This window comes from Deltaproteobacteria bacterium (genome assembly GCA_016874755.1).
GTDB lineage: Bacteria > Desulfobacterota > Binatia > UBA9968 > UBA9968 > DP-20.
Map to the genome: position 1 here is coordinate 1 of VGTH01000044.1, position 46,616 is coordinate 46,616.

Consider the following 46,616-nt stretch of genomic DNA (forward strand, 5'->3'; position numbering starts at 1 on the left):
CTGCGATTCGCAGAGCAGGGCGACCGCCGGTCGCCCCTACGAGGCGGCGTCGAAGCGGATATCTGTTGCCTTCGCTCCGGAAGAGTTTCACTTCGATCGCGCCGCAGCGATGAATAATCCGGGCTAGAGAGTTGCGCCAAATCCAATCACTTCGTATATTCGGCGTTATGAACCTCAAAGACGGCGCAACTTTAGTCGCGAACCTAACCACCACTGGCAGAAAAACCGGCCAGCCGCGCACGGTGGAGCTGCGCTTTCTCTACTACCAGGGAAACTTCTATGCGACCTCGACGCGAGTGGCGGGCAAACACTGGTGCCAGAACATGCTCAAAACTCCGGCCGTGGAAATCAGCGCCAAGGGCGAGAAAATTGCCTGCACGGCGCGCCAAGTTGCCGATGATAACTTTCGCAAACAAATTCTAACGCTGCGCGACAATCCACCGCAGTTGGAGCGCGCTGTGTTCGAAATCAAACCAAATTGCTAACCGTGCAAAGGAGTTGGGTTACGCTCCGCTAACCCAACCTACAATTCGAACTCGCGCCTCACGCCTTGCTGTTTCCGCTTTTCGTTTTCCGCGTTTCCGCTTTCATAATTTTCTTACCCCTGGCTCAACACAAACACACCGAGCACAATCAAGCTCGCCGCGACGCCGTCGCGCAGCGTCACCACTTCCACGCCGCGCAGGGTGAAATGCGCTAGCGCAAAGGTCACCAGCGGCGAGATGCGCCAGATCGGCGAGAGCAGCGCCGCCGGGCCGTAGACCAGCGCGTAAAAGGTGCAGAGCGAGCCCAATCCTTCGGTGATGCCCGACAGCGTCGACAGCGCCAGCGCCTTGGCCGGCACGCGTTGAAACTTGATCTGCAGACCGATGACCCGGGCAAACAAGAACATGAACAGCAGCGCCGATACTTGAGTGATCATCGTGCCGAGGATTGGCAGGTTAGCGGAGTTGATGCCGATCTTTTTGAAAATCGGGTTCACACCAAAGCAAAGCGCGGAAACAATCGGAAAGAGAAAATACTGAAACTTGTCGACCCCGCGCCGGCCACTGTCTTTTGACTGCGTCAGCACCGCGATGCCAAAGACGATCAACGTCACGCCAGCTGCGATGTACCAGCTCATCTGCTCGCCGATGATCAACACGGCAAGCACGGCGGTCAACAGCGGCGAGCTATTCTTGATCGAGGTCGCTTTCGACGCGCCGATCTTATCGATGCCTTTGTAATAGAAAACTTTGCCGAAGCTCGCGCCCACCGCGCCGGCGAGAAAAAACGCCCAGAAGGCGCGGCTGCCGAAGTCGATTTGAAAAATCTCGCCGGACTGCACGGCGAGGCCGACGAGCATGATCACCGAAACATGCTGCTCGACCAGTGTCGCCGTGCTGACATCGGTGTACTTGAGAGAGCGCTTGAGCAAGAGCGGGCTGATGCCCCAGAGAATGCCCGCCGCCAGCGCGTAGGCGATACCGACTTGGAGTTCCGAGCTGAACACGGTTGAGACTATTTCTTAGTCTCCTCCTTCTGCTCGGTCATTTTCTTTTCCATACTCTCGACGTTTTTCTGCATGCCTTCCATCATCGCTTTTTCCTTTTGCATGCCCTCTTGGATGACTTTCTGCACGTCGACGGCGTCCTTCTTTTCACCGCAGGCCGCAAGCGCGGTCAGCGTGGCAGCCACCGCAACTAAACGAATGAATTTAACCATGTTTCCTCCTAGAATTTTCGCACTCATCCAGTTAGCAGCAATGCGCGGCGTGAAGCAACTGGCATTTGCCCCTGGCTTTGTTATCCTCCAGGTGTGCAATCGATCATTCTCGTCCTAACCCTCATGCCGGCGCTCTTGGCGCTGATGACCGGTGCCGGTCACGCGCAGAAGGCCGCCGCAAAAATTGGCGCAACGCTTAGCATCTCGGATCACGGCAACTGGCGCGTAGTGCACAAAGGCATCGAGTATCGCAAGATCACGCTGCAGCGCAGCGACCCCAACTCCACGGTGGAGTTGAAAGTCCTGCGCTTTGACCCGAAGGAAACTTCCGCGCAAGTGCTTGACGCCGGCAGATTTCAACTCAAAGGCGCCGAGGCCAAAACCTTCGCCGCAAAGAGCGGTGCCGTGGCGACTATCAATGCCAACTACTTTGACGAGAAAGGGCGGCCGCTCGCTTATCTGAAAACCGCCGCTCGGGAAGTCAACCGATTGGTTTCCAAGCACGCGCTCTACACCGGCGTGTTCGCCGTGCGCGACGGCGCGCCCGCGGTCATGCACCGCGATGAGTTTCAAGCGGCACAGGCCAGCGAGGCGCTGCAATCGGGACCGTTGTTGTTGCTGCGCGGCGCGCCAGTGGAAACCATGCCAGGCCTGGGCCGATACGCGCGGCGCGCCGTGGTGGGCGTCGATAAGAGCGGCCGCGTGCTCATTGCCGCAACCGACGGTGCGCTAGGCGGTGTGAGCTTTACTGAGCTGCAAGAATTATTTTCCAATTCGCGCTGGCAATTGGAGACTCCCGATCTCCTCAACCTCGACGGCGGCAGCTCGGCGCAGCTCTATGTCAAAACGGGAAAGTTCGAAGAGTCGGCGCCAGGGTTGTCTGAAGTTCCGGTGGCGATCGGGTTTTTTGCGAGGTGAAAAACGCGGCGCGAAGAGGGCAGATTCTTCGTCACTGCGCTCCTCAGAATGACGCCTGCTAGCGTTATTCCAAAGACGAGAACGCCAGCCGGCTCCATTCAAGCGTCGTCGACGGGAGCACGCCAAGCAAGAGCGTGCCGGCGAGCGCCAGCGCGACCGCGACGTAGAGATAGGGCGATTGGCGAAAGCTCTTGGCCTCGGCGCCGCCCTCTTCCATGTACATGGCGACGATCACGCGCAGATAGTAAATCACCGAGAGCAGGCTGTTCAACACACCGATGATGGCGAGGTTCAGGTGACCTGCCATCACGGCACCGCGAAAAACGTAGAACTTACCGACGAAGCCGGCCAGCGGCGGGAAGCCGGCCAGCGATAGCATGAAGATTCCCATGGCGGCGGCGAGAAACGGCCGGCGAAACCCGAGGCCGGCAAAGTCGCTGAAGTTTTCGTGGGGGTCGTTGGTTTCATGCAGGCTGGCGAGAACCGCGAATGCGCCGGCGGTCATTAGCATGTAGGCCGCCGAGTAAAACACCAGCGGCAAGCCGCCCCATTCTTCACCGACGACCAGGGGTATCAATAGATAGCCGGCGTGGGCAATGCTCGAATAGGCGAGCATGCGTTTGACGCTTTTCTGGGCGATCGCCAGCAGATTGCCAAAGGTCATGGTGCCGATGGTGATGACCCAGAGCGGGAAGACCCAATCGCCGTCCAGGGGCGCCAATTTGTGCATCAGAATGCGCGCCCAGGCGGCAAACGCCGCGGTTTTGACCGCCACCGACATGAAGCCGGTCACCGGTGTCGGCGCCCCCTCGTAAACGTCGGGCACCCAAAAATGAAACGGCACCGCACCGACTTTGAAGGCGAAGCCGACCAGCAATAATAGCGCGCCGCCGATCAGATAGAGCGGCCAGTCGCCCGACGGCTCGATCAGGTAGGCGGAAATCGAGTTCAGATTGGTCGAGCCGGTGGCGCCGTAGATCAAGGCGATGCCGTAGAGCAGAAACCCAGTGGCAAAGGCGCCCATCAAGAAATATTTCATCGCCGCTTCGCTCGACCGGCTGTTGCTGCGCCACATCCCGGTCAGGACATAAACCGCCACGGACATGGTTTCGAGACCCAGGAAAAACACGATCAAGTCGTTGGCGGCCGCCATCAGCACCATGCCGCAGGTGGCAAACAAGATGAGCGCATAGTACTCGCCTTCATAAATTCGCGTCTGGCGCACGTAGTGGACCGACGAAAGAATCGTCAGCGCCGCCGCGGCGATAAAGATCTGGGTAAAGAACAGCGCAAAATTATCGAGCAGGATGGTGTCGCCGAAGGCCCCCTCGCGGCTGCCCCAGAGGAGCACAGCCTCGGCCGAGCACAGCCCCAGGCCGAGCAAGCTAATCCAGGCGAGCAGATTTTTTTCCCGGTCGCGCAGCAAAAGGTCGAGCAGCAACACGACGATCGCTGTCAGCGCGATGTGAGCCGCGGGCAGAATCGGGATGAGGTTAACGTCGCTCACGCGGCTGCTCCGGGTTGGGTTCGAGTTTCAGCGCCACTGGCGCCGATTGGATGGCGAAAACCTTTTTCAATGTCAGATCCACCGACGGCTGCATGCGGCTCAGAAACGGCTGCGGATAGACGCCCATCAAAACGATCAGAAAAATAATTGGCGCCAGCAAAAGAATTTCCCGGCCGTTTAGGTCGTGCAGCTTTTGATTCTCGGGGTTGTTGAGCGGACCGAAGATCACGCGGCGGAACATCCACAGCATGTAGACGGCGCCCAGTATCACACCGCTGGTGGCGACCGCCGTCCAACGCGGTGAGACCCGAAATGAGCCGAGGAGAATCAAAAATTCGCCGACAAAGCCATTCAAGCCTGGCAAACCGATGGACGAAAAGGTCACCACCAGCAACAGCGCGGAAAAGATCGGCAGCTGTTTCCACAGACCGCCGAACTCTTCAATCAGCCGCGTGTGGCGGCGATCGTAGATCATGCCAACCAGGAGAAACAGCGCGCCGGTCGACAGGCCGTGGCTGATCATCTGGTAGATGCTGCCCTGTATGCCTTGCATGTTGAGCGCGAACAATCCCAAGACGACAAAGCCCAAATGGCTCACCGATGAATAAGCCACCAGTTTCTTGATGTCGGTCTGCATCATCGCAACGACGGCGCCGTAGACGATGCCGATGACGGCCAAGGCGATGAAGAGCGGCGCGGCCATCAGCGCTGCATCGGGAAACAGCGGAATCGCAAACCGGAGAAAGCCGTAGGTGCCGAGCTTCAACAAAACGCCGGCGAGAATCACCGAGCCGGCGGTCGGCGCTTCGACGTGCGCGTCCGGCAGCCAGGTGTGAAACGGAAACAGCGGCACTTTGATCGCGAACGAGAGCGCAAAGGCGCCAAACAGCCAGAGCTGCTGATCGAGCGGCAAATCCAGTTTGTAAATCTCCAGCAGATTAAAGGTCATCACCTGATTCACCTGCGCATGGCGCGCCGCCAGATAGATAATCGCGACGAGCATGAGCAGGCTGCCAGCCATAGTGTAGATGACGAATTTCAGCGCCGCGTAAATGCGCCGCGTGCCGCCCCAGACGCCGATGAGAAAGTACATCGGCACCAGCATGACTTCCCAGAAAACATAGAAGAGAAACAGATCGAGGGCGACAAACGCGCCGAGCATGCCGGTTTCCAGAAGCAGCATGAAGATCAAATACTCTTTGACTTTGTCCTTAACCGACCAGGAGGCGAGGATGGCGATCGGCATGAGGAGCGTCGTCAGAAGAACTAGAAACAGACTGATGCCGTCGATGCCGACATGGTAGCTGATGCCGAAGCTCGGCATCCAGGGCACGCGCTCGACCAGCTGCATCTCGCCGCGGCCGGCTTGGAACAGATTGAACACTTTTAGCGAAGCCATGAAGGTAATCAGCGTGGTGGCGAGCGCCATCGTAAACAGCGCATGCTTCTGCGTCCTCGGCATCAACGCCAAGGCGAAGGCGCCAACCACGGGCGCGATCAGAAGAAAGCTCACGTCGCCGATTACGAACATGGTTCCTATTGCTGCCTCAAGAAGTACGCCAGCAGCGCCAGTGTGGCGATCAAAAATGCCGCGAGATAGTGCTGCACGTTGCCGGTCTGCACGCCGCGCCAGACTGAGCTCAGGCCACGCGCGCTGGCACCGACGCCGTTGACGATGCCGTCGATGATCCAGGGATCGAAGAAGCGCGCAAAAAAGCTCGAGATCGCGGTGAACGGCTGGACGATGAAAAAGTCATAGAGCTCGTCGATGTAATACTTGTTGAAGGACAAACGATAAGGCGCGCCACCGGCCAGCGCCGCCAAAGAATCCGGCGCCGTGCTGCTCTTATAATAGAAGCGATAGGCGAGCAGAACGCCGACTGCGATGATCGCCAGGGTCAGACACATCAAACCAAGCTCCAACTGCACCGAGTGATGCGCCCCCTCATGCGCGCCGAAAATCGGTGCCAGCCATTTGTCCCAGCGGCTGCCCCAGAGATATTCCGGGGCACCAAGCCAACCGGTAAAGATCGAACCGATGGCGAGAATAATCAGCGGCTCGGTCATCACTTCAGGCGATTCATGCAGGTGCGCTTTGGTTTTCGCGTCAGCCCGGCAGGTGCCGTGAAAGACCATGAACAGTTGCCGAAACATATAAAACGCCGTGAGCCCGGCAGTCAGCCAACCGACGACCCAAAGCCAGCCCGAGCCATGGGCACTGCTATAGGCTTGCCAAAGGATCAAGTCTTTGGAGAAAAAGCCGGCCGTAAACGGCGCGCCGGCAATCGCTAACGTCGCGACCACATAGGTCCAATAGGTCCGCGGCATGTGTTCTTTCAAACCGCCCATCTTGCGCATGTCCTGCTCGCCGCCCATGGCGTGAATCACGCTACCGGAACCGAGGAACAGACAGGCTTTGAAAAACGCGTGCGTGAACAGATGAAATACCGCGGCGCTGAAGGCGCCGACGCCGACGGCGAGAAACATGTAGCCCAACTGGCTGACTGTGGAATAGGCGAGCACCCGCTTGATGTCGGTCTGGGTCAAGGCAATGGTCGCCGCGAAAATCGCCGTAGCGGCACCGACCCAGGCGATCAAGTGCAGCGTTCCAGGAGCCAACTCGAACAAGAAGTGCAGCCGCGCGGTCATGTAGACGCCGGCGGTTACCATGGTCGCCGCATGAATCAAGGCGCTCACCGGCGTCGGCCCGGCCATGGCGTCGGGCAGCCAGACAAATAGTGGAATCTGCGCCGACTTGCCGGTGGCGCCGACGAAAAGCAAAAGGGTGATGGCGCCAATGGCGATCGGGCTCAAGAGTTTTACGTGCTTTTCCAATTCGACGAAATCCAGCGTCCAAACTCCCTGGCGCGCCAGCTCGGCCACCAGCAGAAAAATCCCCAGGACAAAACCGAAATCGCCGATGCGGTTGACGATGAACGCCTTGTTGCCGGCGATGGCGTTGTTCTGATCGCGATACCAAAAACCGATGAGCAGATAGGAGCACAAGCCGACCCCCTCCCAACCGACAAACAGCAGGAGCAAATTATCGCCCATCACCAACAGCAGCATGAAAAACAGAAACAGATTCAGGTACACGAAAAAGCGCACCATGTCGGTGTCGTGTTCCATGTAGCCCAACGAATAGAGATGAATGAGAAACCCGATGCCGGTTACCACCAGCAGCATGACCGCGGTCAGAGCATCGGCCTGGAGGGCGAAGTTGACTTTGAAGCTGCCCGACTCGATCCAGGTATAAACCAGGTCGCGGAATATGCCGTTGTTGGGCAGCAGGTAAAAAACCCAGAGCGCAATCGCAAACGACGCCGCCACCGCGGACGATGCCAGCAAGCCCGCCGCGGTCTTGCCCATGCGCCCGCCAAAGAAAAGATTGATCGCGCTGCCCGCCAAAGGCAGCAGCGGAATCCAGCGCAACAGATCGCAGGGCAGAGTGAGTTGCGTCAGCGCTACCATTTGAGCAGTTGCATCTCCTGCGGATCGAGGGATTGCCGGTGGCGAAAAACCGAAATGATAATGGCGAGCCCGATCACCGCCTCAGCCGCCGCCACCGCCATGACGAAAAAGACCGTCACTTGCCCGGCCATAGCGCCCAGGTAGCGCGAAAACGCAATGAAGGTGAGATTTACTGCGTTGAGCATCAATTCGATCGACATCAAGACGACGATCAGATTGCGCCGCACCAGCACGCCGATCACGCCGATGGAAAAAATCACCGCGCTCAGAATCAAATAATAATTGAGCGGCACCAGCGCCATCTTAATGTTCCCTCTTCGCCAGCACGACCGCGCCGACGATCGCCACCAACAAGAGCACCGAGGCGATCTCGAACGGCAAGACAAATTCCGTGAAAAGACTCTTCGCCAAAGTCTCGGGGCTGCCAAAAATCTCCGTCGCCACCAGCGGGTCGGCGGGCGTTTCACTGTGATTCATCACCGCCATCAAGAGACCCGCCAACAACGACGCCAACACCGTGCCGAACCCCCAGCCAAGCGCGCGCGGCCGCTCCAGCGCCGTCGGGTTCAAAAACATAATGACGAACAGAAACAAAACCATGATCGCACCGGCATAAACCAACACCTGCAGCACGCCGACCATCGGCGCATGCAAGGTGAAAAATAGAATCGCGATCAAAAACAGCGCGGCGACCAGGGCGATGGCGTTGTGCACCACGTTGCGCTTGAACACCACCACCAGCGACGCCAGCACCAGCAGCGCGGCGATGAAATAGAAAAAGAGGATCGGCAATGTCATGGCTGCTATTCCACCGCGATGATGATCAAAGCTGTAATCAACACGTTGAGGAGCGCCAGCGGCAGCAGCATCTTCCAACCCAAGCGCATCACTTGATCGTAGCGAAACCGCGGCACGCTCCAGCGCAAAAGAATTTGCAGCCAGCAAAAGAAGAGGACCTTAAGCGTAAAGGCGCCGACTTGCATGAGCACGATCAACCAGTGCGGCATCAGCAAAACCGAGCCCCAGGGAAAGTGGAAACCGTCGCTCAACAGGTAAGGCACCTGCCAGCCGCCGAAAAATAGCGTCGTCACCAAGCCCGCTGCAGTGACGATTTCAGCGAACTCGCCGGCAAAGAACATGAGAAACTTGCCGCCCGAATATTCGACATGATAGCCCGCGACAATTTCTGATTCCCCTTCGGGCAGATCGAAGGGCACGCGCTTGGTTTCAGCGACGGCGGCGGTAAAGAACAGCAAAAACGCCACGGGCTGCAAGAATACACCCCAGGCTGGCAGCCAGCCGATGGCGGCCCTCGCCCCACCCCAGGACTCGGGCAAGAACTCGCGCAGCAGCATGCCTTGGCCGCGGGCGATTTCCTGCAATTCGAGGGTCCCGTAAACCATCAGAATGCCGACCACCGACAAGCCCATGGCCACTTCGTAGGAGATCATCTGCGCCGAACCGCGCACGCCGCCGAGCAGAGAAAATTTATTGTTCGATGCCCAGGCGCCGATGACGATGCCGTAGACGCCCAAGGATGCCATGGCGAAAACATAGAGGATGCCAATGTTGATGTTGGCGACCTGCAAGTTGATCAAGCGATCGCCCCACTGCAGCACGTCGCCAAACGGAATCACCGCGAAAGTGACCAGCGCCGGAAACAGCGCCATGCAAGGCGCTAGTGTATGGAGAAACTTATCGCCGGCGGGCGGAATGAAATCTTCCTTGGTGAGAAACTTGAGCGGATCGGCAATCAGCGTATTGACCAGCCCCATGCCGGCAAAGCCGAAGATCGACGCGCGGTTGGCGCCGATGCGATCTTGGATCAAGGCGCTGCCTTTGCGCTCGACCCAGCCTAAAATGCCGGCCAGGTTGAGCACCATGAAAACAACCAAAAAGGCTTTGATGGCGATGATTGTGAAATCGACGATCATGACGCTGCCGCACCACCACTTTTGAGATCGACCCCCTGATCGCCGATCGCGGCGTAACTCAAGCCGCCATAGGCCGCGACTTCTTTAGCCAGTGCAGCGAACACCTGGGCCGGAGTCGCGTACGACAACTTCTCACCGGCGAGCTCAAGCAAACGCGAGAAGATTTCGCAATCCTGCAGCGCCCCTTCGGGCGGCAGCACGGCGGCGTTGAGCCGCTGCACGCGGCCGTTGCGATTGGTGTACGTGCCGTCCTTCTCGCCGAAGTGCGTTGCCGGCAAAACCACATGGGCCAACTTCGCGGTCTCCGTCAGGCGCGTGTCCTGGACCACCAGAAAGGAAAGTTTTTCCAAGGCTGCGCGCGCTGCTGCGGCGTCGGCGCTTGTGTAAATCGGGTCCTCGCCAACGATGAACGCATTGGTGAATTCACCGGCGGCGATGCGTTTCATCAGCATTTCATAACCGCCGTTAGCACCCACGCCCATGTCGCGCGCACCGCGCCAGTTGGGTGAGCGGTCCGGGCTCATGAGAATTTTTTGCGTCTCGGTCAACGCCCGCTCTTCATAGAAAACCGCCGTCACGGCGTTGACCTTGTCCATCAGCTTGGCGAATAGGAAAGCCTCTTCGTTGGTGCTGCGGCCCGAGAGAATCGCCGCCGTGGCGCGGTTCGAGCCACGGCCGGTCAGCACGGCGCGCAGCGCCTCGTCCCACGTGGCCGGCATGAGCCCGCCTTCGCCGCGAATCAGCGGCGTTGTCAACCGTTCGCCCTCGGTTAACCCCTGAAAGCAATAGCGCCCTTCGTCGCAGATCCAGTGTTGGTTCACCGCATCGTTGATGCGCGGTTTAAAGCGCGCGATCTCGTTTTGATACGTTTCGACGCTGATATTGCAGCCAGTGCTGCAGCCCGGACAAACCGACGGCGTCTTCTGCAAGTACCAGACGCGCACCTTGAAACGAAAGTCGCGATCCGTCAGCGCGCCGACGGGGCAGATGTCGACGACATTCGCTGATAAAGGATTGTCGAGCACGGCGTCATCAAAGAGCGAGATTGTCGCATGGTCGCCGCGGTTGATCACCGCCAGTTCGTTGGTTTTGGTGATCTCCTGGCAGAAACGCACACAACGCGTGCACTTGATGCAGCGCTCGCCGTCGAAAATAACGTTGGGGCCGAAAATGGTTTTTTTGCGATCGTGGATTTTGCCGACGTCCTGACGGCTCTCCTGGAGGTTGTGCTCCATGTAGTAGTTTTGCAGCATGCACTCGCCCGCCTGATCGCAGATCGGACAATCCACCGGATGGTTGATCAGCAAGAATTCCATCACCGCTTTGCGCACCGCCAACACTTTAGGGCTCTGCGTCAAGACCGCCATGCCCTCGGCCACCTGGGTGTTGCAGGCGATCTGCAGCTTGGGCATTTTTTCGATTTCGACCATGCACATGCGGCAGTTGCCGGCGATGGACAGCTTCGGGTGATAACAGTAATGCGGTATCGCCACACCGGCCTCGGCCGCCGCCGCAATGACGGTCTTGCCCTTCTCGGTGACGACCTCGGTGCCGTTGATTGTGATCTTTACGGGATCCATCTATTTTCGCCGATACTTGTAGGGGCAGGCCTTGTGCCTGCCCGCGGATCGGGCAACCACAAGGGTTGGCCCTACAACCAATCCAACTACGTAACGCGCGCTAGTGCGTAACGGTGCACTTCCCTGCCGCGATATGAGCTTCGAATTCATCGCGGAATTTTCTGATAAACGCCCCCGGCGGCCACGCCGCGGCGTCGCCGAAGGGGCAGATCGTGTTGCCGGCGATGTTGCCGGCGACGTTGAGGATCAGATCCAAATCGCCTTTTTGGCCTTGGCCATGCTCGATGCGGTGCAGTATTTTCTCCATCCAGTGAACGCCTTCACGGCAGGGGCTGCATTGGCCGCATGATTCGTGCGCGAAGAACCGGCCCAGGTTCAACGCCGCTCGCACCATGCAGGTGGTTTCGTCCATGACGATGACGCCGCCGGAACCGAGCAGACTGCCCGCCGCCTGAACCGATTCGTAGTCGAGGTTTACTTTTTCTAACTCCTCCGGTTTTAACACCGGCATGGAGCCGCCGCCGGGGATGACGCCTTTTAATTTTTTGCCGTTGGCCACACCGCCGCAGTCTTCTTCGAGAAATTTCTTGAACGGATAGCCCATCTCGACTTCGTACACGCCTGGTTTAGCGACATGGCCGCTGACGCTAAAAAGTTTGGTCCCTTTGCTTTTCTCAGTGCCCATTGCCGAATAGGCGGCTGCGCCCCGTTCGAGAATCCACGGCAGCGTCGCCAGCGTCTCGACGTTGTTAACCACGGTTGGACAGCCGAACAACCCATGGGTCGCCGGAAACGGCGGCTTGACCTTGGGCCAACCGCGGCCGCCTTCCAATGACGAAAGCAAACCCGTCTCCTCACCGCAGATATAAGCGCCGGCACCGCGGTGCACGATCAAATCGATATCGTAGCCCGTGCCCAAAACGTTTTTGCCCATCAATCCCGCGCCATACGCTTCTTGAACCGCTTGCTCCAAGCGCTTGGCGCCAAAGGCCATCTCGCCGCGAATGTAAATGAACGAAGTGTGCGACTGAATCGCAAAGGCCGCGATCAAAGTTCCCTCGACGATGGCGTGCGGGTCTTGCTCGATCAACAAGCGATCTTTGAACGTCCCCGGCTCGCTTTCGTCAGCGTTGCAGACCACGTACTTCGGCTTCGGGTTATCCTTTGGAACGAAGCTCCACTTCATCCCCGTCGGAAACCCAGCACCACCGCGGCCGCGCAGCCCTGAAGCCTTCACTTCTTCGATCAGCTGCTCCGGCTTCATGCTCGAAACAACTTTTTGCCACGACGCATAGCCGCCGCGCGACTGGTAGGTCGCCAGCAGATGAGAATCGGGAACACCGATATTACGGAGTAAAACTTTTTCCATGAACTAAGAAATGGATAATGGACAATGGATAATGGACAATGATTCGGAACTTAGAATTGCGAGTTTTGAATTATCCATTGTCAACTATCCATTCATTTCATTCCGTCGAGAATCTTATCGATCTTCTCGTCGGTCAGATTCTCATAATAATCGTCATTGACTTGCATCATCGGCGCCGTGCCGCAGGAGGCCAGACACTCGACCTCCGATAACGTAAACCTCTTATCTTCCGTCGTTTGGCCCGGCTTGATGCCCAATTTCTTGCTCAGATACTCGGTGACCTTCTCCGCGCCGCGCAGCGCGCACGGCAGCGTACGGCAGACCTGAATATGGTGCCGGCCGATCGGCTTCTGGTTGTACATCGTGTAGAAAGTCACCACACTCTGCACCCGTGCCGGCGCCTGCCCCATCAGTTTGGCGACGTATTCGATGGCCTCCGAACCGATATAGCCGAACTCTTGCTGCGCTAGATAAAGCACCGGCAGCATCGCGGCTTCCTTCTTAGGATAGCGCGCAACCGTCTCCTCGAATTTCTTATAAGTCTCGGGCGAAAACTCCAAAGCCATAACCAAATCCGAAACGCCTTACCCCTTACTCCTCACCCCTCACGCGAAATCTTACCGGTCGCATTCCCCGCCGATCATATTCACCATGCCGAAGGTCGGCACGATATCGGCGATCATGTAGCCCTTGATCATTTCCGGAAAAGCCCCCATGGCGATAAAGCAGGGCGGGCGCACGCGCACGCGATAGGGCTTGCCGCCGCCGTCGCTGACGATATAAAAGCCGAGCTCGCCATTGCCGCCCTCGACGGCCGTATAAGTTTCCCCGGGGGGCACTTTGATGCCCTCCATGATGATCTTGAAATGATGCATCAGTCCTTCGATGCTGCCGTAAACTTTTTCTTTCTCCGGCAGGACAAAGCGCGGATCGTCGATCCACACCGGTCCCACCGGCAATTGCTCCAGGCCCTGTTCGACGATGCGCATGCTCTGTTCGAGCTCTTGAATGCGGCAAACGAAGCGATCGTAGTTGTCGCCCTTGGTGCCCACCGGCACATCGAACTGCATCTGGTCGTAAACGAGATACGGATACGCTTTGCGCACATCGTAGTTGGCGCCGGTGGCGCGCAGCATGGGACCGGTCAAGCTATAATTCAACGCCGTCTCACGCGAGATGACGCCGATGTTCGACATGCGGTCGATGAAGATCCGGTTGCGCGACAGCAGCCGGTCGCAGTCGCCGAGCAATTTGCGAATGGTCTTGAAAGTTGCCCTGACCCGCTCAGCGAAATCCTGCGGTAGATCGTGCTTCACGCCGCCGATGCGCACATAAGTCACCGTCAGGCGCGCGCCGGTCAAATTCTCGATGATGCGCGTGACCATCTCGCGCGCCTCGATCATATAGAACCCGACCGTGATGGCGCCCAACTCCGACGCCGCCATGCCGCAGCAGGTGAGATGATCGAAGATCCGCGCCAGCTCGCTGATGATGACGCGAATGTATTGGCAGCGCGGCGGCGTCTCGGCGCCGATCAGTTTTTCCACAGCCAGGGCATAGCCGACGTTATTGATCAGCGACGAGGCGTAATTGAGTCGGTCGGTGTAAGGAATGACCTGGGTCCAGGTCGCGTTCTCGCAGCTCTTGTCGAAGCCGCGGTGCAGAAAGCCGACTTCGACGTCGCAGTCGAGCACTTTCTCACCTTCGAGCTTCAGGTTGAACTTGATCGTGCCATGGGTCGCCGGATGGGACGGCCCCATCTGCAGCTCCATGATCTCGCTCGGCAGCTCTTGCTCTTCGGCTTTCATTTTTTGCGATTGATCTCGTGCTGCAGTCGGCGCAACTTGTTATTCGACCGTTCATCGACGAACGTGCCGTCGACATGACGCTCCGGCACGCGCGGTTGGCACTGATTGATCGGATAATCTTTTCTCAGCGGGTGACCCTGGAATTCGTCATACAAAAGAATCCGCCGCAAGTCGGGATGATCGACAAAGCGAATACCGTAAAGGTCCCATACTTCGCGCTCGAGAAAGTTGGCGCCGCGCCACAGCGGCGTTAGCGACAGCACCGTCGCGTCGCTCTCCGGCACCGGCACGCGCACGCGCAAACGACAGCCGCCCTGCGTCACGGTGAGCTGATAGACCACTTCGAAACGCGGCTCTTTCTTTTTCCAATAGTCGACCGCCGTAATGTCCGAGAGTAAATCGAAACCCAACTGCGCATCTTCTTTGAGCAAACGAAAGCTGTCGCGCAGCCCGTCGCGGCTGAGCATTACAACGTTGTCGCCCTGCGGCTGCAACGTTTCCAAAACCTTCGACCCAAGTTTTTCTTGGATGTATGAAAGGACCGGGCTCGCCTCAGCCATGCCGCATCAATCCCACTCCAGGGCCCCTTTTTTCCAGACGTAGATGTAGCCGACGGTCAAGATGATCAGAAAAATTCCCATCTGAATCAGGCCGAACATGCCCAACTGCCGGAAATAAATCGCCCATGGATACAGAAACACCACTTCAAGGTCGAAAATCAAGAATAACATCGCGATCAGGTAGAACCGCACGGAAAAGCGAATGCGTGCATCGCCGCGCGGCGGATTGCCGGACTCGAACGGCTCAGCTTTCACCGGGTTGCTCGACTTGGGCCCTAGCTTCCAGGCGAGGAAGAGCAACGCCAAAACGATGATCCCCGCAATCGCGAAGAGCACCAGCAACGGAAAATAGGGGCTGTGCATATCGGCTGATAAAAAAAACCGTACCGCCCAAATGAGAGGTACGGAAAGATGTCCGGCAACTCTTTAGTTTTTATGGGGAAATTGTCGGGCTGTCAAGGTAAAGTCGGTGCCGGCACCGCGTTTAGCGTTTGGAGTCTAGCGTCTGGCGTTGATCGGAACTTAGACTCCAGACGCTAGACCCTAGACGCTTTTAGCCGCGCGGATAAAGCGCATCCATCATCAACTTCTTATGTTGGCCCGGCGTGCCGAGGTATTGATAGAGCGTGTGCGCCAGCACGCTGTGCGCCATCATCGGGTGGCTGTAGTCGGTGCCCGGGCCGGCCCAAACCATGTGCGCGTAGTTGGTACCGTGGTAATAGCCGTCGCTCGCCGTCGCTTTGGCTTCGTGCGCCGCGGCCTTGGCGTCCATGCCGCTTTCAATGCGCCAGATCGCCTCGTAAGTCGCCCAGCGCGCGGTGTCCATGCAAATCGAGATATCGACGCAGTGGTCCTGCACCCGTTGGAAGCGGCCGATGGGCTGGCCGAAGACGACGCGGGTGCGCGTGTATTCGCAGGTGATGTCGAAAACTTCCTGGGTCGCGCCGACTTGATAGGCGGCGAGGATCGGCAGCGTCTTCGTCAGTGCCGCATCGAGCGTCGCCCAACTGCCGCCGCTGGTGCCGATGAAATTATCGGCGCTGACCGCGACGTTATCGAAGTTGACCTCAAAGGCAGAAATTAGAAAACCCACCAGCGGTTTCACCGTCACGCCCGGCCGCTTGGCGTCGACGAGAACAAACACTAATTTGCCCTCTTCGGTGCGCGCCGCGCACAAAAAGTGGGTCGCCGCATCGGCATCGAAAACAAAGCGCTTGTGACCTTTGACGAGATAGCCGGCGGGAGTTTTCGTCAGCCGGGTCTCCACCGACTCCGGTCCCCAATAGGCGGCCTTGTCGGTGATCGCCGGCACGACGATCGTCGTGCCTTTGCAGAGCGCCGGCAGCAGCGCCTTGCGCTGCGCGTCGTTGCTAGCTTCATAAATAATCTGCGCGCTGAGAATTCCGGAAGTAAACAGCGGTCCCGGCACCGGCCCGTGGCCCAGTGCTTCAAATACCACCGCGCAGTCCATGGTCGACAACCCGGCGCCACCGACATCTTCCGGCAGCATCATGCCAAGCCAGCCCAGCTCGGCGGCCTTCTTGATGATCTCCGGGCGATAAACCGCTTTGTTCAAAAACCATTGAGTCATCTGATGCGCCGGCACTTCGGCCTTGACAAAATCCGACGCCACTTTTTGCAGCATCTCTTGGTCTTCAGTAAGTCCTAAATCCATATGAGTCTCCTAATGCTTCCGTCTCCAAGCGGGCGCGATGAATCGCGCGCCTACTATTGCCTGTTGCCTCGTGCCTAATCCGTTTCCGGCGCCTTCTCGACGGTCGGCCGGCCGAGGCCCAAACGCCGTGCGAAGATAACGCGGTCGGTGTCGAGTGTGCCGCCGCCATGCAGTTGGCCGGGGCCGGTGCGCACGGCGTATTCGAAATCGATTACTTCGTGGACCGACAAGTCTTGCACCAGCGCGTCGCTGCCCATGATCGCCTGCAAGCGCTCGCCATTGCGCAGCCGCATCATGCGCTGGAAGTAGCGCTGCTGTGGGCCGCCGTAGGGATGCGGCTTCTTGGCGAAGCGGCGCCAGTAAATCAGTTGATTGAAGCGGCGCAGCGTGTTCAGCTCGATAAACATATCCGCCATCGCGTCGCGCACGCGCGGATCTTCGATAATCGGCTTGCCGTCGACGTGGGTATTGCGGCAGTATTCGACCACCCGCTCGAATAACGGATCGGCCGCGATGCGGCCGTCGCCGCCATGCTCCAGCTCCATGTGGGTGCTGGCAACTTTCCAGCCGTTGTTCTCGCCGCCGATCAGATACTTCGCCGGCACCCGCACGTTGTCGAAGAACACCGCGTTCTTGATGCCCATCATCAAATTCATGTGCTGGATGGTGATGCCCGGCAGGTTCGCCGGAATGTGCAACCAGCCCAGATTCTCGTGGCGCTTGCCCTGCGGATTGGTGCAGACCAGGGTCCAGAGATAATCGGGCGGCAGATGGTGCCCGACCATGACCTTTTGACCGTTGACAACGTAGTGGTCGCCGTCGCGAATCGCTTTGGTCTGGCAGTTGGCGATGTCGCTGCCGCCATGGGGTTCGGTCAGCACCTGCCAAACGCAGATCTCCGCGCGCGAGATCGGACCAAGAAATTCGGCTTTCTGTTCTTCGCTGCCCCAGCGAATCAACACCGGCGAGACGATGCGCGCCAACGTGTAGAAGACATGCGACAGGTTCAGGCCGTACTTGAACAGCTCGGTCTCCAAAACGATCTGGTGATCGACGGACAGGTCGGCGCCGCCGTATTTCTTGGGAAACGTTGGAAACAGCCAGCCCTTGGCGCCAAGTTTTTGCGCCAGACCGCGGCGAAATTTGTACTCTTGATCGTCTTCGCGAGTCGACCAAGAGGCCGACCAGCGCAAGTGCTCGAAGCCTTTAAATTCATTGGCCAGCCAAGTGCTGACCTCCGTACGAAACTCCAGTACCTGGGGTGGATCTGCGGAAACGGTGAAATCCATAGCTCGCTCCTTTCAGTCGTTCGCGGTTTCGAGTTTGGAGTTTCGTGTTACGGGTTCTCAACCCGAAACACGAAACCCGGAACCCAAAACGAATTCATACTACTCCACTCGCTCTTAGTTCTTTAACTGCGTGCGCATCATAGCCGATCTTGGCCAGCACCTCTGCAGTGTTTTCGCCCAAGAGTGGTGCCGGACGAAAAAATTTCGGCGGCGTGCCCGACAAGTTGATCGGGCTGCCGACCAAATTGCTGGTGCCCATCTTCGGATGAGTGATCTGCTTGGGAATACCCAAATGTTTGATCTGCGGATTGTCGAACACTTCGCGGATGGTGTTGATCGGCGCGTTGGGAATCTCGTTGGTATCGAGCCGCGGCAGCCAGTAGTCGCGCTTTTTCTTGGCAAACGCCGCGCGCAGCATTTTGACTATTTCATTGTGGTGGTCGGTGCGCTGCTTGCGCGTCTCGAAGCGCGGGTTGCCAATTTGGTCGTCGAGCTCACCCGCTCGAAGCAGTCCCTCCCAGGCTTTGTTATGGCCGGAGAGATGCACCATGAACGGTTTGCGGTCGCAGTCGAGCAGGCTGTAGATGCGCCCCTTGGGAAAATTCTCGCGCGACACCGCTTCGCCGCCGTTTAAATAGTCCGAGACATGCGACTCGATAAACGCAATGGCCACTTGCAAGAGCGACACGTCGATAAACTGGCCGCGGTTAGTCTTCGCCCGCGCCAGCAGCGCCGCCATGATGCCGTGGGCCGCGAAGATACCGGCGGAATGATCGACGAACGATATGCCCGCCACTTTGGGATCGTCCAGGTCGGTCACTAGGCTCATCATGCCGCTCAGCGCCTGGCCGATGGTGTCGAAGCCCGGCTTATCGCGGTAGGGCCCGCTCTGGCCGTAGCCGGAAATCGAGCAATGAATCAGCTTCGGATTGAGTTTTTCGAGAACATAGAAGTCGAGGCCCAACTGCTTGCGCGTCGGCGGCCGGAAATTTTCCAGAAAAATATCGGCGGTTTCGAGCAGTTTGAGCAAAATCTCGCGCGCTTTTTTCTCGCGCAAGTTCAAAGTCACGCTCTTCTTATTGCGGTTGAGCGCGCGAAAGCTCGGCCCATAGCCTTCGTATTTCGGATTGCGCCCGCGGTGCGTGTCGCCGCCATTGGGCAGCTCTATCTTGATGACTTCGCAGCCTAAATCGCCCAGTAAACTACTGGCATAGGGCCCAGCCACATGGCCGCTGACATCGATACAGGTAAATCCTTCGAGTGCTCCGGAAATCATTCGCCGTAAAACCGTTCAAGGGAATAGAATTCACTTATCGTAATCGAAAAATGTTGTCCATATGCCGCGCTTTGCGCGGTAGTTCCAACCGTTCCAGCGGTTCAAACCGCCGGATTGACATCTTGGCCATTTGGCGAAGCAACCGGTCTCAGTGTATTGTGTAGCAGAGTAAACAACGCATCCGAGCTGCTTGGTTATGAAACTATCTGTCCTTGATCAATCGACCGCCTCCCAGGGAAAAACCCAGGACGTCGCCATCCGCGAGACGCTGGCGCTGGCGCGCCATTGCGATGAGCTGGGTTTTCATCGTTATTGGGTGTCGGAGCATCATAACTCAGGCAATATCGTCGGCACCGCGCCGGAAATTCTCATGTCGGCCATCGCCGCGACGACCAAACGCATCCGCATCGGCAGCGCGGGCGTCATGCTGCCGCACTATTCAGCGCTGAAAGTCGCCGAACAATTTCGCGTGCTCGAAGCCATCGCGCCCGGCCGCATTGATTTGGGTGTTGGCCGCGCGCCGGGGTCGGACCAGTTGACTTCCTATGCGATCAATCCCAATCCGCAAAACGTCCACGACCAATTTCCCCGCCAAGTGCAGGAGCTCCAACACTGGGTGTCGGGTTGGCCGCTACCCGAGGGGCATCCGTTTCAACGCATCAATGCTCAACCGACCGGACCGACCACACCGGAGATGTGGATACTCGGCAGCTCCGACTACGGTGCGCAGCTGGCCGCCTACTTCGGTCTGCCCTATGCGTTTGCCTATTTTTTCAGCGACGGCACCGGCGTCGAGCAAGCACTGGAGCTCTACCGAAAAAATTATCGCCCCAGCGAAACCTATCCCAAACCGATTTGTACGATTTGTGTCTGGGCATTGGCCGCCGACACCGAAGCCGAGGCGCTGCGGCAGTTTAAATCGCGCGAGCGGGCGATGATCGACCGCAAACAAGGCATCCGTATGGCACTGTTGCCGCCCGACGAAGCCTCACGCCCCTATTCCGCCCACGAAGTGGCGATGGCGGGAAAGCTCCACCGCAAAGCGATCGTCGGCTCCAAAGATCAAGCAGCCGCTCGGCTGAGGGACCTGGCTAAGAGCCTGAACCTTGACGAGTTGGTGGTCGTCACTTGGACCTATGATGCCACGCCGCGCCATCGCTCCTACGAGCTTTTGGCCGAGGCCTTTGGTTTGACCAAGTAGCGACCTACGTCGCAGTTGATTTCCGCGGCGACTTGCCTACCATACAGCTATCCAGCGCGAGTCCGCTGAAAATTTTAAGAATGCTTCGACAGCATCAACGGATTTTGCATGAACGCTTACACTTTGAAACCGTTCGTCCTGAGCCTGTCGAAGGACTCCGGATAGCTGATTCAGCAGCATCCTTTCGTTTGAAGGACTCCGGTCGATCATAACAAAACAAACACTCGGGAGGCCGTATGTTAAAAGGTTCCTGTCTTTGCGGCGCCGTGCGTTACGAAATCGACGGTGCGCTCGAAGCGATCACCAACTGCCATTGCAGCCTATGCCGAAAAATGTCCGGCTCGGCCTTTTCCTCCGGGGCGTCGGTGTCACAGAGTGAATTCCGTATTGTGGCCGGCAAAGAGATGCTCAACCAGTGGGAATCGTCGCCGGGCTATTTTCGTAATTTTTGCAGCCGTTGCGGTTCGCCGCTATTCAAGATCAAAGCCAAAGACCCCAACGTCATTCGTCTGAGAGTGGGCAGCCTCGACAGCGATCCCGGCGTCAAGATCTCCAAACACATGCATGTCAAGTCTAAAGCGCCCTGGGTCGAGCTCAACGACGGCCTACCGCAAACGGAGTAGCCATGCCGCGCCAATTCGTTCGCTGGGTCTTAGCAATTGTTTTGGTGGTCATCGCCGCCTGTAGTTCGGAGACATTTACTGAGATCGAAAAAGATCGGGCGCCCTTAATCGGCGGATTGGAGAGCTACTCTACGCGAGATGAAATTATCGCGAAGCTGCCGCCCCAAGCCGAGACCAAAGTCATCGAAGATACTTCGCGACACAAGCCAGGCTCGCAGCCGCCCTATCAAGTCTACGTGGTCAAAGTATCGTCCTATGAACATCTCAAACACTCCGGCTACCTTTCCCTCACCTTTTTTAACAACCGGTTCATGCAAGCCGCCTTCTATCCGGACAAGCGTAACGACTACATCGCTGCGCTGCGCGCCAGCGGTGTCGCCGTAAAGACCGGCACCGAGTACATCACTGGCCACACGGTGGTCTGGATCGGCAGCGACTTCGACAATAAACCCTACATCGGCTGGGCCGACGACCGCCTGCGCGCCCAACAGCGCCGCTGGCTCAGCAAGTATTCTTAAAATCCATGTGGCACCGACTCGTTACATCATAGCGTCTGCAGTGGCAGCCGAGCAGTTGGTCCAAGTGGGACCGCTGATCGCAGGTGCTTGGGCGCGCCCCGACGACAATCTCGGCCGGGAGATCCGCGGTCAATTTCTCCTCGACACCGGCGCCTACGGCGCAATGATCGACCTCGAAGCCGCCGAGTTGCTCAACCTGCCGCTCTGCGGCACGCGCGAGCTGCACGGCATTCACGGTTATGGCCGGCTGCAAGAGTATCGCGCGCAACTGTTTTTGCGCGCGCAGGATGACGCCGGTCGAGCCGCGACTTTCGCGCCGGTCGTCGATTGCGTCGGCGTGCCGGCGCTGCGCCAGCGCAATCACAAGCATGGCGTCGATTTGATCGGCATACTGGGCCGGCTTTTTCTGCAACAGGGCCGTTTGGAAATCGACGCGGTCAAAGGCACAGTGACTCTCACGCTCCAAGTCAGTGGCAGAGGCCAGTCGGATGGCGTATAAGCGCAACAGAAAGCAGCAAGCGATGGCAGAGCCAACGGACAAGGATGTCGAAAAGGGAGTCGCCGAACGGCTGCGCGAGGCCGGTATAAACTTCGAGACGCAGAAAGCGATGGGCGGTCTTGCCCTGGATTTTCTCGTCACCACGCCCGACGGCCGCCAGATCATTATTGAAAGCCGCGACTGGGACTTTCCCGGCTTGACGACCGAAGCGAGTCGCCAGGCTCAGCAATATCAGCAAGCGGCCAAAGCGGACGCCGCTTTTGTCGTGATTCCTGGGCTCAAACGCAATCTGCCATCGCGCGGTGTGGTCACGCTGGACGGTTTAGTATCGGCGCTCAAGGCGGAGATCGACAAGGGCAAGTCGCGCACGCCGCCCCAAGAAGTAACGAAGATCGAGCAAATCGTCTTCGCCGCCATGCCCTTTGCACCGCAGTGCGAAGACGTCTTTTCCGTCGCCATGCGCTACGCAGCCGAGCAGAACGGCGCGGTCTGCGAGCGGGTCGACCGGCGTGAGTTTCAAGGCAACGTGGTCGACGAGATTCATCGCTTGATTCGCAAGTCCGTCGCTGTCTTCGTCGATCTTTCCGAATCCAAGCCCAACGTGCTCTACGAGGCCGGCTTCGCTCACGCCTTGAAGAAGCCTTGCATTCATATCTGTTCGACGGCAACCGACAAACTTCCTTTCGACGTCGCCCAATGGAAGACGACCCAGTACAACCTCGGTCAAACCCACAAGCTCAGCAAAGAGCTAGCACAACGATTGAAAGCCGCGCTGCAATGAGCAATGCTTTGGGTCGACAAAGACGCCGAATCCGTTCGTCCTGAGACCTGTCGAAGGACTCCGATACGCTTTCGCATGTGCGTCGTTTTTGTCTCTTATGACCAACTCTGCGCGCACTATCTACGTCGACATGGACGATGTGATTTGCCAAACCGCCCGGCGCTTTCTTGACATCGTCGAGCGCGAGTTCGGCAAACGCGTTGCCTATGAGCAACTCACCAATTTCGACATCGGCCAGGCTTGCAACCTGCAGCCGGCCGAGCGTGACGAGCTCTATCGCATCGTGCACCAGAACAAAGAGCTGCTAAACTTAGCACCGATCGGCCAAGCGATCGATGTGTTGCGTAGGTGGGCCGCGACCGACTACGAGATCGCCATCGTCACCGGCCGGCCGCCGGAATGTGAAGAAGTCTCGCTGGTCTGGCTCGCGCGTCACCGCGTGCCCTTTCAAAGCTTTACCATGGTCGACAAATACGGCCGCTTCGCCACCGCCAATACCAGCGCCATCACCCTCGATGAATTGCGCGCACGGCAGTATTGCTGGGCGGTGGAAGACTCGCTGCCCATGGCCCACTATCTCGCTGCACAAATGGCGGTGCCGGTCGCCTTGATCGATTGTCCCTGGAATCGCAGCGGTGCCGATCATGCCAACATCGCCCGCTGCGCCGATTGGCACGCCATCGCGAGCATCGCCGAGCGTGCCCCGCTGACAGGAACAAAAAAGTGAGTCGGTCGAGCGCGCTAACCTCAGCCGCGAAATTACCAAGAAACTTTTACGAGCAAGCGACTCTCGAAGTATCGCGCGAGCTGCTCGGGAAATATCTCGTGCGCGTCCATCGCGACGGCACAACGGCTGGACAAATCGTTGAGACCGAAGCCTACATCGGCCCCGACGACAAGGCCTGCCACGCCTCCAAAGGCCGCACGCCACGCACCGAAATCATGTTCGGCCCGCCCGGCCACGCCTATGTCTATCTGATCTACGGTTTTCACTACCTGCTGAATTTCGTCACCGAAGGCATTGGCGTGCCCGCCGTTGTGCTGATTCGCGCGGTGGAGCCGCGCGAGGGCATCGAGCTCATGCAGCTGCGCCGCCACACAACCGCAGTGCGCAACCTGTGCAGCGGCCCGGGCAAGCTCTGCCAAGCCTTTGCCATCGACCGCAGCCATAACGGCAGCGACATCTGCGCCGGGGAGCTCTACGTCGAAGACCGCTGCGAGCGCGTCAAGAATATTGCGACCACCCCGCGCATTGGCATAGACTACGCGGGAAAGTGGAAGCACAACCCTTGGCGGTTTTTCGTTAGAGACAGCGAGTTTGTTTCAAAGCGGTGAGAGCACACTTGAGGGCAGTTCTGGCGACTGTCATTCTGCGCCGAAGGCGAAGAATCTGCCGATTACGCCGGGCGAAAGAAGCAGATGCTTCGCTTCACTCAGCATGACACCCGAAGGGCTCCGAGTTTTTTGCGGAATGGGAGAATGATACAGATGATACTGCCTCTCTTTTCACTAATAGCTTGATCTTGTGTGGCGGACCGATATCCGCAGCGACACCCGACAACCTCATCGAAGGCGCAAAAAAAGACGGCAAGATGATCTTCTACACCTCGGTGGAAACCGAGTTCGCGCGGGTTCTCACGAGCGGCTTCGAAGCCAAGTACCCGTTCATCAAGACTGACATCTTCCGCACCGGCATCCGCCCCGAGGGCTATCCAACACACCTAAAGACCGGGCCGAGCCGCGTAGAACTAGCAGAAAAAATCCTGGACTATCGCCGAGGGCAAGAGGCTCTGTTTGTGCGATAGCCTGGATCGAATTAAAGTCGAAAGATCGTCCGCTGCAGAAACTCCTAGGGATCTGGTGGCTTTGCAGCGATTTTTTGTAGCACAAGGATTTTTCCGACGCGCGGCCCTATCCAGTTAAAGTATTGGTACTCCTTAAGAGTCTCATAGCCAGGAACGTTGCCGAAAGCTATCAGGTAAGTGTCGTCCCTGACCCACCACCAACTCTTTGTCGGGTCAAGCTTACGGCGACCGGATCCGGAGAGATAGAGTCCGCCAAACTCGAACCCCCCATCGATACTCGTGGCGGCAATACCCCGATCATTCATGAGATGGTGTATTGCTTCCCAACGAAGTCGGTTCCAGGCGAGATAATCTCTAGTTGCGCCAATGGCGAAGACCGTCATCGCAAGAAGAGTCGCTAAACTAACCCAGCGTGTGACAGTCAACGTTTCGCGATGTGCTCGCTGCCCTTGATCGCAGGCACAAGCGATCGCAATAGCGAAAAACGGAATAAGTGGGACAAGGTATCGGTCGTAAAAGCTAGTGATCACTAGCGGGCCGAGGTAGACGATGCCGGTAAGCAGAAAAAACAAGCCAACGACGCGATTCGCGCCTAGATTATTGAGCCACCAATCACGTACAAACCTGGCGGTTGCCCAGGTCACCAAGGCAATTAGTAGGGTAGCTCCTATGGCGCTCATTGCAGTGACGACGAACCAAAAACCCCATCCCAGCCACGGCACATTGTCGAGAGAAAGGATGTAGGTGTCGCGCAGAGTCAGCGGGCCAATTCCGGAACCGATTAGCACGTTGTGTGACAGCGGCATGAAGAGGCTTCTGTTGCGACTGACGAGCACACCGCTGCGCAGTGCTAGCAATCCGGCAGCGAGGCACAGTAGGATAATCCCTTGTTTCTTGTGCGACTGCAGGATTTTTGCCACCAAGAAAATCAGCACAGGCAATAGAAAGAGTCCCAAATAAAGCGCGCCAAGGTGCAGGTTTTTGGGCACCATGGATTGAGAGTGCAGGAGAGCACTCGGTTCGGTGATGACGTTAGCCAGATATTCGGTTCTCGCCTGATAGACGGCCGGTAGCCGATGGCTGGCTTGAAGCGTTCGCTGAAACAACAGCAAAGCGCCACCCGCTACGATCGGAGGAGTGGATGCCCGCAGAAGGCACCGTATCGTCAGCGGGCGGCGGACAAGGACCGCTGTGATCGTGAATGCGATGGTGCTGGCGAGGCCAAGCTGCCGCGACAACGTTGCCGCAGTTGCGAAAGCCGTCGCGATCAATAAGTCAACGTATGAATCGCTTTTGAGCGCTCGCGCGAAAAAGATCCCAGCGAGAATCATGAGGGCGCTAAAGGGAACGTCCGTCATGAACGTGTTCGATAAGGCATAGTACAGAGGATTGAACGCCAGCGTCAGAGCGATTAACACTGCGAGCCAGCGCGGCTGGTCTGTCTGGCGGACAAGGGCATACGTTCCGAGGATTCCGACCCATGACAGTGTCAGTGTCGAGCTGCGCAGAACCGTGAACGAAAATCCGAACGGAGAACAAAACAAATAGCCCCAAATAGCGTTGGTAAGAAACGGCATTGGGAACCACCCGGCAGGACGAAACTCGCCGCTATCGAGCCAATGCTTAACCGTGCGCCCGAATGACCAGTCATCATTGAGCGGGAAATCACCGATAGGATTAACGATCAGCAGGCTTGCAAACCAGACCGCGCTCAAGCACAGCATATCGATGGCTGAAGTTCTTAGGCGCGTATTTAGAGGGCCGCGTGACGCTTGCATGGTTCAATACGATCGAGATAGTAGACATTCATTCGCACAAAAAATAGATAGAATCGAGCGGCCGCGAACCCGCCCGCACCGGCATCGCCCCGAGGGGTGTTTAACTCTTTTATAAAGACCGTGCCCAGCCGGGTGGAACTAGCAGAAAAACTCCTCGACTATCGCCTAGGCTACGAGGCTCTGTTCGTCCAGTAGCAGCATAGTCATGGCTGAAGCACGAATGCACCGACTGCGGCAGCACCTAACATGACGTAGGCCGGGGCGATTTTGGTGCACAATAGCACGGCCACGGTCGCGGTGGCGATCAAAACTGTGGGAACGTTCAGTAAAACGCTACGACCGAGCACGTACACTGCGCCGGCGTTAAGTCCGATGGCCAGAGGTAGTAAGGCGATGCGAAAGGCTTTTAGCCATGGGGACGAACTGAGCCGTGACCAAGTAAATGTCACGGCCCAGGTCATTTTCGTTCACGCCAGGCGTGCACAGCGGTGCTGCCGGAGTCGACAACGCTTCATGATTTCTCGAGAGATCGGATGAGCAGTGGTGGAATGGAGCTAATCACACTGACATCTTGCTGGCACAACAAAAAAAGGCGCCTGGTTGCCCAGGCGCCTTTTGGTCTCAATCCGAAACCTGCGGATTAATAATCGTCGTGATCGTGCGGCATGGCCGGAGCGTCTTTCTTCTTCTCCGGTTTGTCGGCGATCATCGCTTCGGTGGTGATCATCATGCCGGCCACGGATGCAGCGTTCTGCAGCGCGGTACGGACGACTTTGGTCGGGTCGACGATGCCGGCCTTGACCAGGTCTTCGTACTCTTCGGTCGCGGCGTTGAAGCCGAAGGCGTTCTTGCCGTTCTTCACTTTGTCGAGAACAACCGAGCCTTCGAGACCAGCGTTGGTGGAGATCCAGCGCAGCGGTTCTTCGATGGCCTTTTGGATGATGCGCACGCCGACTTTCTCGTCTTCCGAGACGCGCAGGTTGCCCAAGTTAGTGCCGGCGCGCACGAGGGCCACACCACCACCAGGCACGATGCCTTCTTCAACCGCGGCGCGGGTCGCGTGCAGCGCGTCTTCGACGCGGGCTTTCTTCTCTTTCATTTCGACTTCGGTGGCCGCGCCGACTTTGACGACGGCGACGCCGCCCGCCAATTTGGCCAAGCGCTCTTGCAACTTCTCGCGGTCGTAGTCAGAGGTGGTCTCTTCGATTTGGGCACGGATCTGGGTGATGCGGCCTTCGATGGCGGATTTCTTGCCGGCGCCCTCGACCACCGTCGTGTTGTCCTTGTCGACGATGATGCGTTTGGCGCGGCCCAGATCTTTCAAGGTCACATTCTCAAGTTTGATACCCAACTCTTCAGCGATCATTTTGCCATCGGTGAGAATCGCGATGTCTTCCAACATCGCCTTACGGCGATCGCCAAAGCCCGGGGCTTTGACCGCGGCGACTTTCAGCGTGCCGCGAATCTTGTTGACGACGAGAGTCGCCAGCGCTTCGCCTTCGACCTCTTCGGCGATGATCAACAGCGGCTTGCCGGTCTTGGCAACGTTTTCGAGCACCGGGAGCAGGTCCTTCATGCTCGAAATCTTCTTCTCGTTGATCAACAGGTAGCAGTCCTCGTAGACGCACTCCATACGCTCGGGATCGGTGACCATGTACGGCGAGAGATAACCGCGGTCAAAGCGCATGCCTTCGACTAGGTCCAATGTCGTGTCGAGGCCTTTGGCTTCTTCGACGGTGATAACGCCCTCTTTGCCGACCTTGTCCATGGCTTCGGAAAGGATGTCACCGATGGTTTTATCGTTGTTTGCGGAGATGGTGCCGACCTGGGCGATTTCGTCTTTGTCGCGGGTCGGTTTAGAGATGGATTTGAGCTCATCGACAACCTTGGCCACGGCTTTGTCGATGCCCCGTTTGATGCTCATGGGGTCATGACCGGCGGCCACGAGCTTCAAGCCTTCGCTGAAAATCGCTCGGGCCAGAACCGTTGCGGTGGTGGTGCCATCGCCGGCGACGTCAGAGGTCTTGCTGGCAACCTCTTTGACCATCTGTGCGCCCATGTTCTCGAACTTGTCTTCGAGCTGGATCTCTTTGGCGACCGACACGCCGTCCTTGGTGACCGTCGGTGTGCCCCACGATTTTTCCAAAACCACGTTGCGGCCTTTGGGACCTAAGGTCACGGTCACCGCATCGGCCAGTAAATTAACCCCGCGCAGCACTCTGCTCCGGGCCTCTTCGCTAAAGCGTATTTCTTTTGCAGCCATGTTCTCAAACCTCCTTATTCAATCACGCCGAGGATGTCATCTTCGCGCATAATCAGATGTTCCTCGCCATCGAGTTTGATTTCCGTGCCCGAATATTTGCCGAACAGAATCTTATCGCCGGCCTTCACATTGAGCGGGATGACCTTGCCGTCATCGTAGCGGCCCGGACCAACGGCCACAACCTTGCCTTCTTGCGGTTTTTCTTTCGCCGTATCGGGGATGATGATACCACCCTTGGTTTTCTCCTCCTCGTCAATACGTTTCACTATCACCCTATCGTGTAGGGGACGAATCTTTGTCGCCATGACATCCTCCTGAAATAAAACGTAGATTTACTGGCCCCGAATGGAGCCGAGATGCACAGGAATTTAATCCCGCATCGGCAATCGTCAAGGGGTGGCGGAAGGAAAAAACGAAGTTTTTTTACTTGGCGCCGGTCTTTGCGTTGGCTTCCGGCTTATAAGGTGGCTCGGCGAGGGTACGGATGTAAGCAACAATATCTTTTATTTGCTTTTCGTTAAGGGCACTTCCCCATGAGGGCATGAAACTGGACTTTTTAACCGCCGAGCCGCCCTTGGAGATGATGTCCAGCAAAAATTGTTCAGACATGACGTTCATCACCGCCCCATTAGTATGGTCCGCTGGTTTGGCCGGCAGGGACTGGGCGGCCGGTCCGTTGCCCTTGCCTTTGTCGCCGTGGCAGGTCGAGCAATAGCTATCATAAAGCTTTTTGCCCTCACCGCTGTTCTGCGCCCAAGCCGGAGCAGCCATCAGAACCAACCCGGCGATCAACAGGAGATATTTTGAGTTCACAATCGTCCCTTCCGATCTCTAAGGCCTTCACCCATAGCAGAAATTTCGCGCAAACCAAAAGGCCCAGAAAGATCCATGCCGAAAGACTACCCATTAGACGGAAACAGTGATAAAAACTTCGGCAATTCCCATCCAAAGTTCTAGGAGCGGCCATGATCAAGATCTGGGGCAGGACCGATTCATCAAACGTGCAAAAAGTCATGTGGTGCATCGGCGAGCTGGGTGTGGACTGCGAGCGCGTCGACTGGGGCGGCAAGTTTGGCGGCAACCAAGACCCGCAATACGCCGCCATGAACCCCAACGGCCTCGTGCCTACAATCAAAGACGGCGACTTCGTCCTGTGGGAGTCCAACAGCATCATGCGCTATCTCAATGCCAAGTACGGCAACGGCCGGCTACTGCCGGCGACCCCGGAGGGTATGGCCAGCGCCAACCGCTGGATGGACTGGCAGCTGTCATTTTTTAACGGCCAGATCGTGCCGCTATTTTTTGCGACGATTCGCACGCCGCCAGAAAAGCGCGACCCGCAGGCGATCAAGGCAGCTTTGGATAAAACAGTCAGCGCCTGGCAAATGGTCGAAGATCAGCTAGGCAAGAGCCGTTTTCTTGGCGGGGAACAATTTTCGCTGGGCGACATTCCACTCGGCGTCTGGGCCCATCGATGGTTTAACCTCCCTATCGACAGACCCCGACAGCCAAATATCGAGCGCTGGTACGGCGAGCTAAAACAGCGCAAACCCTATCAGACACACATCATGATCCCGGTGACCTAGCACCGCTAGACCCCGGGATTATTCATGCTCTTGCGAAACCAACAACACTGTGTCGATCGTGGTGGAACCCTGGAGGAGCGAAGGCATCAGCGCAAAACTTTCGTTTTGTTTGCCGCTGCTTGAAGATATCTTCGACCCTTGCATCGCCAGTTGCAAAAAAGCGGGCGACCGGCGGTCGCCCCTCCATCGCGGCGTCAACGCGATGCCCTGTTGCCTTCGCTCCGGAAGGGTTTCACCGCGATCGACTTCATACCGTGAATAATTCTGGCTAGAGCCCGATGCCGTGCATAAGCCCGGCGAGCTGGGTCTTCGCAACGTTGTGGTCCCAGATCTTTTGCACGACCGAATCTTTGCGCCGGCCCTTCATGGTGCGCTGGGTCTCGTCGTCGTTGTAAACCATCACCGGGCCGAGCAGTGAGGCTTGGTAGAATCGCCCGGCGGCTTCTTCCAAATCGACACACGCGGCAAACACCCACTCGATCGCCTGACCGACCACCATCGAGCCATGGCCGCGCAGCATAACAGCGTCGGCGTTGCCAAGTGCTTTCGCAACTGCGTCGCCTTGTTCGATCGTGTGAATCAGCGCCGGGTCCATATATTTCGGCAGCGGGCCAGGGCCAAAAAATGCGCCGGGATTCGACGACGCCGGGTAAAACGGCTTATCGACCATGCTCAGAGTCGCGACCATGTGATTGTGCAGGTGCGCCACGCTTTGAATATCTTTGCGCGCTTTGTAGGCGCGCGCATGCATGTAGACTTCCGACGGCGCTTTGTATTTGCCTTCGAGCACTTTGCCATCGAAGTCGGTGACGACCATGTCGTCTGGCAAAACCATCGCCCGGCTCACTGGGTGAGGCAGAATCAGCAGATGATCGGTGCCAGGAATTCGCACGCTGATATGGCCGCTGTAATCCACCAGGCCGGAGTTGAACAGCATGCGCGACGACATCGCCAATTTGGTTTTCAATTCACTCAATTCTGACACGGTTGACGCTCCTCTCTGGTCGAGCAAATGTTTGTGCTATATCTTTCCTGGCCCGAGAGTTCAATCGCCGCAAAGGATGAAAGCATGACGACACCCAGCGCTGCTGGTATTACCTGGGATCTGAACGATTTGTTCGCCTCCTATGACGACCCACGAGTCGAGTCGACCCTGAAGGATTGTTTGCAGCGCGCCGAAAGCTTCGCCGCTGCCTATCGTCCCGTAATGACCCAGCCCGAGGCTCTGTCCGCCGCCAAACTCGCGCAAGCGCTGCGCGATCTGGAAGAGCTCTATGACGCGCTCGACCGCGTCGGCAGCTACGCCGGCCTGCTTTACGCCGCCGACACTACCAAACCCGAACATCAAGACTTCGAACAAAAAGTCGAGCAGCGCTCGACCGAGATCAGAAATCTCTTGCTCTTCTTCGAGCTCGAATGGTTGAAAATCGACGATGCGCTTGCCCAGCGCTTGATCGACGATGCGGCGCTGGCGCCCTATCGCCACTATCTCACCAGCCTGCGCCGCTACCGCCCGCACACGTTGTCGGAGGCCGAAGAAAAGATCGTCAATGAAAAAGACAACTCCGGACGCAACGCCTTCGGCCGGCTCTTTTCCGAGGTCACTTCGGCGCTGACTTTTGCCCTCGAGCGCGATGGCAAAAAAGAAGAGCTGAATCTCAGTCAGATGCTTTCCTTGCTCCACGATCCCGATCGCGCCCTGCGCCAGCGCGCCATGGAAACGGTCTATGAAGAATTATCCAAGAACGGCCAGGTACTGACTTTCGTCTACGACACCTTGATCCAAGATCACTTAACCATGGATCGGCTGCGCCACTACGCCGACCCCATGCAGCCGCGCCATTTGTCCAACGAGATCGACGGCCAAGCAGTCAAGACCATGATGGCGGTGACGGAGTCGAGCTACGGCGTCGCGCAGGATTATTTTCGCCTCAAAGCCAAGCTGCTGAATTTGCCGAAGCTCGCGCTCTACGATCAGTACGCGCCGGTGGGCAAAGAAGTGCGGCCGTTTCCCTATGACAAAGCACAGGAAACTATTTTAGCGGCGCTCGAAGCCTTCGACCCGAGCTTTCGCCGGCTCGCCTCCGAGTTTTTCGCTAAGAATTGGATCGACGCCGAAATTCGCAAGGGCAAGCGCGGCGGCGCCTTTTGCGCCTCGCCATCGCCCAAACTGCATCCTTATATACTGTGCAACTACGACGATAATCTGCGCGACGTAATGACGGTGGCGCACGAGCTCGGCCACGGACTGCACGGCTGCTTGAGCCGCAAGCAAAACTATTTTAACTACGGCACGCCGCTGACGACCGCAGAGACCGCGTCAGTCTTCGCCGAGATGTTGGTCTTCGATCACCTGCTCGCCCAACAAACCGACCCGCAGGTGCGCATCGCTTTGTTAACCGGCAAGCTCGAAGATATTTTCGCCACGGTTTTTCGCCAAAACGTCCTGACGCGCTTTGAAGAACTGGTCTTCGCCGCCAGAACCACCAGCCGCCTAACACCCGACGCCGTCGGCAAGCATTGGCTCGAGGCCAATGGCAAATATTACGGCGACGCCGTCGACATGCCCGACGGCTACCGCTGGGGCTGGAGTTATATCCCGCACTTCATCCACTCGCGCTTCTACTGCTACAGCTACGTCTTCGGTCAGCTTCTAGTCCTGGCCCTCTATCGTATGTTCAAAGACGAAGGCAAGAGTTTCGTGCCGAAATATATTGCTCTGCTCGAAGCCGGCGGCTCGGCGACGCCGGACGAGTTACTCAGGCCACTCGGCGTCGACATTCACAAAGAAGCATTCTGGCAAAAGGGCTTTGCGGAAATCAGCGGGCTGGTACAGCAGCTGCAAAAACTAATTTAGCGCGGAGCCGGCTCCGATTGAGTTTCCTCGCCCTCTGCGACTCCCGCAACTGTCATTTTGAGCCGAAGGCGAAGAGTCTGCTTAACTGCGCGAGAAACGGATCCTTCGCTGGCGCTCAGGATGACTAACCGTAGAGTTCCAGCAGACGACGCAATCGCTCCGAAGAGGGGTAAAGAGCCTGTCCCCTCATTCGGGAGTGAAGTCTCACTTAACGTACTCCCATTTCTCCCACTTCTTTTCGAGCTCCCGTTCCTGTTTTTGCAGCTTGGCACGTTCTGCGCGAGGCAGCGAAAGCGGCGAAGTATATCGAAAAGGATCTGCGCCGCCGAAACGAATATCAAAACCGAAAACACAAACGTCAGTAACTTCATGTCAGAGCGTGAAATTTGAGTACCGCCATTTCACGCATAGCTCGAATAGATCCCGTTAAACTTGCCAAGCTTGATGCGCACCATGTACTGCGCGCTTTCACGCACCAGACGCTCTTCTTGTGGCGTCTTCACCATGCGCGCGATCAACTCGGCCGAGCGCGCGGTGTGTTCCTGGTCGGCAACCATGTGCACCGAGAAGAAAGTTAGATCGCGATCGCTCAGGCCGTAATGCTTGCGGCCGGCGTTCAAGAATTCTTCCGAGTATCGACAAACCATGCTCTCACTGGTGAGAGCCGAAGCGCGGCTCTGCGGCGCGTAGCCCATGAGCGTATTGTAAACGGTGCGTGCCGAGTGGATTTGACACTCGAAAATCTGCGTCGCTTCGGTGAAGTCCTCTTCTTTCAAACCCAGCGCAAGCCCGAAACGTTTCGCGAGGTCGGGATGGCTCTGCTCCTCGGTAAACTGCTCGGTGAAGTAGTCGAACATGGTCGGCTCGTGGGCGTTTTTTACCATGCCCAAGGCAAAGGATTTTAGGATCGCCTTGTTGTGCAGATAATGCTGAATCGCCCAGCCTTGCAGTCTCTTGACCGACAACTTGCCCTGGCGCAGCTCGGTGAAATATTGCGTGTCCATTAACGATTGAATGCCGGGCTGGATAATCTCTTTGCGCACAGAATCGACGAGTGCTTGTCCGTCTACCATAGAACCTCCGGTTTGGTGTCTAACGTTTAGTGTCTGGGGTCTTGCGTTGCTGCGCACGCAGCTCCGGGTCTCAACACTAGACGCTAAACGCTAAACGCAAATCCTATTTTCCTGCCAACACTTGATCGATCAACGTGTAATCGGTCACCGCAGCGACGTTCACTGGCGCGGAAATCTGTTTCTGGCTATAGGCCAGATCAAAATACTCCTGCATGTCTTTAACCACGATCTTTCCGTCCGGTGTCAACGTAGCGAGCCATTGCTCGTAGACCGTCTCGGCGGTTTTTTGATCGACTTTCCACTTATCGCGAATGTAACCGACCACCCAGCTTTTTTCCTTACGACAAAAGTTGGACGCATCGAGCATGGCGCGAATAACACTTTTGATGCGACTCGCGTCGCTTTTCAATTTCGCTTCATTCACCACCAGCCCGCTGGTGGGAAATTGCATCGGCAGCTCGTCCGCCGCGCCGATCTGGCGAAAGCCTTTTTGCGTCATGATCACGTTGTGCGGCCCGGACAATACTGCGGCCGCCACCGCGCCTTGGCCCAGGCTAGTCACGGTGTTCGACACCGAGCCGGTCTGGGTGAACAGCGCTTTCTCGGGATCGGCGCCTTTGTTTTTCATCATCAAGCGCACGACCAAATGCTGCAAGCTGCCGATGCGATCGACACCGACGCGTTTGCCCGCAAGATCGCTAAAGTTCTGCACGCCGCGCTCAGCGACGAGATAAAATGGCGGCTTGCGCAGCGCGATCATGATCCCCTTCAGCGGCGCGCCCTGTCCGGTGGCGACGATGCCGGTTGTGTAGCCGGTCAGATAGTCGATCTCACCTGCCGCGAGCGCCGCCACGGGCAACGGTCCCGCCATCTGAATCAATTGCGGTTCGAGCCCGTGCTTCTTGAAAAGCCCGGCGTCACGGGCGACGAAGAGATTGAGAAAGGAAACGCTGAATGCTGAGTATGCCAGGCGAACTCGACCGAGATCTTGCGCCGATGCCAAAGTCGCAGCGAATGTGAGGATACATGTAAATAATGTGGTGAAAAACGTCGACCTGGGTAAACACATACCGGCGCAGAATATAGGACGCGCTGCGCGCTCAGTCAAATTGAGGAAGCCAGAGGGCGGGTCCGAGACCCGCCCTACATGTCAAACCAATGCTGAAGAAAACCGACTGCCCCGAGTAGCGACGCAGTCGCGTATTGAGGGGTATCGAGGGGTCGCTAGACTGACGCTAGCAGGCCGCGCTGGACTAAGTCCTGCGCCATCTTCACCTTATAGATGTTGTCCTTGAGCGGCTTTGCCCCCTCCAGCGCAATCTCGCCGGCTTGTTTGGCCACCGCATCATCCAATTTCTTGCCGCGCAGAAACTCTTCGGCTTTCGCCGCGCGCCACGGAATCGGCGCGACGCCGCCCATCACCACGCGTGCGTCGCGCACCACACCGCTGCTGCTCTCGACGATCGTGTCCACGGCGACGATGGCGTGGTCCCACGCTAAACGCTCGCGCACCTTGTGGTGGAAGCCTTTGCTGCTCGGTTTTGGTGCCGGCACGAAAATCTCAGTGACGATCTCGCCCGGGTTCAGAATATTTTCTTTTTTGAAATCCACCGAAGGCAGGACGAAAAACTTTTCGATGGGCACCGTCTTCTCACCCGCTGGTCCGGCGATTTTGATCTGTGCGCCGAGCGCCACCAACGCCGGCGCGGTGTCCGACGGGTGCACGATGTAGCTCGGCCCGGCGCCGAGGATGGCATGAAAGCGACCATCGCCGGTGATCGTGTAGCACATCTGGCCGCCCTTGCGCAGACAGTTAAAGCTCGACGAACGGAAGTACCAGCAAAACGGCCGCTGGCAGAGGTTACCGGCGATCGTTCCGGCGTTGCGGATTTGCGGCGAAGCCGCGTCGCCGGCCGCATCGGAAAGGATCAGCAATTTTTCGCGAATCGCTGGATGGTCTTCAATATCAGCGAGCTTCGCCAGCGCGCCGATACGAAAACCGCCGCGCTCCTCTCTAATCGTATCGAGGCCCGGGATGGTTTTGAGATTGACGACGTAGTCCGGCGTCAGCACGTTATCCTTCATCAGCTGCAGCGCTTCGCTGCCGCCGCCCACCACCAGCGCGCTCTTTTTTTCGTGGTTAAACTTCTGCAGCAGCGTCACCGCTTGCTGCACGCTTTTGGCATCGATGTTTTGAAATGATTTCACCGCGCTTCCTCCGTTAGCCTTGGCGCGCCTGTAGGATCTTGTCCGGTGTGATCGGCAGCTCTTTGATCCGTTTGCCGGTGGCGTTGAAGATCGCATTGGCGATCGTCGCCACCGCCGCCGTGATCGGCGGCTCGCCGACCACCTTGCCGCCAAACGGGCCGTAGGGATCGACGTGTTCGATGAAAAACACCTCGATGTCCGGCACTTCCAAGTGCGTCGGCACCTTGGCGTCGCGGTAGTTGGGGTTGATCGGCGTGGCCGTGAGCTTATCGATGATCAGCTCTTCGCTGAACGCCATGCCGATGCCCTGGACAACGCCGCCTTTGATCTGGCTCTCCGCCGGCATGCGATTGATGATCGTGCCCGAGTCATGCACGGCGACGTAGCGCGTGATCTTTACATGGCCGGTGATGCTGTCCACTTCCACTTCGGCGAAGTGGGCGGCGAAGCTCTTGCCCTCGACGTCTTTGAAGGACGGGTTGGTCGTCGCCCGGCCGATGATCTCGCCGGCCCGCGCCACGGCGCGACCGAGCGCCAGGCGCTGCGTCGGCTCGGCCTTGACGAAAACCTGGCCATCGCGCAGATCCAACTCTTCGGCTTTGACTTTCAACTGCGGCGCCGCGACGGCAAAAATTTGCCGGCGGCAGTCTTCTGCAGCCGCAATCACCGCCGGTCCGGTAAACGGCGTGGTGCGGCTGCCCGACTCGCCGACGGAATACGGCGTCACATCGGTGTCGCCGTTGGTGAGTTGGATTTGATTGAGCGGAATGCCGAGCGCCTCGGCGGCGATGATCGCCATGGTGCTCTTGGCGCCGGTGCCGATGTCGGTGACGCCGACCAGCACATGAGCCGTGCCATCCGGATTGACGCGGATGGTCGCAGCGCCCAGACCTGGGCGGAATGGATAGCCACCCAGCGCCATGCCGATGCCATGTTTTTTCTGGCCGCCGAGCGCGCCCGGCTTATGCCACTTCTCCGCCCAGGCGATTTCCTTGGCACCCTCCTGAATGCATTGTTCGAGATAGTTCGACGTGAACGGCGTCTTGGCTTTGTATTTCTGGATCCGGTTGCGCATGAACATGTCGACCGGATTGATGCCCATCTCGTGGGCGATGTGATCGAGAAACGACGCATAGCCAAACACCGATTGCGGATAGGCGGGCGCGCGGTAGTTGGCAGCGACCACCGTGTTGGTGTGCACCGGCAAAATGGTCTTTTTAAAGTTCGGCACCTGGTAGAAATCAGTGCCGCTCAAGTTGCCGCTCTGCTTGCGATAGGCGCCCATGTTGGTCACCGCATCGAGCTGCACGGCAGTAACTGTGCCATCTTTCTTGACGCCGATCTTGTATTTCTGCTCCGACGACCAGCGGCCGTGCATGCCGATATAGTCATCCTCGCGGGTGAATTCCATTTTCACCGGCTGGTTGGTCGCCTTGGCCAGTACCGCGGCCATGTAATCGTAGTCTTGCGCCTGGTTCTTGTTGCCGAAGCCGCCGCCCATGTATTTGCAGACCACACGCACTTTGCTGAGCGGCAGGTTGAAATCTTTGGCGATATCGGTGCGCGCATTGGAGCTGCATCGGCACTCGATGGCTGGGTGCTGAAGTGTGCTGCCAGTAACTTCTGCAAATCTTCCAATAACTGACCTTCATCTGCGTGCACCGGCAGATGTTGCCGCAGCAGCTGCGTCGCTTCAGCTTTGAGACTTGGTTCGGCTTGAGTTATCTGCAAAACAATCTGCGGCTGCAGCTGCTCAACGCGCAGCTTGAGCGATTGTCCAGCATTGAGGCCGCCGGGACTGTCTGCCTCGATCAGGTTATTGCCAATCTGCAGCAGCAACTTTCCGTTGGCCAGCTCGTCGGTCACCGTCGCTTCGAGTTCCAGCCCCAACTCTAACGCGGGAAAGAGGTCGCCGCCCCACTGCAGAGACACAGATGTCTGCGGCAACCGCCGGTTGGTAACCGGTGCGGTTTCCTTGGTCGCCACTGCCTGCAGGGAGGCGGTTTGGGCAGATCTATCCTCACACTTATTCTATCGACTAGCGGTGAGAGAACTTAAGGGGGCTTGCGCGGAGGAATCATGATCAATTTAGGTCAATCTAGACCGTTTGGGATTCTTCACCGCTTTGTAACCCCATGACGATTGCCTTGTTGCCGTCCAGAGTGATCTCCAGATCGCACGGGCCATCGAAAAAAATCATCGTGCGCGGGTGCTCGTAGACCGTCGTCTTGTGCGGAATCTCTTCTATATAGATGTCGAACATTTTGCCGGCGGGCAGATCGACAGTCTTGGTGTGCATCAAGTCGCCTTCGAAGAAGGCCTCGATCCACGTGCGATTCTCGGTCACGCCGAGAATGATGCCGGCGGCGTTCTTGATGGTGGCAGCGAAGTTTGGATTGTCGGCTGATTCTGCCACGACTGAATATATTATACTTAGAACCCGGTCGAACAAACTGATCTTGTTCCCCCCTTTGAAAAAGGAGAGCAGGGGGGATTTTTTCTCGCGCACAAAACACAAATCCCCTTCAGTCCCCCTTTTTCAAAGGGGGAAAGGCAAAAGTCATCTGTGCGCGATTTTGGTTTCATCTGACTAGATTTTTACACGGCCAGCAACGTTGCCGCGTCGCGAATGGTTTTTCCCGATGAGGTGCGCGGCAGCGATTCCCGTATGACGATCTTGTCGGGCACTTTGAAGTTGGCCAGGTTGGCGCGCAGAAACGTCAGCAACTCTTTCTCGACGATGTTGGCGCCGGGGCGCGGCACGATTGCTGCGCCGAGCACTTGACCGCGCTTGGCATCGGGAATAGCAAACACGATCGTTTCCTGCACTCCCGGGAAAGTATAGATCATGTTTTCCACTTCAGCGGGATAGACGTTCAGGCCGCCGGTAATCATCATGTCGTCGCGCCGACCGAGGTGATAGTAGTAGCCATCGGCTTCGAGCTTGCCGACGTCGCCGGTGTAGAGCCAGTCACCACGGATGCGTTGCGCCGTTGCATCGGGGCGGCGGAAGTAGCCTTTCATGACATGGGGGCCGCGCGTGATGATTTCACCCGGCTCGCCAATCGGCACTTCTTTGTCGTTCTCGTCGACGATCTTCACTTCGACACCGGGCACGGCTTTGCCGATGCTGCCCATTTTGGCTTGGGCTTTGTCCGGCTCCACCAGCGTGATCATCGGCGAAGTCTCCGTCAGGCCGTAGCCTTGAATGACTTTGATGTGCGGCTGTGCGGCTTGAAACGCCTGCAGGAGCGGCATGGGAATACTCGTGCCCATCATCGCGGCGATTTTCATGCTGCTGGTGTCATAGCTCGCGAGATTCTTGACGCCCAGTAGCAATTGAAAAACGATCGGCACGCTCTCAAAGACATTGACGCGGTATTTTTGGATACCTTCGAGCAGCGTGATCGGATTGATCTGATCGAAGATCACCAGCGTATAACCGACGAGCGCAAGTTCGTTGCACACCACCGGACCAACGATGTGTGACATCGGCAAGATGCAACCGCGCATGGTTGAACTGTCGGTGACTTTCGTCGCACCCATCACCATCGGGTATTGCACCAGATTCCGATAGCTCAACACCACGCCCTTGGGCTCGCCGGTGGTTCCCGATGTGTAAAGAATCAAGGCATCGTCATCGGCGCCGCGCGCGGGCAGCGTCAACGAAGTTCCCAGCGCGTTATAACGTTTTTCGAAACTGCGCTCGCCATCGCCGCCGGCGATCCACACCGGGATCGGCGTCATTGACTTGAACACCTCTTCGACTTCGCCGTGCAGGGATTGATGCACAATCAACAGCTTTAAATCAGCGTCGCGCAGCACACCTTCGAGTTCTTTACCTTTCAAGCGCGCGTCGAGTATGACCGTGACGGCGCCGATCTTTTGCGTCGAGTAGTAGCCCAGCGGAATCGCCGTTGAGTTCGGCAGCAGCAACCCGACTCGGTCGCCGGCGCCAATGCCTTCTTTCTGCAGATGGCCAGCCAGCGCGTGCACCCGCTGGGTGAGAGCGCCGAAGGTCAGCTCTTCTTCTTTGGCGATGATCGCAATCTTGTTCGTCTGGCGCGCCGCGGTTTTTTCCAACACGTCGGCGGCGAAAAATCCTACTGCACCGGTATCATTTGCCATAGCGCAAAAGCCCTCCGAAATGGTTTGTACCAGCGCGATAACTGCGCCAGCTCGCCTCTTTTTAGTTTCAACTTGCCTTGCTGGGTTGCGAGGAAGGCATCGATCTTATTGTTGAACACCGCGCTCCACCACTCGGCTTTGCCACTGATGAGAAAATCGCCGTCGTCCTTAGCGGCCAATTCCACAATCTTGCCATCGACGAATTTGACGGTCCACGAAGCGCCGCTCTCTTCCAAGTGCAAAGCGAGGGACGTTGACAAAGCCGTATCGCCGCCAAACTTGCGAAAATCACCGTCACCGTTGGCGCTATCCACCAACGCTGTCATGTGACCGCGGGAGAACAGCTCGTAACTTTTAACGGGTGAAACGGCAGCAACGGGCTTTTCTTTCTGTTCCGTATGGGCATTGGCAGTTATCGACGGACCACCGTCTCTATAGAACTGGCACTGCACCGCTTCTTCGAGCAAGTCGGTAAATAAGAATGCTTCCTGAAAAGTCTTGCCGATGGCCACCGTACCGTGGCCTTTGATGATCGCCACCGGGCTGTACTTGAGCGCTTCAACGACCTTTTCCGGTTTCGTCACAGTCGGAGTATCCTGGGCAATCACTGCGACCTCACCGATTGTATACTTTTCTTCGTAGCTGAGCGGCGAAAAGCTGTCGTGACTCAGCGAGAACGCGACGACCAGCGGCGGGTGCACGTGGACAATCGCCTGGGCATCCGTGCCGGCGTAAATCGCCAGATGCATCGGCGTTTCGCTGGAAGCACGCTGGTTTTTATTCTTGGGCTTGCCGTCGGCACCGAGCCGCACGATATCCTTTGCGGTCAGAAACGGCAGCGGTGCGTGCCCGCCAGTAATCAGAAAATCCTTTCCGGCACGGCGGCTCAGGTTACCGCCCCAGCCGCTGATCAGGTGACGCTCGAAAAGCAGCTTACCCCAACGGATGAATTCGTTTGCTGTCGTCGGCATGGTTAATCTCTGAGCAGCGCCCAAGGAACCGTTTCATCTTCGATGGGCCGCAGTGAAACACCGTCGGGACAAATCCTTCTTCCCATAAACGTCGAAGCATCGGTATCGATGGGCTTCGTGGGCCGCGGCGCGGCGTCGAGCAGCTCGATCGGCACGGCATGCAAGCGCGCCAATTGCGCTGCCAGCAAGGAGCCGCAGATACCGCGCGGTCCTTTTTCGCTGAGCTCATCATGAAACAAGTAGAGTTTACGGATCTCACCACGGGCAAACAACGTGCCCATCATATTGTCAGAGATCAACGTGGCCGGCGCGCCGCGGTCGAGCAACTCGCGAGCGACAACGCGCGCACCGCAAAGTTGCGGCCGCATTTCCGGAACCAAGAGACTCTCGGCCTGCGCGGTTTCGAGCGCGCTCTTGAGCATTGGGTATTGGGAAACGGGTGGCACGCCATAGATCAAAAGGTACTTGCCGCCGCTGCGCGTGGGCGATTCAGCGCCGGCTTGAGCCGCGTATTTGCGCGCGAAACTGTCGGGCGTGTAAACATCGTCGAAGCCGATCAAGTGGGAAATCAGCGCCGCCGGCACCATATCAAACGATGGGTAGCGGACTTTGAGCCCAGCGATATTGCCGCTGACCAACGCTTCGCCATGAAAGCGAAGCAGCTCATCGGCGGGCCGCTCCTCGATGGGCACATCGCTGCCGCGCTTCAAGCCGCGCGGATCCTGCACCAGCACATTAAACGGCGCGCGGTATTCCTTGGCCAATCGAGCGATCGGATAGGTGCCGACTTTATTGATGATGTCGCCGTTTTGTGCGGTGCGGTCGGCACCGACGATGACGGCGTTGACCTCGCCTTTGGCCATGACTTGGGCGATGGCACAATCAGGGATGAGCGTTACTTTGACGCCCGCCTGCGCCAATTCCCACGCCGTGAGCCGCGCGCCCTGCAGGTAGGGCCGAGTTTCAGTGGCGATGACGGAGAAATCCTTGCCTAGCTCTTTGCAGTAGGCCGCCACGGCGACCAGTTCGCCGCTGACGTTGCAATGGGTCAACAAGCGCGCCGGGTTGGGCAGCAGAGCGGCGGCGCGCTTGGCGCGGCCGCTGCGTCCGCGCACGATCTGCTTGCCGAACTCGCGCGCCTGTTTTGCGATCGTCTCTCCGGCGGCTTTGTCGGCCGGCAGCTGATCAAGCCATTGATCGAAATAGCGGCCCAGCCCGCGAAAATCGAAGGTCGGTCGCGCATCACAGAATTGCTGCGTCATCGATGCCAATTGCCCGCGCAGCGTGGCGGCACTTCGATCCTGAGAATGCTCCGCAAGCAGCGCGCCCGCATAAAGAAACGTCAACACCTGACCGAAGGCGCGGGTCTTCATCTCGCGCACCGCCTCAAGCGCCTGCGCGACTTCGGTCACTTCGAGATATTCGAGTTTTTGCGGGACTTGGATCTCGTCGAGGATTCTAAAGCCACCGTCCTGCCACAGAACCGGTTCAAACAAAGGACTTTGGACGACACCCATAATTCAACTTGCCCTTAGAATCCGATTCCGATCTCTCTCTTCCCTCTTCCTCTGGAAGAGGCGGCTAAGTCAGATCAAAGATATTGCAGCGCTTTACGCGCGACGTCAATGGTTTTTTGTTCGGCTGCAAAAAACGCCGGATCGCGAAAACCGAACTTGCCGTACAAGCACTCATCCGACACGGCCAACACAGCGCCAGCTTTCTTGCCGCGCACCTGCGCAATGGTGAGAAAAGTGGACGTCACCATGTCGATGCTCGAAACGTTCTGCTCATTTAATTGTTGGATCAGCTCTGGCGTTTCTTGAAACAACGCATCCGTGGTGAAAATCCAACCCAGGTGGTAGCGAACGTTCAAGCTCTCCGCCGCCTGCTTCAGTGCATTGACGATACCAGCGTCGGCCACTGTCGAGAAATTTTCCGCGACATAGTAGCGCGACGTGCCGTCGCCGCGCAGCGCGCCGGTAACGATCACCAGGTCACCGATCTTGACATGGTCTTGCAGCGAGCCGCAGCTACCGACGCGAATCAGCGACTGGGCGCCGGCGCCGCAGAGAATCTCGGTTGTGATCGCGGTGTCCGGCGCATAGCGGCCGCCGTTGCCGATGCTCACCCGTTTGCCGTCGAGAGTGCCGGTGTGCATCTCGTAGTCGAGAAACGTGAAGCTTTTCTGCGAGCCCTCCATCATCTTAAGCATCATTTCGCTGCGCTCTTTGGGACCCGGCACGAGGGCGTAGGGGCCGAGGGAATCGGCTTTGAGCCCAAGCATCGTAAGCATTCGTTGCGGCGTAAAGTGCGGTTCTTTGAGCATCGTCTCACAGAGCCTGAGCGACAAATTCCAACAAATCTTGCACGGGCAGCGGGCGTGCCTTGAGATCGCCGAAAGAGCGCTGGCAAAGCGCGCTCGAGGTTAAAACGAGCTCGGCGCCCGTGGCCTGCGCTTCGCGCAGCCGATCCGTGGCGGTGAACTGAGCCAGTTCAGGGTCGGCCTCCGGCACGCCGCCACCGCCGCCGCAACACCACGACCAACGCTGATTGCGCGGCATCTCGACCAGTTCAATGCCAGGAATCGCGCGCAAAACTTTCCGCGGCGGCTCGTAGACACCGCAGCCGCGTCCAAGATGGCACGAGTCGTGATAGGTAACTTTTTTATTGATTGCCTTGTAAAATTTCAGCCGGCCGGCAGCGATCGCTTGCTCGACAAACTCCACGCCATGCAGGATTTTGAGTTGCGCTCCTCCGTCCTTGGCGTACTCGCGCCAGATGCGCTGGCAACTGCCGCAGGCAACGACGACTTTCTCAACGCCAGCGCGTTGCAAGCCTTCTAGATTATTTGCCTTGAGCCGCTCGTACTCGCCGCGAAAGCCGAGATCGAAAGCATACAAGCCGCAGCATTTTTCCTCGGCGCCGAGAATGGCGAAATTTTCGCCGGCAGCACGCATGAGTTTCGCTAACGCCACCGCACCGGCGCGGCCGCTATCGCGGTCCGCTGAGCAGCCGGCAAACAATAAAGTCGTGGCCGTACTTTCGCCCAACTTTTTTAGACTCAATCCATTCGCCCACTCACCGCGCTTGGTTTGTCCCCAAGGATTATCGTGCTTTTGCAAACCCTCAAAAATCGCGCGATGCGCCGGGTCTGGCCCTTCGCGTTCAGTAATTTCTTCGCGCATCGCAACAGTAATATCCCACGGCCCATAACCATCGCCGCGCACGCCGCACAGCTCCTGGCACATGAGACAATTGGTGCAGCCGTTGATGACTTCTTTTAGCTCCGGCGTGATCGGATCGAGTCCGTGAAAAACCCGCTGCGCCATCAACCAGCGCGACTTGGGCGTGTGGCGTTGAAACTTATAGAACTCGTAGGGCGGGCATTTCTCTTTTGGCCCCGGGACGTCTTCGTAGGGATTCGCCGGCCCATGTCCATAGCAAGAGCCGCACAAAACGCAGCCCGAGCTGCGCTCGTCCAGCCCTTTGGCATAGAGCCACTTCTTGACTCTGGCGAGTCCGACAGGTTGCTTGGGTTCGTCTTTCACGACGGAAAAACTCAGAAACAGAAATCGTTAAGGTGTAAACTATATATATCAGGCCGCCGCGCGGCAGTTCAAGGTTTTGGAGTTGGATAAACTTTGCAAAGTTCCCCAAGCCGATATGTACCGTGATCCCAAACAATTACCGAAGCGGCGCTGTAGTTGTTCTTAGGGATGAAGCCTTCGAATTCTCACACAGGGACTTCACCGCGAGGAGCGATATCATCGCTGGGGGAGAAAAGCCGATGTTAAACCAATTTGTTTCGATTAAGGCCCGCTTGGTGACCCTGACGTGACATCCGAAAATGACTATCTTACTTTCACTCCTCGCCACCGTATTTTTCAGCACTAGGTGGTAATGGCGAAAACTTTTCGCAGCTGCAATCAGGCGCAGGGGAACTCGCAGCTACCCTATTGGCCCATGGGTCAACGGTTTCGTCAACGCACGCGCCCGTTCGAAGACGACGCCTTCGCGCCAGAAATTCTCCGCGTAGTGCTCGTGCACATACCACGTCGATAGTTGAGGAATCGATGGATGGTCGTTTTACGCTATCTTGCGACGCTGGCGTTGCACGATCCTCTGCCCTGTTGGAAAGCGGGCGTGACTCCCTTAGTAGAGGTTCGTTCCGACTACATTTCGTAGGCGCTTGTTTGCTGAACACGCCGGGATTTTCATCGAGATAAAGATTGGGCTCATGGGGTCCAACTTTCAAAAACTTTGTTTTTGGGTGCGACTCTGTGGTGTAAAAATGATGTTGGAAAAAAATCGTTGCGACCACCACTATGGCCAGAGCAAAGGCAAAAGCTACCCTCGTAGCCGCGCCTCTTGGTATCCACACCAAGCTAAATCGACGACCTGAACGACTCTTTCTGGGAACAAATCGTCGCATCCCGCCTCCGACGGCTACCTTGCCCGGCGCCGAGAACCCGCCGATTCCGGTCACGTTATCCAACGGCTGGTTTTTCGTCCACGTGTGAAGCGGTAGGTCAGGAGGAAAAATGGAGTCTTCCGTCTCTGGGTCTAGTTCTAAGCTTTCTTCTACCTCTTTTGTTGGGTTCCCCAGCGGGTGCTGGAGAGTTGGCGACTCTTTCGCTTTTGTCATGAGATCTCTGACAAAATCAGCGGGTGCCTGGACATCTTCGCCCAGCCGCTCTAGGCCCTCAATGATTTCATTGTCGCTGGGTTTCATGACCAAGTTCCTCCCGCAAGAAATCAAGGGCTTTGCGCAGCGTTCTATTGACGGTCGCCATTGACGTTCGATGCATACTAGCAATAGACGCTACAGTGAGGCCATCAATGTAATGGGCCAGTAAAATTGATCTTTCCAATAAATTGAGTTTCTTGAGTGCACCGGAGAGCTGCTGCTCAAACTCCTTTCGGGAGAACTCAGGGTCGTCGAACAGGTGATGCGTATTCGTCGACTCAGGGTGAACCTCGTTGCGAATATCCTCTCTTTTCTCGTTTTCTATGCGCAGCCTTCGACTAGTGTCGCGCAAGTGATGCTTGCAGGTATTTTCGGTAATGCTGTAAAGCCACCGGCAAACAGACGAGTCACCACGAAAGGGAGCCGTTGTCAATAGGTGTGTAAAAAGATACTAGGCGGCGACCCTCATCTCTTTGCCATTGTCATACTTCGTCCCGCGCGCTACTTTTCCGACAAGCTGTGGTGCGTTCAGTTTGCGGAAGCTCTT

At 57.3% G+C, this 46,616-nt stretch carries 47 protein-coding genes; 13 read left to right on the plus strand and 34 right to left on the minus strand.

All coding sequences use genetic code 11. The features are described from left to right. Positions 1-167: 167 nt before the first annotated feature. Positions 168-485 carry a nitroreductase family deazaflavin-dependent oxidoreductase gene (locus tag FJ145_21280; GenBank protein ID MBM4263939.1) on the plus strand — a complete coding sequence of 106 codons (318 nt, stop codon included), beginning with the start codon at positions 168-170 and terminating at the stop codon, positions 483-485. A gap of 113 nt (positions 486-598) precedes the next feature. Here the strand turns inward: FJ145_21280 and FJ145_21285 are convergent, their stop codons facing one another. Together FJ145_21285 and FJ145_21290 are read right to left on the minus strand one after the other, a co-directional pair. Further along, positions 599-1,492, minus strand: coding sequence for a DMT family transporter (locus FJ145_21285; protein ID MBM4263940.1), 894 nt, complete (start codon positions 1,490-1,492; stop codon positions 599-601). An 8-nt stretch (positions 1,493-1,500) separates the two neighbouring features. Continuing rightward, positions 1,501-1,704, minus strand: a complete 204-nt coding sequence (locus FJ145_21290) for a hypothetical protein (GenBank protein ID MBM4263941.1) — start codon at positions 1,702-1,704, stop codon at positions 1,501-1,503. A 93-nt stretch (positions 1,705-1,797) separates the two neighbouring features. On the opposite strand from FJ145_21290, the gene FJ145_21295 reads away from it, so the two are divergent. Beyond that, the gene (locus FJ145_21295; GenBank protein ID MBM4263942.1) at positions 1,798-2,622 is read left to right on the plus strand and encodes a phosphodiester glycosidase family protein; all 825 of its coding nucleotides are present in this window, start codon (positions 1,798-1,800) and stop codon (positions 2,620-2,622) included. A 64-nt stretch (positions 2,623-2,686) separates the two neighbouring features. Here FJ145_21295 and FJ145_21300 read toward each other — a convergent pair whose 3' ends face one another. From FJ145_21300 to FJ145_21370, 15 genes are all read right to left on the minus strand, one after another. Continuing rightward, positions 2,687-4,129 (minus strand): NADH-quinone oxidoreductase subunit N, encoded by a 1,443-nt coding sequence (locus tag FJ145_21300; protein ID MBM4263943.1) that lies wholly within the window; start codon positions 4,127-4,129, stop codon positions 2,687-2,689. Continuing rightward, a complete protein-coding gene (locus tag FJ145_21305) occupies positions 4,116-5,660 on the minus strand; it encodes an NADH-quinone oxidoreductase subunit M (protein MBM4263944.1) in 1,545 nt (514 codons plus the stop codon). Before FJ145_21305 ends, FJ145_21300 begins: the two co-directional genes overlap by 14 nt. A gap of 5 nt (positions 5,661-5,665) precedes the next feature. Then, positions 5,666-7,600: an NADH-quinone oxidoreductase subunit L gene (nuoL, locus tag FJ145_21310; protein MBM4263945.1), complete on the minus strand. Its 1,935-nt coding sequence runs from the start codon at positions 7,598-7,600 to the stop codon at positions 5,666-5,668. Next, positions 7,594-7,896: an NADH-quinone oxidoreductase subunit NuoK gene (gene nuoK / locus FJ145_21315; GenBank protein ID MBM4263946.1), complete on the minus strand. Its 303-nt coding sequence runs from the start codon at positions 7,894-7,896 to the stop codon at positions 7,594-7,596. The genes nuoL and nuoK overlap by 7 nt, the downstream gene beginning before the upstream one ends. A 7-nt stretch (positions 7,897-7,903) precedes the next feature. Continuing rightward, positions 7,904-8,398 (minus strand): NADH-quinone oxidoreductase subunit J, encoded by a 495-nt coding sequence (locus FJ145_21320; protein ID MBM4263947.1) that lies wholly within the window; start codon positions 8,396-8,398, stop codon positions 7,904-7,906. A 5-nt stretch (positions 8,399-8,403) separates the two neighbouring features. Continuing rightward, on the minus strand, positions 8,404-9,531 hold the full coding sequence (locus tag FJ145_21325; GenBank protein MBM4263948.1) for an NADH-quinone oxidoreductase subunit H: 1,128 nt from the start codon (positions 9,529-9,531) through the stop codon (positions 8,404-8,406). Further along, positions 9,531-11,114 (minus strand): 2Fe-2S iron-sulfur cluster binding domain-containing protein, encoded by a 1,584-nt coding sequence (locus FJ145_21330; GenBank protein MBM4263949.1) that lies wholly within the window; start codon positions 11,112-11,114, stop codon positions 9,531-9,533. Before FJ145_21330 ends, FJ145_21325 begins: the two co-directional genes overlap by 1 nt. Positions 11,115-11,214: 100 nt before the next feature. Next, a complete protein-coding gene (nuoF, locus tag FJ145_21335; GenBank protein MBM4263950.1) occupies positions 11,215-12,483 on the minus strand; it encodes an NADH-quinone oxidoreductase subunit NuoF in 1,269 nt (422 codons plus the stop codon). Between the two features lie 92 nt (positions 12,484-12,575). Next, entirely contained in the window at positions 12,576-13,049 is a 474-nt protein-coding gene (nuoE, locus tag FJ145_21340; GenBank protein ID MBM4263951.1) for an NADH-quinone oxidoreductase subunit NuoE, read from the minus strand. 51 nt (positions 13,050-13,100) lie between these two features. Beyond that, positions 13,101-14,291, minus strand: a complete 1,191-nt coding sequence (locus tag FJ145_21345) for an NADH-quinone oxidoreductase subunit D (protein ID MBM4263952.1) — start codon at positions 14,289-14,291, stop codon at positions 13,101-13,103. Then, positions 14,288-14,851 carry an NADH-quinone oxidoreductase subunit C gene (locus FJ145_21350; protein MBM4263953.1) on the minus strand — a complete coding sequence of 188 codons (564 nt, stop codon included), beginning with the start codon at positions 14,849-14,851 and terminating at the stop codon, positions 14,288-14,290. Before FJ145_21350 ends, FJ145_21345 begins: the two co-directional genes overlap by 4 nt. A gap of 6 nt (positions 14,852-14,857) precedes the next feature. Continuing rightward, positions 14,858-15,214: an NADH-quinone oxidoreductase subunit A gene (locus FJ145_21355; protein MBM4263954.1), complete on the minus strand. Its 357-nt coding sequence runs from the start codon at positions 15,212-15,214 to the stop codon at positions 14,858-14,860. A 190-nt stretch (positions 15,215-15,404) separates the two neighbouring features. Next, entirely contained in the window at positions 15,405-16,526 is a 1,122-nt protein-coding gene (locus FJ145_21360) for an acyl-CoA dehydrogenase (GenBank protein MBM4263955.1), read from the minus strand. Positions 16,527-16,600: 74 nt separating this feature from the next. Next, positions 16,601-17,815 (minus strand): hypothetical protein, encoded by a 1,215-nt coding sequence (locus FJ145_21365; GenBank protein ID MBM4263956.1) that lies wholly within the window; start codon positions 17,813-17,815, stop codon positions 16,601-16,603. Between the two features lie 94 nt (positions 17,816-17,909). Next, complete coding sequence (locus FJ145_21370; GenBank protein ID MBM4263957.1) at positions 17,910-19,091, minus strand: CoA transferase; 1,182 nt, start codon at positions 19,089-19,091, stop codon at positions 17,910-17,912. Positions 19,092-19,287: 196 nt separating this feature from the next. Here FJ145_21370 and FJ145_21375 point away from each other — a divergent pair, with 196 nt between their 5' ends. The 8 genes from FJ145_21375 (at position 19,288) to FJ145_21410 (ending at position 24,518) form a co-directional block, all read left to right on the plus strand. Next, complete coding sequence (locus FJ145_21375) at positions 19,288-20,292, plus strand: LLM class flavin-dependent oxidoreductase (protein ID MBM4263958.1); 1,005 nt, start codon at positions 19,288-19,290, stop codon at positions 20,290-20,292. 236 nt (positions 20,293-20,528) lie between these two features. Beyond that, entirely contained in the window at positions 20,529-20,915 is a 387-nt protein-coding gene (locus FJ145_21380) for a GFA family protein (GenBank protein MBM4263959.1), read from the plus strand. 2 nt (positions 20,916-20,917) lie between these two features. Then, on the plus strand, positions 20,918-21,433 hold the full coding sequence (locus tag FJ145_21385) for a hypothetical protein (GenBank protein ID MBM4263960.1): 516 nt from the start codon (positions 20,918-20,920) through the stop codon (positions 21,431-21,433). Positions 21,434-21,440: 7 nt separating this feature from the next. Further along, positions 21,441-21,932: a hypothetical protein gene (locus FJ145_21390; GenBank protein ID MBM4263961.1), complete on the plus strand. Its 492-nt coding sequence runs from the start codon at positions 21,441-21,443 to the stop codon at positions 21,930-21,932. A 22-nt stretch (positions 21,933-21,954) separates the two neighbouring features. Beyond that, complete coding sequence (locus tag FJ145_21395) at positions 21,955-22,713, plus strand: hypothetical protein (protein MBM4263962.1); 759 nt, start codon at positions 21,955-21,957, stop codon at positions 22,711-22,713. Positions 22,714-22,810: 97 nt separating this feature from the next. After that, positions 22,811-23,440, plus strand: coding sequence for a bifunctional metallophosphatase/5'-nucleotidase (locus FJ145_21400; GenBank protein MBM4263963.1), 630 nt, complete (start codon positions 22,811-22,813; stop codon positions 23,438-23,440). Continuing rightward, positions 23,437-24,048, plus strand: a complete 612-nt coding sequence (locus FJ145_21405) for a DNA-3-methyladenine glycosylase (GenBank protein MBM4263964.1) — start codon at positions 23,437-23,439, stop codon at positions 24,046-24,048. The genes FJ145_21400 and FJ145_21405 overlap by 4 nt, the downstream gene beginning before the upstream one ends. 257 nt (positions 24,049-24,305) lie before the next feature. Beyond that, the gene (locus tag FJ145_21410) at positions 24,306-24,518 is read left to right on the plus strand and encodes a hypothetical protein (GenBank protein ID MBM4263965.1); all 213 of its coding nucleotides are present in this window, start codon (positions 24,306-24,308) and stop codon (positions 24,516-24,518) included. Positions 24,519-24,562: 44 nt separating this feature from the next. Here the strand turns inward: FJ145_21410 and FJ145_21415 are convergent, their stop codons facing one another. The 4 genes from FJ145_21415 to FJ145_21430 all read right to left on the minus strand — a co-directional run bounded on the left by FJ145_21415 (position 24,563) and on the right by FJ145_21430 (position 29,372). Then, the gene (locus tag FJ145_21415; GenBank protein ID MBM4263966.1) at positions 24,563-26,296 is read right to left on the minus strand and encodes a glycosyltransferase family 39 protein; all 1,734 of its coding nucleotides are present in this window, start codon (positions 26,294-26,296) and stop codon (positions 24,563-24,565) included. Between the two features lie 640 nt (positions 26,297-26,936). Continuing rightward, positions 26,937-28,559: a chaperonin GroEL gene (gene groL, locus FJ145_21420; protein MBM4263967.1), complete on the minus strand. Its 1,623-nt coding sequence runs from the start codon at positions 28,557-28,559 to the stop codon at positions 26,937-26,939. 14 nt (positions 28,560-28,573) lie between these two features. Then, a complete protein-coding gene (locus FJ145_21425) occupies positions 28,574-28,864 on the minus strand; it encodes a co-chaperone GroES (protein ID MBM4263968.1) in 291 nt (96 codons plus the stop codon). 118 nt (positions 28,865-28,982) lie between these two features. Continuing rightward, on the minus strand, positions 28,983-29,372 hold the full coding sequence (locus FJ145_21430) for a cytochrome c (GenBank protein ID MBM4263969.1): 390 nt from the start codon (positions 29,370-29,372) through the stop codon (positions 28,983-28,985). Positions 29,373-29,524: 152 nt separating this feature from the next. Here FJ145_21430 and FJ145_21435 point away from each other — a divergent pair, with 152 nt between their 5' ends. Continuing rightward, positions 29,525-30,145 carry a glutathione S-transferase family protein gene (locus FJ145_21435; GenBank protein MBM4263970.1) on the plus strand — a complete coding sequence of 207 codons (621 nt, stop codon included), beginning with the start codon at positions 29,525-29,527 and terminating at the stop codon, positions 30,143-30,145. Positions 30,146-30,413: 268 nt separating this feature from the next. Here FJ145_21435 and FJ145_21440 read toward each other — a convergent pair whose 3' ends face one another. Continuing rightward, a complete protein-coding gene (locus FJ145_21440) occupies positions 30,414-31,130 on the minus strand; it encodes a class II aldolase/adducin family protein (GenBank protein MBM4263971.1) in 717 nt (238 codons plus the stop codon). Between the two features lie 27 nt (positions 31,131-31,157). Here FJ145_21440 and FJ145_21445 point away from each other — a divergent pair, with 27 nt between their 5' ends. Beyond that, a complete protein-coding gene (locus FJ145_21445; protein MBM4263972.1) occupies positions 31,158-33,002 on the plus strand; it encodes a M3 family oligoendopeptidase in 1,845 nt (614 codons plus the stop codon). 401 nt (positions 33,003-33,403) lie between these two features. Here FJ145_21445 and FJ145_21450 read toward each other — a convergent pair whose 3' ends face one another. The 4 genes from FJ145_21450 to FJ145_21465 all read right to left on the minus strand — a co-directional run bounded on the left by FJ145_21450 (position 33,404) and on the right by FJ145_21465 (position 37,922). Further along, a complete protein-coding gene (locus FJ145_21450) occupies positions 33,404-34,075 on the minus strand; it encodes a hypothetical protein (protein ID MBM4263973.1) in 672 nt (223 codons plus the stop codon). A gap of 103 nt (positions 34,076-34,178) precedes the next feature. After that, positions 34,179-35,144 carry an ABC transporter substrate-binding protein gene (locus tag FJ145_21455; protein MBM4263974.1) on the minus strand — a complete coding sequence of 322 codons (966 nt, stop codon included), beginning with the start codon at positions 35,142-35,144 and terminating at the stop codon, positions 34,179-34,181. A gap of 155 nt (positions 35,145-35,299) precedes the next feature. Further along, positions 35,300-36,379 (minus strand): xanthine dehydrogenase family protein subunit M, encoded by a 1,080-nt coding sequence (locus tag FJ145_21460; GenBank protein ID MBM4263975.1) that lies wholly within the window; start codon positions 36,377-36,379, stop codon positions 35,300-35,302. Beyond that, a complete protein-coding gene (locus FJ145_21465; GenBank protein ID MBM4263976.1) occupies positions 36,297-37,922 on the minus strand; it encodes a xanthine dehydrogenase family protein molybdopterin-binding subunit in 1,626 nt (541 codons plus the stop codon). The genes FJ145_21460 and FJ145_21465 overlap by 83 nt, the downstream gene beginning before the upstream one ends. A gap of 29 nt (positions 37,923-37,951) precedes the next feature. On the opposite strand from FJ145_21465, the gene FJ145_21470 reads away from it, so the two are divergent. Continuing rightward, positions 37,952-38,179, plus strand: a complete 228-nt coding sequence (locus tag FJ145_21470) for a hypothetical protein (GenBank protein MBM4263977.1) — start codon at positions 37,952-37,954, stop codon at positions 38,177-38,179. Between the two features lie 202 nt (positions 38,180-38,381). Here the strand turns inward: FJ145_21470 and FJ145_21475 are convergent, their stop codons facing one another. The 8 genes from FJ145_21475 to FJ145_21510 form a co-directional block, all read right to left on the minus strand. Beyond that, positions 38,382-38,699, minus strand: a complete 318-nt coding sequence (locus FJ145_21475) for a hypothetical protein (protein ID MBM4263978.1) — start codon at positions 38,697-38,699, stop codon at positions 38,382-38,384. A 182-nt stretch (positions 38,700-38,881) separates the two neighbouring features. Continuing rightward, the gene (locus FJ145_21480; GenBank protein MBM4263979.1) at positions 38,882-40,411 is read right to left on the minus strand and encodes a long-chain fatty acid--CoA ligase; all 1,530 of its coding nucleotides are present in this window, start codon (positions 40,409-40,411) and stop codon (positions 38,882-38,884) included. Continuing rightward, a complete protein-coding gene (locus FJ145_21485; GenBank protein ID MBM4263980.1) occupies positions 40,387-41,382 on the minus strand; it encodes a hypothetical protein in 996 nt (331 codons plus the stop codon). The genes FJ145_21480 and FJ145_21485 overlap by 25 nt, the downstream gene beginning before the upstream one ends. Before the next feature lie 2 nt (positions 41,383-41,384). Then, positions 41,385-42,899 carry a hypothetical protein gene (locus tag FJ145_21490; protein ID MBM4263981.1) on the minus strand — a complete coding sequence of 505 codons (1,515 nt, stop codon included), beginning with the start codon at positions 42,897-42,899 and terminating at the stop codon, positions 41,385-41,387. A 74-nt stretch (positions 42,900-42,973) separates the two neighbouring features. Beyond that, on the minus strand, positions 42,974-43,708 hold the full coding sequence (locus FJ145_21495) for a hypothetical protein (GenBank protein MBM4263982.1): 735 nt from the start codon (positions 43,706-43,708) through the stop codon (positions 42,974-42,976). A 4-nt stretch (positions 43,709-43,712) separates the two neighbouring features. After that, positions 43,713-44,930 (minus strand): (Fe-S)-binding protein, encoded by a 1,218-nt coding sequence (locus FJ145_21500; GenBank protein MBM4263983.1) that lies wholly within the window; start codon positions 44,928-44,930, stop codon positions 43,713-43,715. Positions 44,931-45,244: 314 nt separating this feature from the next. After that, positions 45,245-46,114: a hypothetical protein gene (locus tag FJ145_21505; GenBank protein MBM4263984.1), complete on the minus strand. Its 870-nt coding sequence runs from the start codon at positions 46,112-46,114 to the stop codon at positions 45,245-45,247. Next, the gene (locus FJ145_21510; GenBank protein MBM4263985.1) at positions 46,095-46,502 is read right to left on the minus strand and encodes a sigma-70 family RNA polymerase sigma factor; all 408 of its coding nucleotides are present in this window, start codon (positions 46,500-46,502) and stop codon (positions 46,095-46,097) included. The genes FJ145_21505 and FJ145_21510 overlap by 20 nt, the downstream gene beginning before the upstream one ends. Positions 46,503-46,616: the final 114 nt, after the last annotated feature.

What these genes read in the sequence shown, in the direction of transcription:
- FJ145_21280 (MBM4263939.1), top strand. Translation starts at nt 168, where the DNA reads ATGAACCTCAAAGACGGCGCAACTTTAGTCGCGAACCTAACCACCACT.
- FJ145_21290 (MBM4263941.1), bottom strand. Translation starts at nt 1,704, where the DNA reads ATGGTTAAATTCATTCGTTTAGTTGCGGTGGCTGCCACGCTGACCGCG.
- FJ145_21305 (MBM4263944.1), bottom strand. Translation starts at nt 5,660, where the DNA reads ATGTTCGTAATCGGCGACGTGAGCTTTCTTCTGATCGCGCCCGTGGTT.
- nuoL (MBM4263945.1), bottom strand. Translation starts at nt 7,600, where the DNA reads ATGGTAGCGCTGACGCAACTCACTCTGCCCTGCGATCTGTTGCGCTGG.
- FJ145_21320 (MBM4263947.1), bottom strand. Translation starts at nt 8,398, where the DNA reads ATGACATTGCCGATCCTCTTTTTCTATTTCATCGCCGCGCTGCTGGTG.
- FJ145_21330 (MBM4263949.1), bottom strand. Translation starts at nt 11,114, where the DNA reads ATGGATCCCGTAAAGATCACAATCAACGGCACCGAGGTCGTCACCGAG.
- nuoF (MBM4263950.1), bottom strand. Translation starts at nt 12,483, where the DNA reads ATGGAAAAAGTTTTACTCCGTAATATCGGTGTTCCCGATTCTCATCTG.
- nuoE (MBM4263951.1), bottom strand. Translation starts at nt 13,049, where the DNA reads ATGGCTTTGGAGTTTTCGCCCGAGACTTATAAGAAATTCGAGGAGACG.
- FJ145_21345 (MBM4263952.1), bottom strand. Translation starts at nt 14,291, where the DNA reads ATGAAAGCCGAAGAGCAAGAGCTGCCGAGCGAGATCATGGAGCTGCAG.
- FJ145_21350 (MBM4263953.1), bottom strand. Translation starts at nt 14,851, where the DNA reads ATGGCTGAGGCGAGCCCGGTCCTTTCATACATCCAAGAAAAACTTGGG.
- FJ145_21355 (MBM4263954.1), bottom strand. Translation starts at nt 15,214, where the DNA reads ATGCACAGCCCCTATTTTCCGTTGCTGGTGCTCTTCGCGATTGCGGGG.
- FJ145_21360 (MBM4263955.1), bottom strand. Translation starts at nt 16,526, where the DNA reads ATGGATTTAGGACTTACTGAAGACCAAGAGATGCTGCAAAAAGTGGCG.
- FJ145_21365 (MBM4263956.1), bottom strand. Translation starts at nt 17,815, where the DNA reads ATGGATTTCACCGTTTCCGCAGATCCACCCCAGGTACTGGAGTTTCGT.
- FJ145_21370 (MBM4263957.1), bottom strand. Translation starts at nt 19,091, where the DNA reads ATGATTTCCGGAGCACTCGAAGGATTTACCTGTATCGATGTCAGCGGC.
- FJ145_21375 (MBM4263958.1), top strand. Translation starts at nt 19,288, where the DNA reads ATGAAACTATCTGTCCTTGATCAATCGACCGCCTCCCAGGGAAAAACC.
- FJ145_21380 (MBM4263959.1), top strand. Translation starts at nt 20,529, where the DNA reads ATGTTAAAAGGTTCCTGTCTTTGCGGCGCCGTGCGTTACGAAATCGAC.
- FJ145_21385 (MBM4263960.1), top strand. Translation starts at nt 20,918, where the DNA reads ATGCCGCGCCAATTCGTTCGCTGGGTCTTAGCAATTGTTTTGGTGGTC.
- FJ145_21395 (MBM4263962.1), top strand. Translation starts at nt 21,955, where the DNA reads ATGGCAGAGCCAACGGACAAGGATGTCGAAAAGGGAGTCGCCGAACGG.
- FJ145_21400 (MBM4263963.1), top strand. Translation starts at nt 22,811, where the DNA reads ATGACCAACTCTGCGCGCACTATCTACGTCGACATGGACGATGTGATT.
- FJ145_21410 (MBM4263965.1), top strand. Translation starts at nt 24,306, where the DNA reads ATGATCTTCTACACCTCGGTGGAAACCGAGTTCGCGCGGGTTCTCACG.
- FJ145_21415 (MBM4263966.1), bottom strand. Translation starts at nt 26,296, where the DNA reads ATGCAAGCGTCACGCGGCCCTCTAAATACGCGCCTAAGAACTTCAGCC.
- groL (MBM4263967.1), bottom strand. Translation starts at nt 28,559, where the DNA reads ATGGCTGCAAAAGAAATACGCTTTAGCGAAGAGGCCCGGAGCAGAGTG.
- FJ145_21425 (MBM4263968.1), bottom strand. Translation starts at nt 28,864, where the DNA reads ATGGCGACAAAGATTCGTCCCCTACACGATAGGGTGATAGTGAAACGT.
- FJ145_21435 (MBM4263970.1), top strand. Translation starts at nt 29,525, where the DNA reads ATGATCAAGATCTGGGGCAGGACCGATTCATCAAACGTGCAAAAAGTC.
- FJ145_21445 (MBM4263972.1), top strand. Translation starts at nt 31,158, where the DNA reads ATGTTTGTGCTATATCTTTCCTGGCCCGAGAGTTCAATCGCCGCAAAG.
- FJ145_21450 (MBM4263973.1), bottom strand. Translation starts at nt 34,075, where the DNA reads ATGGTAGACGGACAAGCACTCGTCGATTCTGTGCGCAAAGAGATTATC.
- FJ145_21455 (MBM4263974.1), bottom strand. Translation starts at nt 35,144, where the DNA reads ATGTGTTTACCCAGGTCGACGTTTTTCACCACATTATTTACATGTATC.
- FJ145_21460 (MBM4263975.1), bottom strand. Translation starts at nt 36,379, where the DNA reads ATGCGATCTTCAACGCCACCGGCAAACGGATCAAAGAGCTGCCGATCA.
- FJ145_21470 (MBM4263977.1), top strand. Translation starts at nt 37,952, where the DNA reads ATGTTGCCGCAGCAGCTGCGTCGCTTCAGCTTTGAGACTTGGTTCGGC.
- FJ145_21480 (MBM4263979.1), bottom strand. Translation starts at nt 40,411, where the DNA reads ATGGCAAATGATACCGGTGCAGTAGGATTTTTCGCCGCCGACGTGTTG.
- FJ145_21485 (MBM4263980.1), bottom strand. Translation starts at nt 41,382, where the DNA reads ATGCCGACGACAGCAAACGAATTCATCCGTTGGGGTAAGCTGCTTTTC.
- FJ145_21490 (MBM4263981.1), bottom strand. Translation starts at nt 42,899, where the DNA reads ATGGGTGTCGTCCAAAGTCCTTTGTTTGAACCGGTTCTGTGGCAGGAC.
- FJ145_21495 (MBM4263982.1), bottom strand. Translation starts at nt 43,708, where the DNA reads ATGCTCAAAGAACCGCACTTTACGCCGCAACGAATGCTTACGATGCTT.
- FJ145_21505 (MBM4263984.1), bottom strand. Translation starts at nt 46,114, where the DNA reads ATGAAACCCAGCGACAATGAAATCATTGAGGGCCTAGAGCGGCTGGGC.